The sequence below is a fragment of the Klebsiella sp. YJ genome, from assembly GCF_002108615.1.
GTDB lineage: Bacteria > Pseudomonadota > Gammaproteobacteria > Enterobacterales > Enterobacteriaceae > Klebsiella > Klebsiella planticola.
Genome location: NZ_MTEG01000002.1, coordinates 341,935 through 382,645 on the forward strand (window position 1 = coordinate 341,935; position 40,711 = coordinate 382,645).

Annotated in this window: 38 protein-coding genes, 1 tRNA gene and 1 pseudogene; 9 read left to right on the forward strand and 31 right to left on the reverse strand. The window is 56.5% G+C overall.

Annotated features, from left to right (window positions below):
- Window position 1 precedes the first annotated feature (1 nt).
- The 20 genes and pseudogenes from BV390_RS03925 to sdhC form a co-directional block, all read right to left on the reverse strand.
- Window positions 2–77: transfer RNA gene (locus BV390_RS03925), tRNA-Lys, on the reverse strand.
- Between the two features lie 162 nt (window positions 78–239).
- Window positions 240–1,028, reverse strand: a complete 789-nt coding sequence (gene cpoB / locus BV390_RS03930) for a cell division protein CpoB (protein WP_046852910.1) — start codon at window positions 1,026–1,028, stop codon at window positions 240–242.
- Window positions 1,029–1,037: 9 nt separating this feature from the next.
- Complete coding sequence (gene pal / locus BV390_RS03935; protein WP_004859700.1) at window positions 1,038–1,562, reverse strand: peptidoglycan-associated lipoprotein Pal; 525 nt, start codon at window positions 1,560–1,562, stop codon at window positions 1,038–1,040.
- A gap of 34 nt (window positions 1,563–1,596) precedes the next feature.
- Window positions 1,597–2,889 (reverse strand): Tol-Pal system beta propeller repeat protein TolB, encoded by a 1,293-nt coding sequence (gene tolB, locus BV390_RS03940; RefSeq protein ID WP_004859698.1) that lies wholly within the window; start codon window positions 2,887–2,889, stop codon window positions 1,597–1,599.
- Between the two features lie 130 nt (window positions 2,890–3,019).
- A pseudogene (gene tolA / locus BV390_RS03945) lies at window positions 3,020–4,356 on the reverse strand (cell envelope integrity protein TolA).
- A gap of 103 nt (window positions 4,357–4,459) precedes the next feature.
- The gene (gene tolR / locus BV390_RS03950; RefSeq protein WP_032688791.1) at window positions 4,460–4,888 is read right to left on the reverse strand and encodes a colicin uptake protein TolR; all 429 of its coding nucleotides are present in this window, start codon (window positions 4,886–4,888) and stop codon (window positions 4,460–4,462) included.
- 3 nt (window positions 4,889–4,891) lie between these two features.
- Entirely contained in the window at window positions 4,892–5,584 is a 693-nt protein-coding gene (gene tolQ, locus BV390_RS03955) for a Tol-Pal system protein TolQ (RefSeq protein WP_004859692.1), read from the reverse strand.
- Window positions 5,581–5,985: a tol-pal system-associated acyl-CoA thioesterase gene (gene ybgC, locus BV390_RS03960; protein ID WP_004859689.1), complete on the reverse strand. Its 405-nt coding sequence runs from the start codon at window positions 5,983–5,985 to the stop codon at window positions 5,581–5,583. Before ybgC ends, tolQ begins: the two co-directional genes overlap by 4 nt.
- A 160-nt stretch (window positions 5,986–6,145) precedes the next feature.
- Complete coding sequence (gene ybgE / locus BV390_RS03965; protein ID WP_032697724.1) at window positions 6,146–6,439, reverse strand: cyd operon protein YbgE; 294 nt, start codon at window positions 6,437–6,439, stop codon at window positions 6,146–6,148.
- Window positions 6,439–6,552 carry a cytochrome bd-I oxidase subunit CydX gene (gene cydX / locus BV390_RS03970; RefSeq protein ID WP_004859685.1) on the reverse strand — a complete coding sequence of 38 codons (114 nt, stop codon included), beginning with the start codon at window positions 6,550–6,552 and terminating at the stop codon, window positions 6,439–6,441. The genes ybgE and cydX overlap by 1 nt, the downstream gene beginning before the upstream one ends.
- Window positions 6,553–6,567: 15 nt before the next feature.
- Window positions 6,568–7,707, reverse strand: a complete 1,140-nt coding sequence (gene cydB, locus BV390_RS03975) for a cytochrome d ubiquinol oxidase subunit II (protein WP_032688794.1) — start codon at window positions 7,705–7,707, stop codon at window positions 6,568–6,570.
- Window positions 7,708–7,722: 15 nt separating this feature from the next.
- Window positions 7,723–9,291 carry a cytochrome ubiquinol oxidase subunit I gene (cydA, locus tag BV390_RS03980; RefSeq protein WP_032688796.1) on the reverse strand — a complete coding sequence of 523 codons (1,569 nt, stop codon included), beginning with the start codon at window positions 9,289–9,291 and terminating at the stop codon, window positions 7,723–7,725.
- An 840-nt stretch (window positions 9,292–10,131) separates the two neighbouring features.
- The gene (sucD, locus tag BV390_RS03985) at window positions 10,132–11,001 is read right to left on the reverse strand and encodes a succinate--CoA ligase subunit alpha (RefSeq protein ID WP_032688797.1); all 870 of its coding nucleotides are present in this window, start codon (window positions 10,999–11,001) and stop codon (window positions 10,132–10,134) included.
- A complete protein-coding gene (gene sucC, locus BV390_RS03990; protein WP_004859677.1) occupies window positions 11,001–12,167 on the reverse strand; it encodes an ADP-forming succinate--CoA ligase subunit beta in 1,167 nt (388 codons plus the stop codon). Before sucC ends, sucD begins: the two co-directional genes overlap by 1 nt.
- 145 nt (window positions 12,168–12,312) lie before the next feature.
- Window positions 12,313–13,533: a 2-oxoglutarate dehydrogenase complex dihydrolipoyllysine-residue succinyltransferase gene (odhB, locus tag BV390_RS03995; protein ID WP_032688799.1), complete on the reverse strand. Its 1,221-nt coding sequence runs from the start codon at window positions 13,531–13,533 to the stop codon at window positions 12,313–12,315.
- Between the two features lie 14 nt (window positions 13,534–13,547).
- The gene (sucA, locus tag BV390_RS04000; protein ID WP_004859672.1) at window positions 13,548–16,355 is read right to left on the reverse strand and encodes a 2-oxoglutarate dehydrogenase E1 component; all 2,808 of its coding nucleotides are present in this window, start codon (window positions 16,353–16,355) and stop codon (window positions 13,548–13,550) included.
- A gap of 507 nt (window positions 16,356–16,862) precedes the next feature.
- Complete coding sequence (gene sdhB / locus BV390_RS04005) at window positions 16,863–17,579, reverse strand: succinate dehydrogenase iron-sulfur subunit SdhB (protein WP_004859670.1); 717 nt, start codon at window positions 17,577–17,579, stop codon at window positions 16,863–16,865.
- A gap of 15 nt (window positions 17,580–17,594) precedes the next feature.
- Window positions 17,595–19,361, reverse strand: a complete 1,767-nt coding sequence (gene sdhA / locus BV390_RS04010) for a succinate dehydrogenase flavoprotein subunit (protein WP_004859668.1) — start codon at window positions 19,359–19,361, stop codon at window positions 17,595–17,597.
- A complete protein-coding gene (sdhD, locus tag BV390_RS04015; RefSeq protein WP_004859665.1) occupies window positions 19,361–19,708 on the reverse strand; it encodes a succinate dehydrogenase membrane anchor subunit in 348 nt (115 codons plus the stop codon). The genes sdhA and sdhD overlap by 1 nt, the downstream gene beginning before the upstream one ends.
- Complete coding sequence (sdhC, locus tag BV390_RS04020) at window positions 19,702–20,106, reverse strand: succinate dehydrogenase cytochrome b556 subunit (RefSeq protein ID WP_004859662.1); 405 nt, start codon at window positions 20,104–20,106, stop codon at window positions 19,702–19,704. Before sdhC ends, sdhD begins: the two co-directional genes overlap by 7 nt.
- 324 nt (window positions 20,107–20,430) lie before the next feature.
- Here sdhC and BV390_RS32075 point away from each other — a divergent pair, with 324 nt between their 5' ends.
- Complete coding sequence (locus tag BV390_RS32075; protein ID WP_418325369.1) at window positions 20,431–20,562, forward strand: hypothetical protein; 132 nt, start codon at window positions 20,431–20,433, stop codon at window positions 20,560–20,562.
- A gap of 181 nt (window positions 20,563–20,743) precedes the next feature.
- A complete protein-coding gene (locus BV390_RS04035; RefSeq protein WP_032688800.1) occupies window positions 20,744–22,030 on the forward strand; it encodes a citrate synthase in 1,287 nt (428 codons plus the stop codon).
- Between the two features lie 250 nt (window positions 22,031–22,280).
- Here the strand turns inward: BV390_RS04035 and nei are convergent, their stop codons facing one another.
- The 8 genes from nei to BV390_RS04075 are packed head-to-tail and all read right to left on the reverse strand — an operon-like array spanning window position 22,281 to window position 28,589.
- Window positions 22,281–23,072 carry an endonuclease VIII gene (gene nei, locus BV390_RS04040; protein ID WP_064384461.1) on the reverse strand — a complete coding sequence of 264 codons (792 nt, stop codon included), beginning with the start codon at window positions 23,070–23,072 and terminating at the stop codon, window positions 22,281–22,283.
- A gap of 15 nt (window positions 23,073–23,087) precedes the next feature.
- The gene (gene pcp, locus BV390_RS04045) at window positions 23,088–23,732 is read right to left on the reverse strand and encodes a pyroglutamyl-peptidase I (protein ID WP_085396623.1); all 645 of its coding nucleotides are present in this window, start codon (window positions 23,730–23,732) and stop codon (window positions 23,088–23,090) included.
- 9 nt (window positions 23,733–23,741) lie between these two features.
- Window positions 23,742–24,737, reverse strand: coding sequence for a DUF979 domain-containing protein (locus tag BV390_RS04050; protein WP_046852914.1), 996 nt, complete (start codon window positions 24,735–24,737; stop codon window positions 23,742–23,744).
- Window positions 24,734–25,462, reverse strand: coding sequence for a DUF969 domain-containing protein (locus BV390_RS04055; RefSeq protein WP_032688805.1), 729 nt, complete (start codon window positions 25,460–25,462; stop codon window positions 24,734–24,736). Before BV390_RS04055 ends, BV390_RS04050 begins: the two co-directional genes overlap by 4 nt.
- 50 nt (window positions 25,463–25,512) lie before the next feature.
- A complete protein-coding gene (pxpA, locus tag BV390_RS04060) occupies window positions 25,513–26,259 on the reverse strand; it encodes a 5-oxoprolinase subunit PxpA (protein ID WP_032688806.1) in 747 nt (248 codons plus the stop codon).
- Window positions 26,249–27,181, reverse strand: a complete 933-nt coding sequence (pxpC, locus tag BV390_RS04065; protein WP_046852915.1) for a 5-oxoprolinase subunit PxpC — start codon at window positions 27,179–27,181, stop codon at window positions 26,249–26,251. The genes pxpA and pxpC overlap by 11 nt, the downstream gene beginning before the upstream one ends.
- A complete protein-coding gene (pxpB, locus tag BV390_RS04070) occupies window positions 27,175–27,831 on the reverse strand; it encodes a 5-oxoprolinase subunit PxpB (RefSeq protein WP_032688997.1) in 657 nt (218 codons plus the stop codon). Before pxpB ends, pxpC begins: the two co-directional genes overlap by 7 nt.
- A gap of 14 nt (window positions 27,832–27,845) precedes the next feature.
- Window positions 27,846–28,589 carry a type 2 GTP cyclohydrolase I gene (locus BV390_RS04075; RefSeq protein ID WP_032688809.1) on the reverse strand — a complete coding sequence of 248 codons (744 nt, stop codon included), beginning with the start codon at window positions 28,587–28,589 and terminating at the stop codon, window positions 27,846–27,848.
- Between the two features lie 270 nt (window positions 28,590–28,859).
- Between BV390_RS04075 and dtpD the strand changes: the two genes are divergently transcribed.
- Complete coding sequence (dtpD, locus tag BV390_RS04080; RefSeq protein ID WP_085396624.1) at window positions 28,860–30,338, forward strand: dipeptide permease DtpD; 1,479 nt, start codon at window positions 28,860–28,862, stop codon at window positions 30,336–30,338.
- Here dtpD and phrB read toward each other — a convergent pair.
- Together phrB and BV390_RS04090 are read right to left on the reverse strand one after the other, a co-directional pair.
- Window positions 30,310–31,752: a deoxyribodipyrimidine photo-lyase gene (phrB, locus tag BV390_RS04085; RefSeq protein WP_085396625.1), complete on the reverse strand. Its 1,443-nt coding sequence runs from the start codon at window positions 31,750–31,752 to the stop codon at window positions 30,310–30,312. The genes dtpD and phrB overlap by 29 nt on opposite strands.
- A gap of 195 nt (window positions 31,753–31,947) precedes the next feature.
- The gene (locus BV390_RS04090) at window positions 31,948–32,154 is read right to left on the reverse strand and encodes a DUF2517 family protein (protein ID WP_032688813.1); all 207 of its coding nucleotides are present in this window, start codon (window positions 32,152–32,154) and stop codon (window positions 31,948–31,950) included.
- A gap of 308 nt (window positions 32,155–32,462) precedes the next feature.
- Between BV390_RS04090 and kdpF the strand changes: the two genes are divergently transcribed.
- The 6 genes from kdpF (at window position 32,463) to kdpE (ending at window position 40,395) form a co-directional block, all read left to right on the forward strand.
- Window positions 32,463–32,552, forward strand: a complete 90-nt coding sequence (kdpF, locus tag BV390_RS04095) for a K(+)-transporting ATPase subunit F (RefSeq protein WP_015584874.1) — start codon at window positions 32,463–32,465, stop codon at window positions 32,550–32,552.
- Window positions 32,552–34,231, forward strand: a complete 1,680-nt coding sequence (gene kdpA / locus BV390_RS04100) for a potassium-transporting ATPase subunit KdpA (protein WP_032688816.1) — start codon at window positions 32,552–32,554, stop codon at window positions 34,229–34,231. Before kdpF ends, kdpA begins: the two co-directional genes overlap by 1 nt.
- A 20-nt stretch (window positions 34,232–34,251) precedes the next feature.
- A complete protein-coding gene (gene kdpB / locus BV390_RS04105; protein ID WP_032688817.1) occupies window positions 34,252–36,300 on the forward strand; it encodes a potassium-transporting ATPase subunit KdpB in 2,049 nt (682 codons plus the stop codon).
- A 10-nt stretch (window positions 36,301–36,310) separates the two neighbouring features.
- Window positions 36,311–36,886: a potassium-transporting ATPase subunit KdpC gene (kdpC, locus tag BV390_RS04110; RefSeq protein WP_032697735.1), complete on the forward strand. Its 576-nt coding sequence runs from the start codon at window positions 36,311–36,313 to the stop codon at window positions 36,884–36,886.
- A gap of 1 nt (window position 36,887) precedes the next feature.
- Entirely contained in the window at window positions 36,888–39,575 is a 2,688-nt protein-coding gene (gene kdpD / locus BV390_RS04115; RefSeq protein WP_085396626.1) for a two-component system sensor histidine kinase KdpD, read from the forward strand.
- Window positions 39,576–39,717: 142 nt separating this feature from the next.
- Window positions 39,718–40,395, forward strand: a complete 678-nt coding sequence (gene kdpE / locus BV390_RS04120; RefSeq protein WP_032688820.1) for a two-component system response regulator KdpE — start codon at window positions 39,718–39,720, stop codon at window positions 40,393–40,395.
- A gap of 183 nt (window positions 40,396–40,578) precedes the next feature.
- Here kdpE and BV390_RS04125 read toward each other — a convergent pair.
- Window positions 40,579–40,711, reverse strand: a 133-nt coding sequence (locus BV390_RS04125) for a hypothetical protein (RefSeq protein ID WP_168185408.1), incomplete at its 5' end; no start/stop codon positions are given.

Genomic DNA, 40,711 nt, shown 5'->3' on the forward strand with positions numbered 1-40,711 from the left:
GTGGTGGGTCGTGCAGGATTCGAACCTGCGACCAATTGATTAAAAGTCAACTGCTCTACCAACTGAGCTAACGACCCACTTTTTTCGTCGCTTCAGGCTTGTTCGATATCCCGTGGCAACGGCGGCATATATTACTGATTTAAGAATTCAGCGCAACAAGTATTTCGATAAAAAACATCTGACTGCTTAGGATTCACGCGACAAGACCAGAAATAATGCGATTTCTGGTCATGCCATAATCACCCAAGGGCATTAAGACGTTTCTGAGCCTGTTTCGCGCCATCGGTGCCAGGAAATTTACTGACCACCTGTTGGTAAACAGCCTTCGCCTTCGCGGTATCACCTTTATCCTGCATAATCACGCCGACCTTAAACATGGCATCTGGCGCTTTCGGGGATTTCGGGTAATTCTTCACCACGGAAGCAAAATAGTAAGCGGCATCATCTTTTTTCCCCTTATTGTAATTCAACTGACCGAGCCAGTAGTTCGCGTTCGGCTGATAGGTTGAATCCGGGTACTTTTTGACGAAATTCTGAAATGCTGCCAGCGCGTCATCCTGGCGGGAGGGATCCTTCACCAGCGCAATAGCCGCATTGTAGTCAGTATTGGCATCTCCGGTCGAGGCAGGAGCGCCAGAAGAGGCCGCTGGCGCCGCGGTAGCCGCCGCACCCTGATCGCCTGCCGAAGGCGATGGCTGTGCACCTGCCGCCGCCCCACCGCTGCTCAGACCGTCGATCTGTAACAGAATTTGCTTCTGGCGTTCAACAACCTGATTGAGCTGATACTGGCTTTCCTGAATCTGGCCGCGCAGGGAATCAATATCATTCTGGTTATCGGAGAGCTGTTGCTGAAGTTGGGTTAAAAGCTGACTGTGAGCGTTAGAAATACGCTCGAGTTGAGTGACGCGGTCTTCGACCGAGCCTGAGCCGACACTACTGATTGGCGCCTGAGCAAAAGCGGCCCAGGGGGCCGCTATGCCAACCAGTAACGACAGACTCAACAGATGATGTCTGAAGTTACTGCTCATGCAATTCTCTTAGTAAACCAGTACGGCGCGACGGTTTTTAGCGTAAGCCGCTTCGTCGTGACCCAGTACTGCAGGTTTTTCTTTACCGTAAGAAACGATGGAGATCTGGTCAGCAGAAACACCTTTGCCCTGCAGATACATCTTAACGGCGTTAGCACGACGCTCACCCAGAGCGATGTTGTATTCCGGAGTACCGCGCTCATCCGCGTGACCTTCAACAGTCACTTTATAGGATGGGTTGCTACGCAGGAAGTTAGCGTGCGCATCCAGCATTGCAGCGAAGTCAGAACGGATATCGTACTTGTCGAGATCGAAGTACACGATGTTGTTCTGCTGCAGCTGCTGCATTTGCAGACGAGCTTGCTCTTCGGAAGACATGTTGCCGCCGTTAGCGTTAGCATCCATACCAGTGCCGGCACCCAGCATGCCTTCACCGCTCTGGTCGTTGCTGGCGTTCTTGTTAGAAGAACACGCCGCGATTGCCATAACCGGCAGAGCGATCATCAGCCCTTTCAGCACTTTGTTCAGTTGCATTTCTTTGATTCCTTTAATAATCAATTATTTATTATCACAGATACGGAGACCAGGCAGGGAATTTTACCTGTCCATCAGTCGCCGGAAGACGCGCTTTGAAACGCCCATCTGTAGAAACCAGATTCAGCACGGATCCCATCCCCTGAGAAGAGCTGTAGATTACCATAGTGCCGTTAGGTGCCAGACTTGGCGTTTCATCCAGGAACGTTGACGACAGAACTTGTACGCCACCCGCTACCAGATCTTGTTTGGCAATGTGCTGCTGACCGTTGGCCGAGCTGACCATTACCATAAATTTACCGTCACTGCTGACATCCGCATCCTGGTTCTGAGAACCTTCCCAGGAGATACGCTGCGGAGTACCGCCGCCGACGCTGACTTTATACACCTGCGGACGACCGGCCTGGTCAGAAGTAAAGGCCAGATTCTGACTATCCGGGAACCAGCTTGGTTCGGTGTTGTTGCTGCGACCATTGGTCACCTGACGAATCTGACCCGAGCCCAGATCCATCACATACAGGTTCAGGCTACCGGTTTTCGACAATGCGAACGCCAGTTTACTGCCATCCGGCGAGAAGGCCGGAGCCCCGTTATGCTGCGGGAAGGAAGCAATCTGACGCACCGCGCCATTTGCCAGAGTCTGAACCACCAGCGCAGAACGGCCGCTTTCGAAGGTCACGTAAGCCAGTTTAGAACCATCCGGAGACCATGCCGGAGACATCAGCGGCTGTGGTGAACGGTGGACCACAAACTGGTTATAACCATCGTAGTCGGAGACGCGCAGTTCATACGGGAACTGGCCGCCGTTAGTCTGCACAACGTAGGCAATACGGGTACGGAAGGCGCCCTTAATAGAGGTCAGCTTCTCGAATACCGCATCGCTGGCGGTGTGAGCCGCATAGCGCAGGTACTGTTTAGTCACCTTATAAGAGTTCTGCGCCAGAATCGTCCCCGGAGCACCGCCGGTATCAACCAGCTGGTAAGCCACGTTGTACGATCCGTCAGGGTTCCCGGTCACCTGACCGACAACCACCGCATCAATACCCAGCGCAGACCACGCCGCAGGTTGAACCTCTTGTGCCGTCCCCGGTTGCTGAGGCAGACGCGAGCGATCCAGTGGGTTGAACTTACCGCTGTTACGCAAGTCAGCCGCTACGACACCGCCAATATCTTCAGGCGCAGCACCCGGCCCTGCCCACTGGAACGGTACAACACCGATCGGGCGCGCCGAGTCCACCCCCTGGGTGATCTCGATACGTACTTCTGCGTGCAGCACCGCCGCCCACAGCATTAAAAAACCAAACGCTACTCGTAATGCCTGCTTCATCATATCTCCCTTATCCGGACGGAAAGCCCACGATAATTTAGCAGAATGTTAACAAACTCAAATACACAAAACTACCAAAACCCGGCCTCAGCCCTGGATTGTGTTTCCCCCGCTCGCGCGGGGAAACACATCACTGCGGTTTGAAGTCCAGTGGCGCATTTTTGAACGTCTCATACACAGCCTGAGAAGGCGGTTTCGGGAACTTGCTCATCCGGCTGGTTGCCGCCAGCATCTGCTGACAGAAAGCAGGATCGCCCCCCTCCGACTTCACGCTCAATAACGTCCCGTCCTGAGCCAGGTTCACGCGTAACGTACATGTTTTACCTTTGTACGTGTCCCAGTCATAGAGATGCCCTTTAATCGCCGCCTGAACCTGCGAAATATAACTGGCAATCTCAGCCTGAGACGCGCCCCCCTGCCCCGGTTTACTTCCTTTAGCAGGAGATGAGCCTCCATTGCTACCGCTGGTGCTACCTTTAGGCGCATTCTTACCTGAACTCAGATCGCCGAGCAGGTCGTCAACGCCATCCGCATCTTTCGCTGCCGCGGCTTTTTTCGCGGCGGCGGCTTTGGCTGCGGCGGCCTTAGCGGCAGCAGCCTTGGCGGCTTTATCGGCTGCGGCTTTTTCCGCTGCAGCGGCTTTCGCTGCGGCAGCTTTTTCCGCTTTCTCCGCGGCGGCTTTCTCTGCTGCGGCGGCCTTTTCTGCTGCCGCTTTCTCAGAGGCTGCTTTTTGCGCCGCTGCTTTTTTGCTGCTTTCTCAGCGGCTTTTTCCGCAGCAGCTTTCTCAGCCGCTGCCTGCTTCGCGGCTTCCTGCTGGGCTTTCTTCTCAGCCTGCTGCTGCGCTTTCTTCGCTGCCTCGGCTTCGGCTTTCTTCTGGGCATCCGCCGCTGCTTTCGCCGCTTCGGCTTCCGCCTGTTTCTTCGCATCGGCTGCGGCTTTCGCTGCCGCAGCTTCCGCTGCTTTAGCCTGCGCATCTGCCTTCGCTTTCGCGTCAGCAGCGGCTTTTGCTGCCGCTTCCTGTGCTTCTTTCGCCTGAGAATCCGCTTTGGCTTTCGCCGCTGCCGCCGCTTTCGCCGCCGCTTCTTCAGCCTGCTTCTGCTCTTCCTTCGCTTGCTTAGCCGCTTCCTGCGCCTGCAGACGATCCTGCTCAAGCTGCTTCAGACGCTCCTGCTCGGCGGCCTGCTTTTCACGCAGTTCTTCAGCCTGCTGCTGAGCCTGCTTTTCGCGCTGCTCGGCGGCGCGGCGCGAGCTGGCCTGCTGCTGCTGTTGGCGGTTGTAATTATTCACCACCGCCCCAGGATCAACCATCACCGCATCAATGGAAGAACCTCCGCCGCCACCGGCTGAGGCATCCAGATGCTCATCGAACGAACTCCAGATCAGCAGCGCGATCAGAATGATGTGCAGCGCGACTGAAACTATGATCGCTCGTTTAAGCTTGTCGTTTTGTTCGGTTGCCTTTGACACTATCGGTTCCCAAAAACTGTTCGCCTGTCCCCGCTACTCTCGCCGGCCACGAGTCTGTTATTCTCGCAGCCAGCGGTCCGGCGGGCGCACATATCCGAAGCGATTAAATAGGCTTGGTCATTAAGCCAACCGATTTAACCCCTGCGCTATGCAACAGGTTAAGCGCTTTAATAATTTCATCGTAAGGTACGTCTTTCGCACCGCCGATCAGGAACACCGTTTTCTCGTTCGCTTCGAGGCGGCGTTTCGCTTCGGCAACAACCTGCTCTGGCGGCAGCTGCGACAGCGTCTCCGGACCCACTTTTACGCTGTACTGCCCGACTCCGGAAACTTCAACAATCACCGGCGGCTCATCATTACTTTTGACCGCTTGTGATTCCGTCGCATCCGGCAGGTCGACCTCTACGCTCTGCGTAATGATCGGCGCGGTCGCCATAAAGATCAGCAACAGCACCAACAAGACATCCAGCAGCGGAACGATGTTGATCTCGGACTTCAGTTCGCGACGTCCGCGTCCACGTGCTCTGGCCATGGCTTACCCCTTATTGCTTTCGCTGCTGGTAAACGCCTGACGGTGCAGAATCGCGGTGAACTCTTCCATAAAGTTGTCATAGTTCAGTTCAAGTTTGTTCACACGCTGGTTCAAACGGTTGTAGGCCATAACCGCCGGTATTGCCGCAAACAGACCGATTGCCGTGGCGATCAGCGCTTCTGCGATACCCGGAGCAACCATCTGCAAAGTAGCCTGTTTCACCGCACCGAGTGCGATAAAAGCGTGCATGATCCCCCAGACGGTACCGAACAGACCGATATACGGGCTGATGGAACCCACGGTTCCAAGGAACGGAATGTGCGTTTCCAGCGTCTCGATCTCACGGTTCATCGAGATGCGCATGGCGCGCGACGCCCCTTCAACCACCGCTTCTGGCGCATGGCTGTTTGCGCGATGCAGACGAGCAAACTCTTTGAAACCGCTGTAGAAAATTTGTTCCGACCCCACCAGGTTATCGCGACGCCCCTGGCTCTCCTGATACAGGCGAGAAAGCTCAATGCCCGACCAGAACTTGTCTTCAAAGGCTTCCGCCTCGCGGCTTGCCGTGTTGAGGATGCGCGTTCTCTGAATAATAATGGCCCAGGAAGCGATAGAAAAACCAATCAAAATCAACATGATAAGTTTAACCAGAAGGCTCGCCTTCAGGAACAAATCAAGGATATTCATGTCAGTCACTGCTTAAACTCCGCGACAATAGACTTGGGAAGCGCACGAGGCTTCATTAAGAGTGGATCAACGCACACAATGAGAACCTCAGCTTCGTTCAAAACTGTATTCTCTGCGTTGACGATTCGCTGCGTGAAAACCAAAGAGGTACCTCTCATTGAGGTGATTTCCGTCTGGATTTCGAGCATGTCGTCGAGTCTGGCGGGCGCAAAATATTCCAGCGTCATTTTGCGAACCACGAAGGCAACTCGCTCAGCCAGCAAAACCTGCTGACTGAAGTGGTGGTGGCGCAGCATCTCTGTGCGTGCTCTTTCATAAAAAGCGACGTAACTGGCGTGGTAAACCACACCACCGGCATCGGTATCTTCATAGTAGACACGAACCGGCCATCGAAACAGCGTTGTATTCACTTTACATCCCGGTAATGCAAAAAAAGATTAGTGCTTTCAAACTTCGCTACTATACGCGCGGGGAACGTGGTTTGGAATGGGGGAAAGTAAACAGCGAGTAAATTTTTATGGGCTTATGCAAGCCCATGAGGTTAACAGAGTTCTCTTATTCTCTTCTCTTTCAAAAGAAGAAAAAAAACAGCCCCGTGATGAGTACAATATCAGCGATAAGTGGACAAAAAATCCCTTGCCAGTGAATGGCCTGCGGGCGAAAGCCCACGCCGTGGATAACCCCGGCGCACACGGCCCACATCAGCAGGAAGCCGTGCCAGATCTCCAGCTCGCTGGTCTTTGCCGCAAAGCGCGACGGATCCCAGAAAATGCAGCCGGCCAGCAGCAGTGCCATCAATAAGGAAAGCGCCCTTAACGGGCGCTTATCCATTATCGCATACAGCGTTGCGATAATTTTACTCATCAGTGTTCTTCTTTACCTGCTTTGGTGCTTTCCACGTGCTCAAGCGCTAACGCGGTGATAACCCCAAAGGCACAGGCAAGAAGCGTTCCCAAAATCCATGCGAAATACCACATATCTAGCTCCTTACCTTAATACAACGAGTGGGTGTTCTTTTCGATGTCTTCGCGGGTAATGCGACCGAACATCTTCCAGTAACACCAGGTGGTGTAGCCCAGAATAATCGGCACGAAGACAATCGCCACGTAGGTCATCAGGTTCAGCGTTCTTTGGCTGGAGGTTGAATCCCACATGGTCAGGCTAACGTTCATCATCGTGCTGGACGGCATGATGAACGGGAACATCGCAATCCCGGCGGTCAGAATGATGCAGGCCAGCGTCAGAGAAGAGAAGATAAACGCCAGAGCGCCCTTCTCCATCCGCGAAGTCAGGATAGTCAGCAGCGGCAATACTACGCCCAGTGCCGGGATAGCCCACAGCGAAGGCATATTATTGAAGTTCACCAACCATGCACCAGCCTGACGTGTCACTTCTTTAGTCAGCGGGTTAGATGGCGCAGAGTGGTCGATAGCCGAGGTGACCACATAACCGTCGATCCCGTATACCACCCAGACACCGGCCAGCAGGAAGCAAACCAGCGTCACCAGTGCCGCAACCTGAGAGGTCGCGCGAGCACGCAGGTGCAGCTCACCCACGGTACGCATCTGCAGGTAGGTAGCCCCCTGCGTCAGAATCATCGCCACGCTAACAATACCGGCCAGCAGACCAAACGGGTTCAGCAGCTGGAAGAAATTGCCGGTGTAGTACAGACGCATATATTCATCCATATGGAACGGTACGCCCTGCAGCAGGTTACCGAACGCGACGCCAATCACCAGCGGCGGTACGAAGCTACCGATGAAGATGCCCCAGTCCCACATGTTGCGCCAGCGGGTGTCTTCAATCTTCGAGCGGTAGTCAAAACCAACCGGACGGAAGAACAAAGAGGCCAGCACCAGAATCATCGCCACATAGAAGCCGGAGAACGCGGCGGCATAGACCGTCGGCCAGGCAGCAAACAGCGCGCCGCCGGCGGTGATCAGCCACACCTGGTTTCCGTCCCAGTGCGGAGCGATGGAGTTAATCATGATTCGACGCTCGGTGTCATTACGACCGAGGAAACGGGTGAGCATGCCCACCCCCATGTCGAAGCCATCGGTGACGGCGAAACCAATCAGCAGAACACCGATCAGTAGCCACCAGATAAAACGCAATACTTCATAATCGATCATTTGACGACTCCTGTCTTAGCGTGCCGGCTGAGTAGTCGTGGAAGACTGCTCGTAGTGGTAGCGACCGGTTTTCAGGCTGCTTGGTCCACGGCGTGCGAATTTGAACATCAGATACAGCTCCGCGACCAGGAACAGGGTGTACAGACCGCAAATCAGCAGCATCGAGAAGATCAGGTCGCCCGCGGTCAGGGACGAGTTGGCTACCGCAGTAGGCAGTACCTCACCTATCGCCCACGGCTGACGACCATATTCCGCTACGAACCAACCGGACTCGATAGCGATCCACGGCAGAGGAATTGCGTACAGCGCAATGCGCAGCAGCCATTTCTTCTCGCCAATCTGGTTACGAATAACGGTCCAGAACGATGCCGCGATGATACCGAGCATCAGGATGCCGCAGGCCACCATGATACGGAACGCGAAGTACAGCGGCGCAACGCGAGGAATAGAGTCTTTCGTCGCCATAGCAATCTGCGCTTCCGTCGCGTCAGAGACGTTCGGGGTATAGCGTTTCAGCAGCAGACCGTAGCCCAGATCTTTCTTCACGTTGTTGAATTCATCACGTACAGCCTGATCGGTTGAGCCTGCGCGCAGCTCTTCCAGCAGGGTGTAAGCTTTCATCCCGTTACGAATACGCGCTTCGTGCTGTGCCAGCAGGTCTTTCAGACCAATAACCGGCGTGTCCACGGAACGAGTGGCAATAATACCCAACGCATAAGGAATCTGGATGGCGAAGTGGTTGGTTTGCGCATCCTGGTCCGGAATACCAAACAGGGTAAAGGCAGCCGGAGCTGGCTGGGTTTCCCATTCGGCTTCGATGGCCGCAAGTTTAGTTTTCTGCACGTCACCCATTTCGTAACCGGATTCATCACCGAGTACGATAACGGAGAGAATCGCCGCCATACCGAAGCTGGCAGCAATGGCAAAGGAGCGTTTAGCGAAAGCGAAGTCGCGACCGCGCAGCATATAGTAGGAGCTGATACCCAGGACGAACATCGCGCCGCAGACGTAGCCGGATGCGACGGTATGGACAAATTTCACCTGAGCAACCGGGTTCAGAACCAGTTCGGAGAAACTGACCATCTCCATACGCATGGTTTCAAAGTTGAAATCCGAGGCGATCGGGTTTTGCATCCAGCCGTTGGCCACGAGGATCCACAATGCAGACAAGTTGGAACCCAGTGCCACCAGCCAGGTCACCGCCATGTGCTGAACTTTGCCCAGACGATCCCAACCGAAGAAGAACAGACCTACAAAGGTAGATTCGAGGAAGAAGGCCATCAGACCTTCAATGGCCAGAGGCGCACCGAAGATATCGCCCACGTAGTGAGAGTAATAAGACCAGTTTGTCCCGAACTGGAACTCCATGGTCAACCCGGTTGCTACACCCAGCGCAAAGTTGATACCAAACAACTTGCCCCAGAATTTGGTCATATCTTTATAAATCTGTTTGCCGGAAAGGACGTAAACCGTTTCCATGATGGCCAGCAGGAACGCCATACCGAGCGTCAGTGGCACAAAAAGGAAGTGGTACATCGCGGTCAAGGCAAACTGTAAGCGCGACAGTTCGACTATATCTAACATCATGACTCCTTGCTCATCGCATGAAGACTCCGAGAATGAACCCTGCACACCGGGTTCATACGCATGCCCCAATACAAAATAACTTGCTTCCCGCTTCGTTACCGTTTCGTCGCCTGATGAAACAGCTCCTCGCAAAGGTTACAAATACGTTAACGAAAAACCCAATTGATTCCCCAATATATTACGCCGCAATAACCTTACAATAAACAGGATTTTATTGAATCCGTTTTACATTTACGACGGTGATCAATATATAGCGAAAATGCCTGAATTAGGCCAATTTGATTGGCGACAATTTAACGTTTTTTTGTGGTTTTTTCCAAGCTTTAAGTATTGATATAAATCAATTTTTCTCGCCTATGTTAATTATGTATCCCAACAAAGAATAATGGTGAAAGTAATGTTAAATATATGTTTAAAGCATGCCGGTAATGGTTACTAAAAAGAGAGATATGAGAAGTATAGGTAATATGATTTAACTTTAAGGCGTATCGTGTGAAAAAAAATAGCGATCTGATTAATGTTAGACGCTTCACAGTATTTTTTCCTGATAGACAGCATCAATTAAATCATCATTTTTATCTTTTCATTTTCTGGCAAAAAATAGCAGTGAGAATCATTCCCTCCCCTGCCGAAAATATCTTGTTATTATTTATGAAAAAAAGGTGTTAAATCAATACAATAGAAATGGTTTTTCTCAATAACTGCGGTCTGCCACGGCAAAACCAGGTCGCGGCCCCTCTTGAAACGGTGGCAAAAATAGGCATAAAAAAGGCCACCTGACGGTGGCCAACCATGTCGAAATCGGACATTTAACTGCTCAGCTTGAGCAGAGAGGGTTTACTTAATGATTGATTTCAGCGCTTCGCCGATATCCGCGAGGCTACGAACGGTTTTCACGCCCGCCGCTTCCAGCGCAGCAAATTTCTCATCAGCCGTGCCTTTACCGCCTGCGATAATGGCGCCCGCGTGGCCCATACGCTTGCCTTTCGGCGCGGTCACACCGGCGATGTAACCGACAACCGGCTTGGTGACGTGATCTTTGATGTAGGCAGCCGCTTCTTCTTCCGCGCTACCGCCGATCTCACCGATCATTACGATCGCTTCGGTCTGCGGATCTTCCTCGAACAGTTTCAGGATGTCGATGAAGTTAGAGCCCGGGATCGGGTCGCCGCCGATACCGACACAGGTAGACTGGCCGAAACCGTAATCGGTGGTCTGCTTAACCGCTTCATAGGTCAGCGTACCGGAGCGGGAAACGATACCCACTTTACCCGGCTGATGAATGTGGCCCGGCATGATGCCGATTTTGCAAGCGCCTGGGGTGATAACGCCCGGGCAGTTCGGGCCGATCATCCGCACGCCGGCTTCATCCAGCTTCACTTTCACCGTCAGCATATCCAGCGTCGGAATACCTTCGGTGATGGTAATGATAAGCTTAATGCCCGCATCGATAGCTTCCAGAATGGAGTCTTTGCAGAACGGCGCCGGAACGTAGATAACGGTCGCGGTCGCGCCGGTCGCTTCAACGGCTTCGCGTACGGTGTTGAACACCGGCAGACCCAGGTGAGTGGTGCCGCCTTTGCCTGGCGTAACGCCGCCGACCATTTGGGTACCGTAAGCAATTGCTTGTTCAGAGTGGAAAGTCCCCTGGCTACCGGTGAAGCCCTGGCAGATAACCTTGGTGTTTTTATCAATTAAAATGGACATTATTTCCCCTCCACTGCGGCAACAACCTGCTGTGCTGCGTCCGTCAGACTTTTCGCTGCAATAATATTCAGGCCGCTGTCAGCCAGTTTCTTCGCGCCCAGTTCGGCGTTGTTCCCTTCCAGACGTACGACAACCGGTACGTTTACGCCAACTTCTGCTACCGCGCCGATGATGCCGTCAGCGATCAGGTCGCAACGAACGATACCGCCGAAGATGTTAACCAGTACGGCTTTAACATTGCTGTCGGAAAGAATGATTTTGAACGCTTCGGTGACGCGCTCTTTGGTTGCGCCGCCGCCAACGTCGAGGAAGTTAGCCGGTTCGCCGCCGTGCAGCTTAACGATGTCCATGGTGCCCATTGCCAGGCCCGCGCCGTTAACCATACAACCGATGTTGCCGTCCAGCGCAACGTAGTTCAGCTCCCACTGCGCAGCCTGCGCTTCACGCGGGTCTTCCTGAGACTGGTCGCGCATTTCACGCAGATCCGGCTGGCGGAACAGCGCATTGCCATCGGCGCCCAGTTTGCCGTCGAGGCAGATCAGATCGCCCTGCTTAGTGATAACCAGCGGGTTAATTTCGATCAGCGCCAGGTCGCGCTCCAGGAAGATGGTCGCCAGACCCATAAAGATTTTGGTGAACTGCTGAACCTGCTTACCTTCCAGACCCAGTTTGAACGCCAGCTCACGACCCTGGTAAGGCATCGGGCCTGCCAGCGGATCGATCGCAATTTTGTGGATCAGGTGCGGGGTTTCTTCCGCCACTTTTTCGATTTCCACGCCGCCTTCGGTGGAGGCCATGAACACGACGCGACGGGAGCTACGGTCAACAACCGCACCCAGATACAGCTCTTTGGCGATATCTGTCGCTGCTTCAACCAGAATCTGGTTAACCGGCTGGCCGTTGGCGTCTGTCTGGTAGGTCACAAGGCGTTTGCCCAGCCAGTGCTCAGCAAATGCGCGAATGTCTTCTTTACTGTTAACTACTTTCACACCGCCCGCTTTACCGCGGCCACCAGCGTGAACCTGACATTTCACTACCCACGGACCCGCGCCGATTTTTGATGCGGCTTCTTCTGCTTCGCGCGGAGTAGTACAGGCATAACCCACCGGCGCCGGTAAGCCATAGCGGGCAAACAGTTGTTTTGCCTGATATTCATGTAAGTTCATGTGTTCAGTCCATCCTTCAGGGAATAATTATCTTTAAACCTGTAGGCCTGATAAGACGCGGCTGCGTCGCCATCAGGCATCTCATCAACGCCGGATGGCGGCGTAAACGCCTTATCCGGCCTACGGTAGGTAATACTCTTGCTGACTACACGTCCAGCAACAGACGAGTCGGGTCTTCCAGCAGCTCTTTGATAGCAACCAGGAAGCCTACCGATTCACGTCCATCGATCAGACGGTGGTCGTAAGAGAGCGCCAGGTACATCATTGGCAGAATTTCTACCTTGCCATTGACCGCCATCGGGCGATCTTTAATGGCATGCATACCCAGAATCGCGCTCTGCGGTGGGTTGATGATTGGCGTGGACATCAGAGAACCGAATACGCCGCCGTTGGTAATGGTGAAGTTACCGCCGGTCAGGTCATCTACGGTCAGCTTGCCGTCACGGCCTTTCACTGCCAGCTCTTTAATATTCTTTTCAATATCCGCCATGCCCAGCAGGTCAACATCACGCAGAACCGGAGTCACCAGACCGCGCGGCGTAGAGACCGCCATGCTGACGTCGAAGTAGTTGTGATACACCACATCATCGCCATCGATAGAGGCGTTCACTTCCGGATAGCGTTTCAGCGCTTCAACCACGGCTTTCACGTAGAAGGACATAAAGCCCAGACGGATACCGTGACGTTTTTCGAAGGCATCGCCGTACTGCTTACGCAGATCCATAATCGGCTTCATGTTGACTTCGTTGAAGGTCGTCAGCATGGCGGTGGAGTTCTTCGCTTCCAGCAGACGCTCGGCAACGCGTTTGCGCAGGCGGGTCATCGGAACGCGTTTTTCAGAACGGTGGCCCAGTTGTGCAACCGGTGCTGCCGCTGCGGCAGGTGCTTTGGCTTCGGCTTTAGCCGGTGCCGCCGCCAGATGTTTCTCCACATCTTCACGGGTCAGGCGGCCGCCGACGCCGGTGCCTTTGATGGCAGCCGCATCGAGGTTGTGTTCAGCCAGCAGACGGCGAATCGCCGGGCTGAGGGCATCATTGCTCTGCTCTTCCAGAGACGCCTGCTGACGCTGAGCCGGGGTAGACTCTTTCGCATCGGCTTTCGCCGCGGACTCTTTACCCGCGCTGTTGCCTTCACGCAGGCGACCGAGGATCTGGCGAGAAAGTACGGTGGCACCTTCGTCTTCCAGCACTGCATCCAGAATGCCGTCCGCTGAAGCCGGTACTTCCAGTACCACTTTGTCAGTTTCGATTTCCACCAGCACTTCATCACGCTGGACGCTATCGCCCGGTTTTTTATGCCAGGTCGCAACCGTCGCGTCAGCTACGGACTCAGGCAGATCGGGAACCAGAATATCTACGCTACTCATTATGTATCCTTTAATTAATCGACGTTCAGCGCGTCATTGACCAGATCTTGTTGCTGTTTCTGGTGAACGGACATATACCCTACCGCCGGAGAGGCGGAGGCCGGGCGGCCTGCGTAACGCAGAGAGGCCCCAAACGGAATCACTTCGCGGAAGTGATGCTGGCTGCAGTACCACGCGCCCTGGTTGAGCGGTTCTTCCTGGCACCAGACAAAATCATGTACGTGCGCGTAAGGTTTCAGCGCTTCCTGTACCGCCTGATGCGGGAACGGATAGAGCTGCTCTATACGCACGATAGCGACATCTTTTTGGTCGTTCTTACGGCGTTGTTCCAGCAGATCGTAATAAACCTTACCAGAGCACAGGACAACACGCTTCACCGCTTTCGGGTCGAGATCATCGATTTCACCGATGGCCGGCAGGAAGGTGCCGTTCGCCAGTTCGTCCAGGCTGGAGACCGCCAGCGGATGACGCAGCAGAGATTTCGGCGACATCACCACCAGCGGACGACGCATACCGCGCAGCGCCTGACGACGCAGCATGTGGTAAACCTGAGCCGGAGTTGATGGCACACAAACCTGCATATTCTGTTCAGCGCACAGCTGCAGATAGCGTTCCAGACGCGCGGAGGAGTGCTCCGGGCCCTGGCCTTCGTAGCCGTGCGGCAGCAGCATGACCAGGCCACACATCCGGCCCCACTTCTGCTCGCCGGAGCTGATGAACTGATCGATCACCACCTGAGCGCCGTTAGCAAAGTCACCAAACTGCGCTTCCCAGATAGTCAGGGTGCGCGGTTCCGCAGTGGCGTAGCCGTATTCGAACGCCAGCACCGCTTCTTCAGACAGCACGGAGTCCCAGACTTTGAAATGCTCCTGGCCGTTATGCACATGCTGCAGCGGGGTGTAGGTCGAGCCGTTCACCTGGTTATGAATCACGGAATGGCGGTGGAAGAAGGTACCGCGGCCGGAGTCTTCACCGGAGAGACGAATCGGAATACCTTCATCAACCAGCGTGGCGTAGGCCAGGTTTTCCGCCGCGCCCCAGTCGAACAGCTTCTCGCCGGCAGCCATCGCCTGGCGATCGCCATAAATCTTCGCCACACGAGACTGCATTTCAATACTGTCCGGCACGGTGCTGATGCGTTTAGCCAGCTCCTGCAGACGTTTCATCTCGACTTTACTCGGGTAGCTCTCATCCCACTCGTGGTTGAGGTACGGCGACCAGGTAAAGGAGTGCAGATTCATCGGACGCCATTCCTCAACCACGCATTCGCCGGCATCCAGCGCATCACGATAGAGGTTAACCAGTTCGGTCGCATCTTCCAGGGTCGACACTTTGTCCTGCTCAAGTTTGTCGGCGTAGATTTTGCGCGGAGTCGGATGTTTTTTGATTTTCTGATACATCAGCGGCTGCGTTGCGCTCGGCTCGTCGGCTTCGTTATGACCGTGACGGCGGTAGCACACCAGGTCGATGAAGACATCGCGTTTGAAGGTATTACGGAAATCCAGCGCCAGGCGGGTAACGAAAGCAACGGCTTCCGGGTCATCCGCGTTCACGTGGAAGATCGGCGCCTGAACCATTTTACCGATATCGGTGCAGTATGGCGTGGAGCGCGCATCCAGCGGGTTCGAGGTGGTGAAGCCCACCTGGTTGTTGATAACGATACGTACGGTACCGCCCACTTCGTAGCCACGCGCCTTGGACATGTTCAGGGTTTCCTGAACCACGCCCTGACCCGTCACCGCGGCGTCGCCGTGGATAGTAATCGGCAGCACTTTATTGCTGCTCGGCTCGTCGAGGCGATCGAGACGCGCGCGAACCGACCCGATAACCACCGGGCTGACGATTTCGAGGTGCGACGGGTTAAACGCCAGCGCCAGGTGCACCAGGCCGCCTTCGGTTTCCATGTCAGAAGAGAAGCCCATATGGTACTTCACGTCACCGGTGCCGAGGTGTTCTTTATGCTTGCCGGCGAATTCGTCGAACAGATCCTGCGGTTTTTTACCCAGAACGTTAACCAGCACGTTCAGACGACCGCGGTGCGCCATGCCGAGCACCACTTCACGGGTGCCGCTTTTGCCTGCGTGACGGATCATCTCTTTGAGCATCGGGATCAGCGCATCGCCGCCTTCCAGCGAGAAGCGTTTGGCGCCCGGGAATTTCGCGCCGAGGTAACGTTCCAGGCCTTCGGCTGCTGTCAGCTCGGTCAGGAAACGTTTCTTCTCGTCAGCGGTAAAGCTGGCTTTCCCTGCTACCGACTCAATACGCTGCTGAATCCAGCGTTTTTCTTCGGTAGAGGTGATGTGCATGTATTCCGCGCCGATAGCGCCGCAGTAGGTTTGTTTGAGCGCGGCAATCAGCTCGCCCAGTTTCATCGTATCTTTGCCGATAGCAAATGAACCTACGTTATAGCTTTCCTGGAAATCGGCCTCGGTCAGATCGTGGTATGCAGGATCGAGATCCGCCACTCTCTCTTGCTTCCACAGTCCCAGCGGATCGAGATTCGCATGCTGGTGACCACGGAAGCGATATGCGTTGATGAGCTGCAGGACTTTAACCTGCTTCACATTGGTATCAGGGTCGGAAATCGAAGAAGTGTAACGTGAGGCATCCTTCGCCAGTCGACGGAAATAATCACGCGTTTTCGAATGAAATTGATCCGGTTTGACTCCGGTGCCAGGTAACTGCTGGAACATAGAACGCCAGTTGGCGTCAACAGAGTCAGGATCGGTTAAGAAGTCTTCATAGAGCTGTTCTATCCAGCTCTGGTTCGAACCAGAGAGGTAAGAAGAGTCCAGCCAGGCTTTCATTGCGCCGTTCTGCATCGTGATCCCTTAAGCATTTATATGCTTATTTCGCCGTAGAAACTACCACGCACAGCAAGTGTACGTGCCGGGGTTCACTTGTTGCGGACGAGTTGTGGCTTCTGCGTCCGCGAAGGAACCTTTAAAAACTGCCATTAATCTTCGGCGTTCAGGCTGCGGTTGCGTTAGCTGCCTTCACTTACCCCGGTCACATAGTTCACTGTGCTCCCGGGGATGCGTTCAGTTGCCGCCTTACCTCGCGCTGAACGCCTTGATTACTGGTACATATTTGGCGGTTTTTAAAGATTTCCTGCCATCCCCTTCATACTTCAAGTTACATGTGCGTTGGCTTTCCTCACTCACCCCAGTCACTTACTTGAGTAAGCTCCTGGGGATTCGCGGCGTCGCCGCCTTCCTGTAACTCGAATTATTTAGGGTATTCATTTCCCGGCGGCGCGAACGCTGCCGGGGCTACTGCTTCGGGTAGCCCGGATAAGCGATAGCGCCATCCGGGACAGACCGGGTTACTTACGCACTACGTTGCAGCAGCATCGACTTAATATGGCCGATGGCGCGCGTCGGGTTAAGCCCCTTCGGACATACACTGACGCAGTTCATGATGCTGTGACAGCGGAATACGCTGAAAGCATCGCTTAACCCTTCCAGGCGGCTGTCGGTTTCGGTATCGCGACTGTCAATCAGGAAACGATACGCCGCCAGCAGACCTGCCGGGCCGATAAACTTGTCCGGGTTCCACCAGAACGACGGGCAAGAGGTTGAACAACATGCGCAAAGAATACACTCGTACAGACCGTCGAGTTTTTCGCGCTGCTCTGGCTTCTGCAGATGCTCGCGAGCCGGAGGATTTTGCCCATTATTCAACAAGTAAGGCTTAATCTTCTCATATTGTGCATAGAATTGCCCCATGTCTACAACCAAATCGCGGATAACCGGCAAACCGGGCAGCGGACGGATAACAATTTTCTTACCCGGCTGATTCAGCGCGGAGATCGGCGTGATACACGCCAGACCGTTTTTACCGTTCATGTTCAGACCATCGGAGCCACAGACCCCTTCACGGCAGGAACGACGAAATGAGAGTGACGGGTCTTTTTCTTTCAGCTGCATCAGGGCATCCAGCAGCATCATGTCACGACCTTCTTCCGCTTCGAGGGTGTAATCCTGCATGCGCGGAGCATCGTCAACGTCCGGGTTATAACGATAAATTGAAAACTCTAGTTTCATTTTCCTGTCTCCGCATTAATAAGTACGAATCTTCGGCGGGAATGCCGGACGCAGTTTCGGTTCCATGTTGACGCTACGACGCGTCATGGATTCCGACTCTGGCAGATACAGGGAATGGCACAGCCAGTTTTCGTCATCACGATCCGGGAAGTCGAAGCGGCTATGCGCGCCGCGGCTTTCGGTACGGAAGTTTGCAGAAACCGCGGTGGCATAGGCAGTTTCCATCAGGTTATCCAGCTCCAGGCACTCAACGCGCTGGGTGTTGAACTCACTGGAGGTGTCATCCAGGCGCGCATTTTTCAGGCGCTCGCGGATTGCTTTCAGCTGCTCAAGCCCTTTGGCCATCGCATCGCCTTCGCGGAATACCGAGAAGTTATGCTGCATACACTCTTGCAGCGCTTTGCGGATTTCCACCGGATCTTCACCGTTACGGTTACCGTTCCAGCGGTTCAGGCGCTCAAGGGACGCGTCGATTTCGGCTTCGGTAGCGTCAAGCAGATCGCCCTGCTCGGCAATAGACTCCTGCAGATGCAGACCGACCGCACGACCGAACACCACCAGGTCAAGCAGGGAGTTGCCGCCCAGACGGTTGGCACCGTGGACCGATACGCAGGCAATTTCGCCGACGGCGAACAGGCCAGGAATCACCACGTCTTCGCCCTGCTCGTTCACGGTCAGCGCCTGACCGGTCACTTTGGTCGGAATACCGCCCATCATGTAGTGGCAGGTTGGGATAACCGGAATCGGCTCTTTCACCGGGTCGACGTGGGCGAAGGTACGCGAAAGCTCCAGGATACCCGGCAGACGGGATTCCAGAACCTCTTTACCCAGGTGGTCCAGTTTCAGCTTCGCATGCGGGCCCCACGGGCCGTCACAGCCGCGACCTTCACGGATTTCGATCATGATGGAACGCGCCACCACGTCACGACCCGCCAGGTCTTTCGCATTCGGGGCATAACGCTCCATAAAGCGCTCGCCGTGTTTATTCAGCAGATAACCGCCTTCACCGCGGCAGCCTTCTGTCACCAGAACGCCCGCACCGGCGATACCGGTCGGGTGGAACTGCCACATTTCCATATCCTGCACCGGTACGCCGGCGCGAATCGCCATACCGACGCCGTCACCGGTGTTGATGTGGGCGTTAGTTGTAGACTGGTAGATACGGCCTGCGCCGCCGGTTGCCAGCACGGTCGCACGCGCTTTGAAGTAAACCACTTCACCGGTCTCGATGCACAATGCGGTACAACCGACCACCGCGCCATCGGCGTTTTTCACCAGATCCAGCGCATACCACTCGGAGAAAATGGTGGTGTGGTTTTTCAGGTTCTGCTGATAAAGGGTATGCAGCAGCGCGTGACCGGTACGGTCAGCCGCCGCAGCGGTACGTGCCGCCTGTTCGCCGCCGAAGTTTTTCGACTGGCCGCCAAACGGACGCTGATAAATGGTGCCATTCTCCAGGCGGGAGAACGGCAGACCCATATGGTCAAGCTCCAGAATCGCTTCCGGGCCGGTCTTACACATATATTCGATGGCGTCCTGGTCACCGATATAATCGGAGCCTTTCACCGTGTCATACATATGCCATTCCCAGTTATCTTCATGGGTATTACCGAGCGCCACGGTGATGCCACCTTGCGCGGAAACGGTATGGGAACGGGTAGGGAACACTTTAGAGAGCAGCGCACAGGTCTGGCCGCTCTGGGAAATTTGCAGCGCCGCGCGCATACCTGCGCCACCGGCACCAATCACAACTGCATCAAATTCTCTGACAGGCAATTTCATCACACACCCCACACCACAACAAATCCATAAAGAACGTAAGCCACCAGCGCAACAACGATAACCAGTTGCAGAATTAAGCGTACAGCCAGCGGTTTAACGTAGTCCGTCAACACCTGCCACATCCCGATCCAGGCGTGAATCAGAATGGAAACGAGGGCTAACAGGGTGAAGACTTTAGTGAATGCGGAGGAGAAAAAGCCCGTCCAGACTTCCCAGGAAATTTCACCGGTGGTGGCAAAAAAGCCGACCATGTAGATGATGTAAAGGGTCAGAACGATGGCGGTAGCACGAACCAGAATGAAGTCATGTACGCCGTTGCGTCCCAGTGCTGAGGCGTTGCTTACCATACGAGGACTCCTGCGAGAAGTGAAAGCACGACAGTAATAACAAAAGAGATCTTAGCGGAGCGTGTCCCTACTTCGAGGGTTTCTTCCAGGTAGCCAAAATCCATCAGCAGGTGGCGGATACCGACAACGGCGTGGTATGCCAGCGCGGTCAGGATGCCCCACATGATGAACTTCACAAAGAAGCTATCCATGATGGAAGACGCAACGAGGAAACCTTCTGGAGAGGAAAGGCTGGTGCCCAGCAACCAAAGCAGAATCCCGACCGCCACGAAGGTGATCACACCGGAAACGCGATGGAGAATGGACGCTATCGCTGTGATTGGGAACCGGATCGTTTGCAGATCCAGATTGACAGGTCTTTGTTTTTTCACATTTCTTACCATGAATAACGCCCACATGCTGTTCTTATTGTTTCCTTCCTCCGGTCTGCTTGCGGGTCAGACAGCGTCCTTTCTATAACCTGTGGTCATGATAAAACCCCTTTTCAAGAGCTAAAACGTGACCAGACAACGCTGGGTGGCTCGGGATTGCAGGGTGTTCCGGAGACCTGGCGGCAGTATAGGCCGTTCACAAAATCATTACAATTAACCTACATATAGTTTGTCGGGTTTTGTCCGGAACAGTGATCGATGTCACGATAACAACATTATTTTAAATTTTAATCACCTGATTTGACAAATATTAAACATTCTTGTTACAACCATTACCAGATAAATGCAATAATGCTCAAAAGTTATGGGGTCACTCTTTCACCTGAGAATAAGTTATGCAACAGTGTGATGGTATTGACCGATGTAATCAGGACAGTTATTAGTGGTATACAGATTTTTAAATTCGGACTGCTAAAACGCTGATTTGCTGCTGTTTCGTCGTAGGCTGAAGACGTACCATCAAGCGCCTTTGCTCTGTACCCTGCAATTTCCGCTGACGCAGAGCTGTGTGCAACATAACAAACTGGTAACGTAGTCAGGCACGGGCCGAAGGCAAATCCACACCCGGCAGTCTTACGCAATAAAGGCGCTAAGGAGACCATAAATGTCTGATGCTAAAGCAAAAATCACCCTAGGCGGTGATACTGCTATTGAACTGGATGTGCTAAAGGGCACGCTCGGTCAGGATGTTATTGATATTCGTAGTCTTGGATCAAAAGGCGTATTCACCTTTGACCCTGGTTTCACTTCCACCGCATCCTGTGAATCTAAAATCACGTTTATCGATGGTGATGAAGGTATCCTGCTCCACCGTGGTTTCCCGATCGATCAGTTAGCGACCGAGTCCAACTACCTCGAAGTGTGCTACATCCTGCTGAACGGTGAAAAGCCGAACCAGGAACAGTACAACGAATTCAAGACCATCGTTACCCGCCATACCATGATCCACGAGCAGATTACCCGTCTGTTCCACGCGTTTCGCCGTGACTCCCACCCGATGGCGGTCATGTGCGGTATCACCGGCGCGCTGGCCGCGTTCTATCACGACTCCCTGGATGTCAACAATCCACGCCACCGTGAAATCGCCGCCTATCGCCTGCTGTCCAAAATGCCGACAATGGCAGCAATGTGTTACAAATATTCAATCGGCCAGCCTTTCGTTTATCCGCGCAATGACCTCTCCTACGCGGGCAACTTCCTGAATATGATGTTCTCCACGCCGTGTGAAACCTACGAGGTTAACCCGGTACTGGAACGCGCCATGGACCGTATTCTGATCCTGCACGCTGACCACGAACAGAACGCATCCACCTCCACCGTCCGTACCGCAGGTTCTTCTGGCGCGAATCCGTTCGCCTGTATCGCTGCGGGCATCGCCTCCCTGTGGGGACCGGCGCACGGTGGCGCGAACGAAGCTGCGCTGAAGATGCTGGAAGAGATCAGTTCCGTTGAGCACATTCCGGAATTTGTCCGTCGCGCGAAAGACAAAAACGACTCTTTCCGTCTGATGGGCTTCGGCCACCGCGTGTACAAAAACTACGACCCGCGCGCCACCGTGATGCGTGAAACCTGCCATGAAGTGTTGAAAGAACTGGGCACCAAAGACGATCTGCTGGAAGTGGCCATGGAACTTGAGCACATCGCGCTCAACGACCCGTACTTCATCGAGAAGAAACTCTACCCGAACGTCGATTTCTACTCCGGTATCATTCTGAAAGCGATGGGCATTCCGTCCTCCATGTTTACCGTTATCTTCGCGATGGCGCGTACCGTAGGCTGGATTGCTCACTGGAACGAAATGCACAGCGACGGCATGAAAATCGCGCGTCCGCGTCAGCTGTATACCGGCTACGAAAAACGCGACTTCAAATCCGACGTGGCCAAAAGCTAAGTTCGATCCTGAAGACAAAAAACGCGCCTGCGGGCGCGTTTTTTATTGTTAACAGCGTGCCTTCTGCCGGAATTTACCGGCGGCGCTTCGCTTGTGCAGACCGACAAAAGCGGGTCGATAGCGCAGCCGCTTGCACGAGTCAGATACCAGGCCGGTGGATACCGTAGGCCGGGTCGGGCGTCAGCCGCCACCCGGCACGAAATACGGGCACAATGTCTAAAAAAGAGCGATGGAGTGACTCAACGTATCGCTAATGCTGACATCCCGGACACCAGTAAAACGGCCGCGACGTGAGCATTGTTTTCTCGATAATCCCGCCACAGCGCTCGCAGATTTCGCCATCGCGATGGAAAACTTTAAAGCGGAACAGCGCGCCATGATGTTTATTCTCATCCACCGTACCGCGGGTGCGATACGACAGGCGTGGAATATCCAGCAGCGCATGGGCCAGGGCGTCGAGCTGCTTATCATCGAGCGCCGATGCGTGATGCCGCCCGCTCAACCCGACCTGCCAGAGAATCTCCACGCGTAAATAGTTTCCCAGCCCGGCCAGAAACGCCTGATCCAGCAGCAAAGCGGATAACTGCCGTCGGCGGAATCTGGCCGACAGCAGGCGGGCTTTGACCGATTCCGCGGTCAGCGTCATATCCAGCACATCGGGTCCTACCCGCAATAAAAACGGATGCGTAGCCAGCTGCTCCGGCGTCAGAATGTCGATATCCGACGCGCTATAGAGCAAAATCGCCTTCTCCGCCGTCTGCAGCCTGACCCGCAGCACGCGGTTGCTGACCGGCTGTGCGCCAGCCTCCACCACGCGCCAGACGCCGTACAGCTGATTATGACTGTAGAGCGTCAACCCGCCGGAGAAATGCGTCAGCAGCGCTTTACCGCGGGTTTCTATCTGGGTTACCCGCTGGCCCACCAGCGGAGCCTGATACACATGTAGCTGCGGAAAAGCGAACCAGACATCGGTAAGGGGTTCGCCTTTGACCGCCGCCTCCAGGCTATCCGCCGCGCGGCGGATCTCCGGACCTTCCGGCATAGTAGCGTCCTTCTGTTAGTGCGTTGCACCGCCGACAATTTTCACATCCCCCTCCTGGCGCAGGGAGATGGCAATCGCCGTCTCCAGCGCCGCACGGACGGTTTGGAGCGCCATACTCGCCTCACCCGGATGGGCGGCCGCCTGCTCCGGGAGGTACGGAATATGGATAAAGCCGCCTTTCACCCCGGCTCTCCCGTTCAATGCATGCAGCAGCCCATACATCACGTGGTTGCAGACGAATGTCCCCGCCGTTTGCGACACCGATGCCGGTATGCCCTGCTCGCGCAGCGCCGCGACGATCGCTTTCACCGGCAGACTGCTGAACCAGGCCGCCGGGCCGCCGGCCACCACCGGCACGTCAACCGGCTGTTGGCCTTTATTATCGGCAATACGCGCATCATCGACATTTATCGCTACACGTTCGACGGTAATATCGACACGACCACCCGCCTGCCCGACCGCTATCGTTAACAGCGGTTGATACTCATCCAGCGCCGCATACAGCGCCGTCAGGGCCTCACCGAATACACAGGGCAGCTGTCGTGCGACCACGCGCTCACCGCCAATTATCGTGCCATCGAGCTGCTTCACCACTTCCCACGAAGGGTTCACCGCCTCACCGCCAAAGGGTTCAAATCCGGTGATTAATACGCCCGCCATCTTTCCTCCTTACAGGAACATCAGGAAATAGAGTAGAAATACGTTGACGATCAGCAGCAGTACGCCGGTCGGAATCTGCGCCTTAATCACCGCGTTTTTATCCGGCAGTTCCAGCAGCGCCGCCGGCACGATGTTGAAGTTTGCCGCCATCGGCGTCATCAGGGTCCCGCAGTAGCCGGAGAACATACCGATCGCCGCCATCACCGCAGGATTACCGCCGTGCTGAAGCACCAGAATCGGAATACCAATCCCCGCCGTGACAATCGGGAAGGCGGCAAACGCATTGCCCATGATCATCGTCAGCAGCGCCATGCCAATGGTATAGACCGCCACCGCGACAAAACGGCTGTCTACCGCCAGATAATGCTCGGTGAGCCAGGCAATACTGCTACCTACTCCGGCGCTGGTAAACAGCAGCCCCAGAACCGCCAGGATCTGCGGCAAAATAAACGCCCAGCCCACCGAATCCAGCAGACGACGCGCTTCCTGTAGCGGCTGTGCGACATTTTCCCGGGTCATGCGAATCGCCATCATCAGGCCAATCAGCGTCCCGGCGGTCATCGAGAACAGCGTAATCAGCGTGGCATGATTACCCGGGCCAAACACCCGGACTTGCCACGATGGCAGATTATTAAACAGCAGCACCCCGATCACCGTGACAACCGGAATGGCCAGCGCCGGATAAAACAGCCGGTTACCCAGGCGGGTCGCGCTGGCGGTTCGCTCTTGCTGGGTGCGCTGGTGATAGCTACCCAGCCTGACGCCGCCAAAACCGGCAATCAGCGCCAGCGCGACGACGGCAACGCCGACGGCAATATTGACCGAGCGCTTGTCGCCCACCCACTGATAAGTCCAGTCGCCAAGCAGGAACAGCAGACCATAGAGTCCCCAGAACAGGCCGGTAGTCAGGCGACGAGGGTTGCTTTTGTCGCGCCATGACATGACCGCGACCACCAGCAGAACGACGCCCGCCAGCCAGTAGAGCCAGGTTTGTTGAAAATTCATGCCACACCGCCTTTCGCCTGCGCGGCGGCGTTCACTTTATCCAGCTCGCGCTGCAGATGACGATCGAGTCGCCACAGACGCGCTGAATGGATCGCGAAGGCGCAAATCGCCGTCGGGATCCCCCACAGGGCAATATGCAGCGGTTCAGTCTGGATCCCACCGGACTCCAGCATAAAGTTGTGCATAAAGATGATGGCGCCGAAGGCGACGAAAATGTCTTCGCCAAAGAACAGGCCGACGTTGTCCGTCGCCGCCGACATCGCGCGTAAGCGATAGCGAATGCTCCCGGGCAGCGGACCTAACGTTTTTTCCGCCGCCCCTTCCGCCATCGGCGCCAGCAGCGGACGCACCATTTGCGGATGGCCCCCCAGGCTGGTTAACCCCAGCGCAGCCGTCGCTTCGCGTACGAACAGGTAGACGATCAGCAGACGTCCGGCGGTGGCGCTGTGGATCTTCGCGATCCACGCCTGGGCGCGCTCTTTCAGGCCGTGCCGTTCGAGCAGCCCAATGACCGCCAGCGGCAGCAAGAGAATAAATGGCAGGTTGCGGGTGTTAAGAAACCCCTCCCCCAGCTTTTCCAGAATGGTGGCGATGGGCATTTGTGCCGCCACGCCGGTAACAATTCCAGAGATAATGACCACTAAAACCGGATTAAAACGCAAAATAAATCCGACCACAATCACGGCAATGCCGATCAGCGGCCAGAGAGATATCGCTTCTCCCATGATAACGTCCTGTTAGTTGTGAGTGTTGTAATGCCTTAATAATTATTGTTTTATTCTTCTGTCTGCGCACTAACCTGAATATTGCGTCCGGCAAAAGCCGCGCGCAAACGGCGTGCAAAATCCAGCGCATGTTCACCGTCACCGTGAAGACACACGGTGTCGGCAATAACGTGCGCCCATTCACCGGTGATACTGCGTACCCGATGATGCTGCACCATTTCCAGCGTCTGCGCCAACGCCTGCTCTTCGCTGTCGATAAGCGCCCCGGGCTGTGAACGCGGCACCAGGCTACCGTCAGCCAGATACCCGCGATCGGCAAATACCTCCTGCCGCGTAATCAACTTGTAATGCTGCCCGGCGCGAATTAATTCGCTCCCGGCCAGTCCGACCAGGATCAGCGCAGGATCGAAATCTCGCACCGCCCGGGCAATCGCATCGGCCAGCGGCGCCTCTTTTGCCGCCTGGTTGTAGAGCATACCGTGCGGCTTCACGTGCTTCAGTTCGCCGCCTTCCGCGCGCACGATCGCCGCCAGCGCGCCAATCTGATACAGCATCTGGGCATAAACCGTCTCCGGCGGTAGCTGCATCGCGGTGCGGCCAAAATTTTCCCGATCGGGAAAGCTGGGGTGCGCCCCGACGGCCACGCCGTTTTTCAACGCCTCGCGCACGCATTTATGCATCAATAACGCATCGCCGGCATGAAAACCGCAGGCGATATTGGCGGAGGAGACCAGCTGTAACAACGCGCTATCGCTCGCGCAGCCTTCCCCCAGATCGGCATTTAAATCAATGATCATCGCTCAGTCTCCATGCCAGTTGTTGCAGATAACGCTGCTGATCCGCACGCGCCTTCAACGCCTCTTCCAGCGTGCACGGAACAAAATGAATCGGTTGGCCCAGCGGAATTTGCGCCAGCTGGTACATATCAGCGTCGATAATGCAGGCAATACGCGGATAGCCGCCGGTGGTCTGCGCATCGTTCATCAAGACAATCGGCTGACCGTTATGCGGAACCTGTACCACCCCCGGCAGCAGGCCGTGCGAAAACATTTCGCGATCGGTGGTGCGCGTAAGCGGTTGGCCCTGCAGGCGATATCCCATCCGGTTGCTCTGGGCGCTAAGCTGCCAGGGGGAACGCCAGAACGCCCCCTGCGAGGCCCGATCAAATTCATGGTACTCCGGTCCCGGCAACGCGCGGATGCGGTTGCCGATCGGCAGTGACTTAACGCCGCGCGACGTACTGAATCGTCGCGACGCTTTCCCCAGCTTCAGCCGATCGCCATCCTGCAGGCGTCGCCCTTCAAGGCCGCCAATGCCGACTTTCAGATCGGTACAGCGCGAACCGAGCACCACCGGAACATCAATGCCCCCGGCCACCGCCAGATAGCTGCGGATCCCGTACTGCGGGGTTTTAAGCACCAGATGCTGTCCGGCCTTCGCCGCCATTCGCCAGCCAACCCATACCGGCTTGTCGTCCAGCATAGCTTCACAGGCAGCACCGGTCAGCGCAAACCAGCAGTCACGTTCAAACTGAATATCCACCTGGCCGAGCGTAATCTCCAGCGCGGCGGCATTCGCCGCATTGCCGACCAGCAGGTTGGCAATCACCAGCGAGGGTTTATCCAGCGCACCGCAGAGACTGATCCCCGACTGCCGCTGTCCTTCACGTCCGCCATCCTGTACCGAGGAGTACATTCCGGCGCGGATCATCGTCAACATACCCCCTCCTTTTGCGGTACAAAGCGGACTCGATCTCCGGAACGCAGCAGCACGGGCTCCTGACGCAGGGGATCAAAAAGCGCCAGCGGCGTACGGCCCAGCAGCTGCCATCCGCCCGGTGTCGCCAGCGGATACACGCCGGTCTGGGCGCCGCCGATGCCGACAGAGCCGGCGGGGACCCGCAGACGCGGTTCCGCATGTCGCGGCATCGCTAAACGCGCCGGCAGTCCGCCGAGATAAGGAAATCCCGGCTGGAAACCAAGAAACCACACCACGTACTCGACGGAGGCGTGCAGTTCGACCACCTGCTTTTCAGTCAACCCGCTGTGCCGCGCTACGTTCGCCAGATCGGGGCCGTCTTCGCCGCCGTAGATAACCGGAATAGTCATCAGCCGTGACGGTGGCTCCAGCGCCTCGCTCTCCTCCCACCAGCGCTGCAACTGCTCAATCGCATCCCATGCCATCTCCTGCGGATGGCGCAGCACCACGGTAATATTGTTCATCCCCGGTATCGCATCCAGGGCCTCTTCGTGATCCGCCAGTCTCTGAGCCAGGCGCCAGATACGCTTTTGACTTTCCAGCGTGACCGGGGGTTCGAGCTCCAGAACCACGGCGGTTTCGCCTAACATGTAACAACGCGCTCGCTGCACTTTTCTCTCTCTCATCAGGCCGGGTTAGGGATATCAATGAAGGTCACATCCAGATCGGTATTTTCGGTCAGCCATTCGCTCAACGCGCGAATACCGCCGCGTTCGGTGGCATGATGCCCGGCAGCATAAAAATGCAGGGACTGCTCGCGCGCGGAGTGGATAGTTTGCTCCGAGACTTCACCGGTAATAAACGCATCGACGCCAAAGCGAGCGGCGCTGTCAATAAAGCTCTGGCCACCGCCGGTACACCAGGCGACACGGGCCACTTTTTCTGCCCCGGTATCGCCGCACCACAGCGGCTTGCGTCCCAGGCGCGCCTCAATCCACGAAGCCAGCTCCAGCCCGGAAACCGGCATCGACAGCTCTCCCCACGGGACCAGCGGCTCAATTTCACCCATGACGGTGATCCCCAGCAGCTGCGCCAGCTGGACGTTATTCCCCAGTTCCGGGTGGGCATCCAGCGGCAGATGCCAGCCATAGAGATTGATATCATTTGCCAGCAGCGTCTTCAGGCGCTGGCGTTTAATGCCGCGAATCACCGGCGATTCGCCTTTCCAGAAATAACCATGATGAACTATCACCGCATCCGCCTGCAGGCGCACGGCCTCATCCAACAGCGCCTGGCTGGCGGTGACGCCGGTGACAATTTTTTGCACCGTCTCACGCCCTTCCACCTGAAGGCCATTTGGCGCGTAGTCGCTGAATGTCGCGCTATTGAGCTTTTCGTTAATCAGTTGTTCCAGTTCGCTATTTTTCATTGCCGCTCCATCAGGTCATCATTTTGTGCACAGGCATAACATAGCGGTATCCGCGTAGATCGTCGATAGCCTCTGCGCGAGAGGGGCTAGTTTGACTTTTAGCTTAATCCCGCAATTTGTCTACCCACCCCGTGATGCATTCGTGTATATTTATGCACTATTAAAGCATATTAAATAACCAGAAAGCCTTTAAGACCATGAATAACACTACCAAACCGCTATTCATGCAGAAATATCGACTTTCGTTTTACGGCAGGAACCAGGCGTTACATGAACAGACAATCATCGCAACCGCGTGCCATCTATTACGTCGTCGCGCTGCAAATTTGGGAATATTTCAGTTTTTACGGCATGCGGGCGCTGCTGATTTTGTATCTCACCAATCAGCTTAAGTACGACGATAGTCACGCCTACGCCCTCTTCAGCGCATACTGCTCTCTGGTGTACGTCACGCCGATTCTCGGCGGTTTCCTGGCCGATAAACTCCTCGGCAACCGAATCGCGGTGATGCTCGGCGCGTTGTTGATGGCCATTGGCCATCTGGTGTTGGGCGCCAGCGAAATTGCGCCGACCTTCCTCTATCTGTCGCTCGCCATCATCGTCTGCGGTTACGGATTGTTTAAATCCAACGTCAGCTGCCTGTTGGGAGAGCTGTACGAACCCACCGATCCACGCCGCGATGGCGGCTTCTCGCTGATGTATGCGGCGGGGAATATCGGTTCAATCGTCGCCCCCATCGCCTGCGGATATGTGCAGGAAGAGTACAGCTGGGCAATGGGCTTCGCCCTCGCCGCCGTCGGGATGATTGCCGGGCTGGTGATTTTCCTCTGCGGCAGCCGCCATTTTCGTCACACCTCGGGCGTCAATCGCCAGGCGCTCTGCGCGCGCCGCTTTATGCTGCCTAACTGGGGCTGGCTGCTGGTTCTGCTGATCGTGGCCCCGCTGCTGATCACCGTGCTGTTCTGGAAAGAGTGGTCGGTCTATGCGCTGATCGTGGCGACCATTGTCGGCCTGGTGGTCCTGGCCAGAATTTATCTGCGGGCAGAGACGGCCAAACAACGTAGAGACCTGCGACTCATTATTGTCCTGACCGGATTCAGCCTGCTGTTCTGGGCTTTCGCTCAACAGGGCGGCAGCTCCATCAGCCTGTATATCGACCGCTTCGTGAACCGGCATATCATGAGTTATGAGGTCCCGACCGCGATGTTCCAGTCGGTGAACGCCTTTGCGGTCATGCTCTGCGGAATGGTGCTGGCCTGGGTGGTGAAAGAGAATATTAACGGCAATCGTACCGTGCGGATCTGGGGTAAATTTGCGCTGGGTCTGGGGCTGATGAGCGCCGGCTTCTGCATTCTGACCCTGAGCGCGCGCTGGTCGGCCGCCTACGGGCACTCGTCGATGCCGCTGATGGTACTGGGTCTGGCGGTGATGGGCTTTGCCGAACTGTTTATCGACCCGGTAGCGATGTCGCAAATCACCCGCATCGAAATCCCCGGCGTGACCGGCGTGCTGACCGGCATCTATATGCTGCTCTCCGGCGCCATCGCCAACTATCTGGCCGGCGTGATTGCCGACCAGACGGCGCAGGGCGCGTTCGATGAAGCCGGTGCGACCAGCTACGCCATTGATGCCTATATTAACCTGTTCAGCCAAATCACCTGGGGGGCTTTAGCCTGCGTCGGCCTGGTGCTGGTCATCTGGCTGTATCACGCCCTGCGGGTCAGGACCCGCGCCCTGGCCGTGGAGTAAGGCTTTTACTGGCGGCCTCCCAGGCCGCCAGCGTCTCCAGCCGCGCCTGCTTGTGATCGACCAGCGGACGCGGATAGTTCAGGCTCACCCTCTGTTTATCGGCCCAAATCCACGGCTGATGCAGCGCCTTATCAGGGACATCTGCCAGCTCAGGCAGCCATTGCCGAATAAACGCCCCGCCCTTATCAAACTTCTCTCCCTGGGTGGTCGGATTAAATATACGAAAATAAGGGGCGGCGTCGGTGCCTGTCGAAGCTGCCCACTGCCAGCCGCCGTTATTCGCCGCCAGGTCGCCGTCAATCAGCCGGTTGATAAAATAGCGCTCGCCCGCGCGCCAGTCGATGCGCAGGTCCTTGACCAGAAAACTGGCGGCAATCATCCGCAGCCGATTATGCATCCACCCCGTGGCATTGAGCTGGCGCATGGCGGCATCGACGATCGGAAAACCCGTTTTCCCGGCTTGCCACGCCTCTAATCCTTGCACATCGTCCCGCCATGTCACGTTATCGGTCCAGGCAATAAACGGGCGCCCTTTACATAAGTCCGGGTAGAACACCATCAAATGCCGGTAAAACTCCCGCCAGATCAGTTCGTTCAGCCAGACGGAGCCTGCTTCACCGTCGAGCGCTGCGGGCTGCTCAGCCAGCAGTCGATGCAGGCACTGGCGCGGGGAAAGTACCCCCACGGCCAGACATGGCGACAGCCGACTGGTGCCTTCCGTGGCGGGAAAATCACGCTGCAGGTCATAATCGGCGGCTTGTTGCTGGCAGAAACGGCGCAGTCGGGCGATAGCCGTTTTCTCATCCTCGGCAAAAAGGTGGGGATCAAAAGCCTCCTGCGGATAGCCAATCTCCGGCAGCGGCGCTGGCGTCAGCGGGCCGTGGCCGCGCACCGTTGGTGCGGCCACGCACTCCGGCAGCGCCTCACGCAGTCGACGGAGAAAGGCGTTTTTAAAGGGAGTAAACACCTTATACATTTCGTGATTCCCGGTCAGCACGCTGCCGGGAGACAGTAAAAGCGCATCGTCAAACCCGTGACACACCACGCCGCTCAGCCGCTTTTCCACCGCGGCATCGCGCTGCCGCTCGTTAATTTCGTACTGATAGTTATAAAACAGGTGGCTGACCTGCTGCTGCGCGCAATAGTCAGTCAGCAGCTGGACGCTGGCCGAAAAATCCTCCGCCTCCGCCACCTGCAACGCAATTCCTCGCTCGGCGAGAGCTGACTGCAGGCTACGCAGATGGCGGACGATAAAAGCCGCCTGCCGCGGCGCCATACCGTGCTGATGCCACTGGCCCGGCGTGGCGATAAACAGCGCCAGCACGCGGGCATGCGGATCGCGACAGGCGGCGGCAAGCGCCTGGTTGTCATGGATACGTAAGTCAGCGCGAAACCAAACCAGATGAGTGGCCATAAAACTCCTGCAATCAGTAACATTCATGGATTCGATACCACCAGGCCGCGTAAGAAACCCGTACTCCGCGGGGTACGTATCAGGAAATTCAGATATAGAGTGTTGCAGGAGGCGCGCAGGCGCAAGCAGAGGTCGTCGACCCGGGCAAAAAAAAACCGCCGGAGAACCGGCGGTTATGCACTCTGGCGATGGCTGTCAGTAAAAGTCAGCGGCGGCCTTTTCAGCCTGCGCCATCCATACCGGCTGTTCGCTGGTTTTTGCCCATACGCGATGTAGCCAGCTGTAATAGCGGGCCCGGTCTTTCCAGAACAGCATCACCGGAAGTGCTGCTACGCCAGCCACGACGGCGAAAGCACGACGTAAAAAGATAACGTGAGCAGGATAAGTTTTATACAACGCCATAATTTCTCTCCCTTAGTCAGGCCGGCAAGCGACGCCGGTAAAGTGTCAATGTCTCTCTGGCTAAAATAATACCGCTTTGTATGTAATTTTACTACTCATCCGACCACTAAAAACGGCTCATTTCGCCTTTATTTACATTCATCCGGTAATTGAGTTACATAAAAGTTAAATTAATACTAATCATTGGTTAATTTGTGGTTTTGGTGATTTTTATATTTTTTTTACACCGCCCGTTCTGATTTTTGCAAAATCTTTGCACCAGAATTTCTATCCTCCGGGTAAATCGTAAAAACACCCGGAGGTGGATTGTGAGTGCAGGCGTAATTGCTGGCGTGGCGCTGGTATTCCTGTTGCTGGCCTATTTGGTCTATGCCCTGATAAATGCGGAGGCATTCTGATGGCCGCACAAGGATTTTTACTTATCGCCAGTTTTCTTCTGCTGCTAATGGTACTGGCTCGCCTGACGGGGACGTTGCTGGCGAGAATGATCAACGATACCCCGCTGCCGGTACTTGCCGGCATCGAGCGCGGCATCTGGCGGCTCTCGGGGATTCGTACCCAGGAGATGAACTGGTGCCAGTATCTGCTTGCCATTCTGCTGTTCAATGGCGTTGGGCTGGTGGTGCTGTTGGCGCTGCTGATGTCTCAGGGCGCGCTGCCGCTCAACCCTCAGCATCTTCCCGGTCTCTCATGGGATCTGGCGCTGAATACGGCGGTGAGTTTTGTCAGCAATACTAACTGGCAGGCCTATGCCGGAGAAAGTACCCTGAGCTACCTCAGCCAGATGGCCGGTCTGACGGTGCAAAACTTCCTGTCGGCGGCAACCGGCATCGCGGTGATTTTTGCCTTCACCCGCGCCTGGTCGCGTCAGCAGGTCAGCACCCTTGGTAACGCCTGGGTCGATCTCACCCGCATTACCCTATGGCTGCTGCTGCCGATTTCACTGCTGATCGCCGTGTTCTTTATTCAGCAAGGCGTGCCGCAAAACTTCCTGCCGTATCAGGCCTTCACCTCGCTGGAAGGCGTGCGTCAGTCGCTGCCAATGGGGCCGGTCGCTTCGCAGGAAGCGATCAAAATGCTCGGTACCAACGGCGGTGGATTCTTTAACGCCAACTCATCGCACCCGTTTGAAAACCCTACGGCACTGAGCAACATGGTGCAAATGCTGGCGATCTTTTTGATCCCGGCGGCGCTGTGCTTTGCCTTTGGCGACGTCGTCGGCGATCGCCGCCAGGGACACGCGATTTTGTGGGCAATGACGCTGATCTTTATCGTCTGCGTCGCGGTGGTGATGTGGGCAGAAACCCACGGTAACCCGCACCTGCTGCAGCTGGGGGCGGACAGCAGCCTGAATATGGAAGGCAAAGAGAGTCGCTTTGGCATTCTGGCCAGCAGCCTGTTCGCGGTGGTCACCACCGCCGCCTCCTGTGGCGCGGTCAACGCCATGCACGACTCCTTTACTGCATTGGGCGGCATGGTTCCCATGTGGCTGATGCAGATCGGCGAAGTGGTCTTCGGCGGCGTGGGATCGGGCCTCTACGGCATGCTGCTGTTCGTCATGCTGGCGGTATTTATCGCCGGGCTGATGATCGGCCGGACGCCGGAATATCTCGGTAAGAAGATCGATGTGCGCGAAATGAAAATGATCGCCCTGGCTATCCTCGTGACGCCCACTCTGGTCCTGCTGGGTACCGCGCTGGCGATGATGACCGATGCCGGACGCGCGGGGATGTTTAACCCGGGACCGCACGGCTTTAGCGAAGTACTGTATGCCGTCACTTCCGCCGCCAATAACAACGGCAGCGCCTTCGCCGGCCTCGGTGCAGCTACGCCATTCTGGAACCTGCTGCTGGCGTTTTGCATGCTGCTCGGCCGTTTCGCGGTCATCGTGCCGGTGATGGCTATCGCCGGTTCTCTGGTGAGTAAAAAGATCCAGCCGACCAGTTCCGGCACTCTGGCCACCCACGATGTGCTGTTTATCGGTCTGCTGATCGGTACCGTGCTGCTGGTTGGCGCCCTGACCTTTATTCCTGCCCTGGCGCTCGGCCCGTTGGCGGAACACTTCTCCTTACTTTAAGTGATGCGGAGCACCCTGTTATGAGTCGCAAACAATTAGCCCTGCTCGAGCCGACGCTGGTGCGCCAGGCGCTGCTGGATGCAGTGAAAAAACTGAGCCCGACGGTACAGTGGCGCAACCCGGTGATGTTCATCGTCTGGATCGGTAGCCTGATAACCACGCTGCTGGCCGTGGCGATGGCCAGCGGGCATCTCGCCGGCAGCGCCGCTTTTACCGCCGCCGTGAGTATCTGGCTGTGGTTTACCGTGCTGTTCGCCAACTTCGCCGAAGCGATGGCAGAAGGCCGCAGCAAAGCGCAGGCCAACAGTCTGAAAGGGGTGAAAAAAACCGCTTTTGCTCGCAAGCTGCGCGCGCCGCAGCATGATGCGCCTGTCGACCATATTCCGGCCGAGGATTTACGCAAAGGCGATGTGGTGCTGGTGGAAGCAGGCGATATTATTCCCTGCGACGGGGAAGTCATTGAAGGCGGCGCCTCGGTGGACGAAAGCGCCATCACCGGTGAATCCGCTCCGGTGATCCGTGAATCCGGCGGCGACTTTGCATCAGTCACCGGCGGGACGCGCATTCTTTCTGACTGGCTGGTGATCCGCTGTAGTGTCAACCCCGGTGAAACCTTCCTTGATCGAATGATCGCTATGGTCGAAGGCGCCCAGCGTCGCAAAACGCCGAATGAAATTGCGCTGACGATCCTGCTGATCGCCCTCACGCTGGTGTTCCTGCTGGCTACCGCCACCATCTGGCCGTTCTCCGCCTGGAGCGGCAATGCGGTCAGCGTGACGGTGCTGGTCGCACTGCTGGTGTGCCTGATTCCGACCACCATCGGCGGCCTGCTGTCGGCCATCGGCGTGGCCGGGATGAGCCGCATGCTGGGCGCCAACGTCATCGCCACCAGCGGACGCGCGGTAGAAGCCGCGGGCGACGTTGATGTCTTACTGCTGGATAAAACCGGTACGATTACCCTCGGTAACCGCCAGGCCTCCGCGTTTTTACCCGCTGAAGGCGTAGAAGAAAAAACCCTTGCCGATGCCGCCCAGCTCTCATCTCTGGCCGATGAAACGCCGGAAGGCCGCAGCATCGTGGTACTGGCAAAACAGCGCTTCAACCTGCGCGAGCGCGATCTGCAGTCGCTGCACGCGACCTTCGTCCCCTTCACCGCCCAGACGCGTATGAGCGGGATTAATATCGATCGGCGGATGATCCGCAAAGGCTCCGTCGACGCCATTCGTCGCCATGTCGAGGCCAACGGCGGCCACTTCCCGGCGGACGTCGACCAACAGGTGGAAGATGTTGCCCGTCAGGGGGCGACACCGCTGGTGGTCGCGGAAGGCGAACGCGTGCTGGGGGTTATTTCGCTGAAAGATATCGTTAAAGGCGGGATTAAGGAGCGCTTCGCTCAACTGCGGAAGATGGGCATTAAAACGGTAATGATTACCGGCGATAACCGCCTCACCGCAGCGGCGATTGCCGCTGAAGCGGGCGTCGATGATTTCCTTGCCGAAGCGACGCCGGAAGCCAAACTGGCGCTGATCCGTCAGTACCAGTCCGAAGGCCGTCTGGTGGCGATGACCGGCGACGGTACCAATGATGCCCCGGCGCTGGCTCAGGCCGATGTCGCGGTGGCGATGAACTCCGGTACCCAGGCGGCAAAAGAGGCGGGCAACATGGTGGACCTCGACTCCAACCCGACCAAACTGATCGAAGTGGTGCATATCGGTAAGCAGATGCTGATGACCCGTGGGTCGTTGACTACCTTCAGTATTGCCAACGACGTGGCGAAGTACTTTGCCATTATTCCGGCCGCCTTTGCCGCCGTTTATCCGCAGCTGGCCATGCTCAACGTCATGCACCTGCATTCGCCTGCCTCGGCGATTCTGAGCGCGGTTATCTTTAACGCGCTGATTATCGTCTTCCTGATCCCGCTGGCGCTGAAGGGCGTGAGCTATCGCCCGCTGTCGGCTTCGGCGATGCTGCGCCGTAATCTGTGGGTCTATGGCCTGGGCGGGCTGCTGGTGCCATTTATCGGTATTAAAGCTATCGATCTGTTACTGACCCTGACCGGGCTGCTGTGAGGAAAATACCATGTCATTCATTCGACCGGCACTTGTGCTATTTATTCTGTTAACGCTCCTCACCGGTGGCGTCTATCCGCTGCTGACGACGGCTCTTGGGCAGTGGTGGTTCCCGCAGCAGGCAAACGGCTCACTGATCCGGATCGGCGGCGAAGTCCGCGGTTCCAGCCTGATTGGCCAGAATTTTACCGCGGCGGGTTATTTCCAGGGGCGCCCTTCGGCGACCGCTGAAACGCCGTACAATCCGCTCGCCTCCGGCGGCAGTAATCTGGCCGCCAGCAACCCGGCGCTGGATAAGGCCGTCAGCGAACGCGTGCAGGCGCTACGTCTCGCCAACCCGGAAGCTGACCCGCGCGTGCCGGTAGAACTGGTGACAACGTCGGCAAGCGGGCTGGATAATAACCTCACGCCGACGGCAGCGCTCTGGCAGGTACCGCGCGTCGCGAAGGCCCGTAATCTGCGTATTGAGCAAGTCACTCGCCTGGTAAATGAGGCGACGCAAACGCCGCTGGCCAGTTTTCTCGGCCAGCCTGTGGTAAATATAGTGCAACTGAATATGGCGCTGGATGCCCTGAAGGATAAGTAAAATGAGTGACGAGCCGCTGCGCCCGGACCCGGACCGCCTGCTGCAACATACCAGCGAGCCGCATCGCGGCAAGCTAAAAGTGTTCTTTGGCGCCTGCGCAGGCGTCGGTAAAACCTGGGCTATGTTGGCGGAAGCGCAGCGGCTGCGCGCCCAGGGGCTGGATATTCTGATCGGCGTGGCGGAAACCCACGGGCGGAAAGAGACCGCGGCGATGCTGGAAGGGCTCAGCACCCTCCCCCAGCGCCGCTTCTCTCATCGTGGGCGTTACGTCCACGAATTCGATCTCGACGCCGCGCTGGCGCGCCGGCCGGCGCTGATCCTGGTTGATGAACTGGCGCACAGCAATGCGCCAAGCTCGCGCCACCCCAAACGCTGGCAGGATGTCGACGAGCTTCTCGATGCCGGTATCGATGTTTTTACCACCGTGAACGTCCAGCACCTCGAAAGCCTGAACGATGTCGTCAGCGGCATTACCGGCGTTCAGGTGCGCGAAACCGTCCCCGATCCCTTTTTTGACGCCGCCGACGATGTTGTGCTGGTCGACCTGCCTCCTGACGATCTTCGTCAGCGCCTGAATGAAGGCAAGGTCTATATCGGCGGCCAGGCGGAGCGGGCTATTGAAAACTTTTTCCGCAAAGGAAACCTGATTGCCCTGCGTGAGCTGGCTTTGCGCCGGACCGCCGATCGGGTCGATGAACAGATGCGCGCCTGGCGCGACCGCCAGGGGCAGGAAAAGGTCTGGCATACCCGCGACACCCTTCTGCTGTGCATCGGCCATAATACCGGCAGTGAAAAACTGGTGCGCGCCGCCGCGCGACTGGCCGCACGATTTGGCAGTATCTGGCATGCGGTTTACGTCGAAACGCCTTCCCTGCACCGTCTGCCGGAAGCGAAACGGCGGGCCATTCTGGCCGCCCTGCGCCTCGCGCAGGAGTTAGGGGCGGAAACAGCCACGCTCTCCGACCCGTCCGAAGAGAAAGCCGTACTGCACTACGCCCGCGAGCACAATCTGGGCAAAATCGTGATTGGCCGTCAGGGAAAACGCCGCTGGTGGAACCGCAGCGGATTCGCCGATCGCCTGGCGCGTGACGCGCCCGACCTCGATCTGGTGGTCATCGCCCTTGATGAGAAAAGCGCCCCGCTGCCCTCGCGGGCCAGCGACAGTCGTACCACCATGGAGAAGTGGCGCTTGCAAATCCAGGGCTGCCTGGTGGCGCTGGCGCTCTGCGCGGTCATTACGCTGGTGGCGATGCAGTGGCTGGTGGCCTTTGAAGCGGCCAACCTGGTCATGCTCTACCTGCTTGGCGTGGTGATTATCGCGCTGCTATACGGCCGCTGGCCGTCGGTGCTGGCGACGGTTATCAACGTGGTCAGCTTCGACCTGTTCTTTGTTTCGCCGCGCGGCACGCTGGCGGTTTCCGACGTACAATACCTGCTGACCTTTGGCGTCATGCTGACCGTCGGCCTGCTGATTGGGAATCTCACTGCCGGCGTCCGCTATCAGGCCCGCGTGGCGCGTTATCGTGAGCAGCGCACCCGCCATCTGTATGAGATGTCAAAAGCGCTGGCGGTCGGGCGCAGCGAGGATGACATTGCCTCGACCAGCGAGCGCTTTATCGCCTCCACGTTCCAGGCCCGCGGGCAGCTGCTGCTCCCGAACAGTAGCGGCAAACTGCACCCGCTCACCCACCAGCCGGGGCTGACCTCGTGGGACGATGCCATCGCCCGCTGGAGCTTCGATAAGGGCCAGCCCGCCGGTGCCGGTACCGATACGCTGCCCGGCGTTCCCTATCAAATCTTACCGCTGAAAAGCGCCGCCCGGACCTGGGGACTGCTGGTAGTGGAACCCGAAAACCTGCGTCAGCTGATGATTCCTGAGCAGCAGCGCCTGCTGGAAACCTTTACGCTACTGGTCGCCAGCGCGCTGGAGCGGCTGACGCTCACCGCCAGCGAAGAGCAGGCCCGACTCAACAGTGAGCGGGAGAGCCTGCGCAACTCGCTGCTGGCGGCACTCTCCCATGATTTGCGCACGCCGTTGACCGTTCTCTTCGGGCAGGCGGAAATTCTGACGCTCGACCTCGCCAGCGAAGGCTCGAAACATGCTCCGCAGGCCAATGAAATTCGTCAACACGTGCTGAATACGACCCGGCTGGTCAATAATCTGCTGGATATGGCACGCATTCAGTCCGGCGGATTTAACTTACATAAAGAGTGGCTGACGCTCGAAGAGGTGATCGGCAGCGCCCTGCGCATGCTGGAACCGGGGCTCGGCGGGCAGCATATTCAGCTGGCGCTGCCCGATCCGCTGCTGCTGGTTCATGTCGACGGCCCGCTGTTTGAACGGGTGCTGATTAACCTGCTGGAGAATGCGTTGAAATATGCCGGCTCGAAGGCGCAGATCGGCATTACGGCGCAGGCTGATGAGCAGCAGCTGCGCTTAGAGGTGTGGGATAATGGTCCCGGGATCCCAACGGGTCAGGAACAGGCTATCTTTGATAAGTTCTCCCGCGGACATAAAGAGTCGGCGATCCCTGGCGTCGGGTTGGGTCTGGCCATCTGTCGTGCGATTGTTGAAGTGCACGGCGGTACGATTAGCGCTCATACGCGACCAGAGGGCGGTGCCTGCTTCCGTGTTACACTCCCCAGGGAAACGGCCCCGGAACTGGATGAATGGACCGGAGCGGCATAACGCTGCCCCGGCCGAATGCCCGCGAGGCGCTGCTGCGCGCCTGCCCGGACTACCGCCGGCGAGAGTATCCTGAGCAAGGCGTTAGCCGCGTTCCGGGCGCTTCTGAAGGAGAGGGTTCTATCTGTCTGAACGGGAATAACGGGTGATAAACGTACTGATTATTGAAGATGAACATGCTATCCGTCGCTTTCTGCGCACCGCGCTGGAAGCCGACGGTATGCGCGTATTTGAAGCCGATACCCTGCAACGGGGCCTTATTGAGGCTGCAACCCGCAAACCTGATGTAGTCATCCTCGATCTCGGGCTACCCGATGGCGACGGCAATGAGTTTATTCGCGACGTGCGCCAGTGGAGTCAGATGCCAATTATCGTGCTGTCGGCCCGTACCGAGGAGCACGATAAAATTGCCGCGCTGGACGCCGGCGCCGATGACTATCTTAGTAAGCCCTTTGGCATTGGCGAGCTGCAGGCGCGCTTGAGAGTTGCGATGCGCCGACATGCCGGCGCGCAAGCCGACGAGCCGCTGGTGCGCTTCGCCGATATCGAAGTCGATATTCCCGCCCGCCGCATCGTACGCGGTGACGAAGAGCTCCACCTGACGCCGATTGAATTTCGTCTGCTGGTGGTGCTGTTAAATAATCCCGGCAAGGTCCTCACCCAGCGCCAGTTGCTCAATCAGGTGTGGGGGCCAAATGCGGTGGAACACAGCCATTATTTACGCATTTACATGGGGCATCTGCGGCAAAAGCTGGAGGTCGATCCGGCGCGCCCGCAGCATTTACTGACCGAAACGGGGATCGGCTATCGGTTTATGCCGTAGCGCGACTCCTGTCGCCATCCTGCGGGCTCCACCGATAAAGCAGGAAAACATCTGCGAACGGCGGAATGGCGCCATAAAAAAGGGTCCCATGATGACCATGGAACCCTTCTACGTCACTCCGCGGATCAACCGCCTTTTAAAAGGGCGACAATCCCCTGAGAATGCCTGTTCGTTTCACCTGACTCAGGCGTTTTTCAGCACTTCGCTGACGATTTCCACCGCTTCTTTCTCGATCTGCTTACGATGTGCTTCACCGAGGAAGCTCTCGCAGTAGATCTTGTAAGCGTCTTCCGTACCTGACGGACGTGCGGCGAAC

Excerpts from the sequence above, each read along its gene's own strand:
- BV390_RS04075 (WP_032688809.1), bottom strand. The coding sequence starts at position 28,589 with ATGAAAAATAGCGAACTGGAACAACTGATTAACGAAAAGCTCAATAGC.
- tolR (WP_032688791.1), bottom strand. The coding sequence starts at position 4,888 with ATGGCCAGAGCACGTGGACGCGGACGTCGCGAACTGAAGTCCGAGATC.
- cydA (WP_032688796.1), bottom strand. The coding sequence starts at position 9,291 with ATGTTAGATATAGTCGAACTGTCGCGCTTACAGTTTGCCTTGACCGCG.
- odhB (WP_032688799.1), bottom strand. The coding sequence starts at position 13,533 with ATGAGTAGCGTAGATATTCTGGTTCCCGATCTGCCTGAGTCCGTAGCT.
- kdpA (WP_032688816.1), top strand. The coding sequence starts at position 32,552 with ATGGCCGCACAAGGATTTTTACTTATCGCCAGTTTTCTTCTGCTGCTA.
- pcp (WP_085396623.1), bottom strand. The coding sequence starts at position 23,732 with ATGGCGGGCGTATTAATCACCGGATTTGAACCCTTTGGCGGTGAGGCG.
- sucD (WP_032688797.1), bottom strand. The coding sequence starts at position 11,001 with ATGTCCATTTTAATTGATAAAAACACCAAGGTTATCTGCCAGGGCTTC.
- BV390_RS04050 (WP_046852914.1), bottom strand. The coding sequence starts at position 24,737 with ATGAATTTTCAACAAACCTGGCTCTACTGGCTGGCGGGCGTCGTTCTG.
- sdhC (WP_004859662.1), bottom strand. The coding sequence starts at position 20,106 with ATGTGGGCGTTATTCATGGTAAGAAATGTGAAAAAACAAAGACCTGTC.
- ybgE (WP_032697724.1), bottom strand. The coding sequence starts at position 6,439 with ATGAGTAAAATTATCGCAACGCTGTATGCGATAATGGATAAGCGCCCG.
- sdhB (WP_004859670.1), bottom strand. The coding sequence starts at position 17,579 with ATGAAACTAGAGTTTTCAATTTATCGTTATAACCCGGACGTTGACGAT.
- nei (WP_064384461.1), bottom strand. The coding sequence starts at position 23,072 with ATGCCGGAAGGTCCGGAGATCCGCCGCGCGGCGGATAGCCTGGAGGCG.
- cydX (WP_004859685.1), bottom strand. The coding sequence starts at position 6,552 with ATGTGGTATTTCGCATGGATTTTGGGAACGCTTCTTGCCTGTGCCTTT.
- phrB (WP_085396625.1), bottom strand. The coding sequence starts at position 31,752 with ATGGCCACTCATCTGGTTTGGTTTCGCGCTGACTTACGTATCCATGAC.
- sdhD (WP_004859665.1), bottom strand. The coding sequence starts at position 19,708 with ATGGTAAGCAACGCCTCAGCACTGGGACGCAACGGCGTACATGACTTC.
- cydB (WP_032688794.1), bottom strand. The coding sequence starts at position 7,707 with ATGATCGATTATGAAGTATTGCGTTTTATCTGGTGGCTACTGATCGGT.
- dtpD (WP_085396624.1), top strand. The coding sequence starts at position 28,860 with ATGAACAGACAATCATCGCAACCGCGTGCCATCTATTACGTCGTCGCG.
- pxpA (WP_032688806.1), bottom strand. The coding sequence starts at position 26,259 with ATGATCATTGATTTAAATGCCGATCTGGGGGAAGGCTGCGCGAGCGAT.
- BV390_RS04090 (WP_032688813.1), bottom strand. The coding sequence starts at position 32,154 with ATGGCGTTGTATAAAACTTATCCTGCTCACGTTATCTTTTTACGTCGT.
- sdhA (WP_004859668.1), bottom strand. The coding sequence starts at position 19,361 with ATGAAATTGCCTGTCAGAGAATTTGATGCAGTTGTGATTGGTGCCGGT.
- kdpC (WP_032697735.1), top strand. The coding sequence starts at position 36,311 with ATGTCATTCATTCGACCGGCACTTGTGCTATTTATTCTGTTAACGCTC.
- sucC (WP_004859677.1), bottom strand. The coding sequence starts at position 12,167 with ATGAACTTACATGAATATCAGGCAAAACAACTGTTTGCCCGCTATGGC.
- cpoB (WP_046852910.1), bottom strand. The coding sequence starts at position 1,028 with ATGAGCAGTAACTTCAGACATCATCTGTTGAGTCTGTCGTTACTGGTT.
- BV390_RS32075 (WP_418325369.1), top strand. The coding sequence starts at position 20,431 with ATGCTCAAAAGTTATGGGGTCACTCTTTCACCTGAGAATAAGTTATGC.
- pxpC (WP_046852915.1), bottom strand. The coding sequence starts at position 27,181 with ATGTTGACGATGATCCGCGCCGGAATGTACTCCTCGGTACAGGATGGC.
- BV390_RS04055 (WP_032688805.1), bottom strand. The coding sequence starts at position 25,462 with ATGGGAGAAGCGATATCTCTCTGGCCGCTGATCGGCATTGCCGTGATT.
- tolB (WP_004859698.1), bottom strand. The coding sequence starts at position 2,889 with ATGAAGCAGGCATTACGAGTAGCGTTTGGTTTTTTAATGCTGTGGGCG.
- sucA (WP_004859672.1), bottom strand. The coding sequence starts at position 16,355 with ATGCAGAACGGCGCAATGAAAGCCTGGCTGGACTCTTCTTACCTCTCT.
- kdpD (WP_085396626.1), top strand. The coding sequence starts at position 36,888 with ATGAGTGACGAGCCGCTGCGCCCGGACCCGGACCGCCTGCTGCAACAT.
- BV390_RS04035 (WP_032688800.1), top strand. The coding sequence starts at position 20,744 with ATGTCTGATGCTAAAGCAAAAATCACCCTAGGCGGTGATACTGCTATT.
- kdpB (WP_032688817.1), top strand. The coding sequence starts at position 34,252 with ATGAGTCGCAAACAATTAGCCCTGCTCGAGCCGACGCTGGTGCGCCAG.
- pal (WP_004859700.1), bottom strand. The coding sequence starts at position 1,562 with ATGCAACTGAACAAAGTGCTGAAAGGGCTGATGATCGCTCTGCCGGTT.